General features: G+C 56.9%; 63 protein-coding genes (2 of these 63 cut by a window edge). 5 read left to right on the forward strand and 58 right to left on the reverse strand.

Annotated features, from left to right (window positions below):
• From KZO34_RS17595 to typA, 5 genes are all read right to left on the reverse strand, one after another.
• Positions 1–458 carry the 5' portion of a CYTH domain-containing protein gene (locus KZO34_RS17595; protein WP_219478230.1) on the reverse strand. It extends 406 nt beyond the left edge of the window, so the window shows 458 of its 864 coding nt (coding positions 1–458); it begins with the start codon at positions 456–458; its stop codon lies off the left edge, out of view.
• Between the two features lie 103 nt (positions 459–561).
• Positions 562–1578 (reverse strand): porin, encoded by a 1017-nt coding sequence (locus tag KZO34_RS17600; protein ID WP_219478231.1) that lies wholly within the window; start codon positions 1576–1578, stop codon positions 562–564.
• Between the two features lie 515 nt (positions 1579–2093).
• Positions 2094–2537: a D-aminoacyl-tRNA deacylase gene (dtd, locus tag KZO34_RS17605; RefSeq protein WP_219478233.1), complete on the reverse strand. Its 444-nt coding sequence runs from the start codon at positions 2535–2537 to the stop codon at positions 2094–2096.
• Positions 2538–2629: 92 nt separating this feature from the next.
• On the reverse strand, positions 2630–3592 hold the full coding sequence (gene pip, locus KZO34_RS17610; protein ID WP_219478234.1) for a prolyl aminopeptidase: 963 nt from the start codon (positions 3590–3592) through the stop codon (positions 2630–2632).
• A gap of 99 nt (positions 3593–3691) precedes the next feature.
• Complete coding sequence (typA, locus tag KZO34_RS17615) at positions 3692–5503, reverse strand: translational GTPase TypA (protein ID WP_308318838.1); 1812 nt, start codon at positions 5501–5503, stop codon at positions 3692–3694.
• 543 nt (positions 5504–6046) lie between these two features.
• Between typA and glnA the strand changes: the two genes are divergently transcribed.
• The 4 genes from glnA (at position 6047) to ntrC (ending at position 10923) form a co-directional block, all read left to right on the forward strand.
• A complete protein-coding gene (gene glnA, locus KZO34_RS17620; protein WP_219478235.1) occupies positions 6047–7450 on the forward strand; it encodes a glutamate--ammonia ligase in 1404 nt (467 codons plus the stop codon).
• A 180-nt stretch (positions 7451–7630) separates the two neighbouring features.
• Positions 7631–8155 carry a DUF4124 domain-containing protein gene (locus KZO34_RS17625; RefSeq protein ID WP_219478236.1) on the forward strand — a complete coding sequence of 175 codons (525 nt, stop codon included), beginning with the start codon at positions 7631–7633 and terminating at the stop codon, positions 8153–8155.
• A 249-nt stretch (positions 8156–8404) separates the two neighbouring features.
• Positions 8405–9499: a nitrogen regulation protein NR(II) gene (glnL, locus tag KZO34_RS17630; protein ID WP_219478237.1), complete on the forward strand. Its 1095-nt coding sequence runs from the start codon at positions 8405–8407 to the stop codon at positions 9497–9499.
• Complete coding sequence (gene ntrC, locus KZO34_RS17635; RefSeq protein ID WP_219478238.1) at positions 9496–10923, forward strand: nitrogen regulation protein NR(I); 1428 nt, start codon at positions 9496–9498, stop codon at positions 10921–10923. Before glnL ends, ntrC begins: the two co-directional genes overlap by 4 nt.
• A 57-nt stretch (positions 10924–10980) precedes the next feature.
• On the opposite strand, the gene KZO34_RS17640 is transcribed toward ntrC, so the two are convergent.
• The 19 genes from KZO34_RS17640 to KZO34_RS17730 all read right to left on the reverse strand — a co-directional run bounded on the left by KZO34_RS17640 (position 10981) and on the right by KZO34_RS17730 (position 29215).
• Positions 10981–13971 (reverse strand): DUF6701 domain-containing protein, encoded by a 2991-nt coding sequence (locus KZO34_RS17640; protein WP_219478239.1) that lies wholly within the window; start codon positions 13969–13971, stop codon positions 10981–10983.
• A complete protein-coding gene (locus tag KZO34_RS17645) occupies positions 13968–14381 on the reverse strand; it encodes a hypothetical protein (protein WP_219478241.1) in 414 nt (137 codons plus the stop codon). Before KZO34_RS17645 ends, KZO34_RS17640 begins: the two co-directional genes overlap by 4 nt.
• Positions 14371–15156: a type II secretion system protein gene (locus KZO34_RS17650; RefSeq protein ID WP_219478243.1), complete on the reverse strand. Its 786-nt coding sequence runs from the start codon at positions 15154–15156 to the stop codon at positions 14371–14373. Before KZO34_RS17650 ends, KZO34_RS17645 begins: the two co-directional genes overlap by 11 nt.
• Positions 15156–15644, reverse strand: coding sequence for a prepilin-type N-terminal cleavage/methylation domain-containing protein (locus KZO34_RS17655; protein WP_219478245.1), 489 nt, complete (start codon positions 15642–15644; stop codon positions 15156–15158). Before KZO34_RS17655 ends, KZO34_RS17650 begins: the two co-directional genes overlap by 1 nt.
• A complete protein-coding gene (locus KZO34_RS17660) occupies positions 15641–16090 on the reverse strand; it encodes a pilus assembly FimT family protein (RefSeq protein ID WP_219478248.1) in 450 nt (149 codons plus the stop codon). Before KZO34_RS17660 ends, KZO34_RS17655 begins: the two co-directional genes overlap by 4 nt.
• A gap of 58 nt (positions 16091–16148) precedes the next feature.
• On the reverse strand, positions 16149–16622 hold the full coding sequence (locus KZO34_RS18820; RefSeq protein ID WP_219478250.1) for a prepilin-type N-terminal cleavage/methylation domain-containing protein: 474 nt from the start codon (positions 16620–16622) through the stop codon (positions 16149–16151).
• A gap of 34 nt (positions 16623–16656) precedes the next feature.
• Positions 16657–17163 carry a prepilin-type N-terminal cleavage/methylation domain-containing protein gene (locus tag KZO34_RS17670; RefSeq protein ID WP_308318839.1) on the reverse strand — a complete coding sequence of 169 codons (507 nt, stop codon included), beginning with the start codon at positions 17161–17163 and terminating at the stop codon, positions 16657–16659.
• 37 nt (positions 17164–17200) lie between these two features.
• Entirely contained in the window at positions 17201–17710 is a 510-nt protein-coding gene (locus KZO34_RS17675) for a hypothetical protein (RefSeq protein ID WP_257900513.1), read from the reverse strand.
• Between the two features lie 72 nt (positions 17711–17782).
• Entirely contained in the window at positions 17783–19012 is a 1230-nt protein-coding gene (locus tag KZO34_RS17680) for a type II secretion system F family protein (RefSeq protein ID WP_219478255.1), read from the reverse strand.
• Positions 19012–20778, reverse strand: coding sequence for a GspE/PulE family protein (locus KZO34_RS17685; protein WP_219478256.1), 1767 nt, complete (start codon positions 20776–20778; stop codon positions 19012–19014). Before KZO34_RS17685 ends, KZO34_RS17680 begins: the two co-directional genes overlap by 1 nt.
• A 2-nt stretch (positions 20779–20780) precedes the next feature.
• The gene (locus KZO34_RS17690) at positions 20781–21908 is read right to left on the reverse strand and encodes a tetratricopeptide repeat protein (protein WP_219478258.1); all 1128 of its coding nucleotides are present in this window, start codon (positions 21906–21908) and stop codon (positions 20781–20783) included.
• Positions 21905–22744 (reverse strand): ExeA family protein, encoded by an 840-nt coding sequence (locus KZO34_RS17695; RefSeq protein ID WP_219478259.1) that lies wholly within the window; start codon positions 22742–22744, stop codon positions 21905–21907. Before KZO34_RS17695 ends, KZO34_RS17690 begins: the two co-directional genes overlap by 4 nt.
• 1 nt (position 22745) lies before the next feature.
• Complete coding sequence (gene mshL / locus KZO34_RS17700) at positions 22746–24473, reverse strand: pilus (MSHA type) biogenesis protein MshL (protein WP_219478261.1); 1728 nt, start codon at positions 24471–24473, stop codon at positions 22746–22748.
• Entirely contained in the window at positions 24470–24817 is a 348-nt protein-coding gene (locus KZO34_RS17705) for a hypothetical protein (protein ID WP_308318840.1), read from the reverse strand. The genes mshL and KZO34_RS17705 overlap by 4 nt, the downstream gene beginning before the upstream one ends.
• Position 24818: 1 nt before the next feature.
• Complete coding sequence (locus tag KZO34_RS17710; protein WP_219478263.1) at positions 24819–25511, reverse strand: MSHA biogenesis protein MshJ; 693 nt, start codon at positions 25509–25511, stop codon at positions 24819–24821.
• On the reverse strand, positions 25511–26116 hold the full coding sequence (locus KZO34_RS17715) for a PilN domain-containing protein (RefSeq protein ID WP_219478265.1): 606 nt from the start codon (positions 26114–26116) through the stop codon (positions 25511–25513). Before KZO34_RS17715 ends, KZO34_RS17710 begins: the two co-directional genes overlap by 1 nt.
• Entirely contained in the window at positions 26113–27045 is a 933-nt protein-coding gene (locus KZO34_RS17720; RefSeq protein WP_219478267.1) for a type IV pilus biogenesis protein PilM, read from the reverse strand. The genes KZO34_RS17715 and KZO34_RS17720 overlap by 4 nt, the downstream gene beginning before the upstream one ends.
• 213 nt (positions 27046–27258) lie before the next feature.
• Complete coding sequence (gene ssb, locus KZO34_RS17725; RefSeq protein ID WP_219478269.1) at positions 27259–27786, reverse strand: single-stranded DNA-binding protein; 528 nt, start codon at positions 27784–27786, stop codon at positions 27259–27261.
• A gap of 58 nt (positions 27787–27844) precedes the next feature.
• The gene (locus KZO34_RS17730) at positions 27845–29215 is read right to left on the reverse strand and encodes an MFS transporter (RefSeq protein ID WP_219478270.1); all 1371 of its coding nucleotides are present in this window, start codon (positions 29213–29215) and stop codon (positions 27845–27847) included.
• Between the two features lie 184 nt (positions 29216–29399).
• On the opposite strand from KZO34_RS17730, the gene uvrA reads away from it, so the two are divergent.
• Positions 29400–32234 carry an excinuclease ABC subunit UvrA gene (uvrA, locus tag KZO34_RS17735; RefSeq protein ID WP_219478273.1) on the forward strand — a complete coding sequence of 945 codons (2835 nt, stop codon included), beginning with the start codon at positions 29400–29402 and terminating at the stop codon, positions 32232–32234.
• Between the two features lie 107 nt (positions 32235–32341).
• Here the strand turns inward: uvrA and rplQ are convergent, their stop codons facing one another.
• The 34 genes from rplQ to rpoB form a co-directional block, all read right to left on the reverse strand.
• Complete coding sequence (gene rplQ, locus KZO34_RS17740) at positions 32342–32740, reverse strand: 50S ribosomal protein L17 (protein ID WP_064230334.1); 399 nt, start codon at positions 32738–32740, stop codon at positions 32342–32344.
• A gap of 33 nt (positions 32741–32773) precedes the next feature.
• On the reverse strand, positions 32774–33778 hold the full coding sequence (locus tag KZO34_RS17745; protein WP_218637441.1) for a DNA-directed RNA polymerase subunit alpha: 1005 nt from the start codon (positions 33776–33778) through the stop codon (positions 32774–32776).
• Positions 33779–33813: 35 nt separating this feature from the next.
• Positions 33814–34434 (reverse strand): 30S ribosomal protein S4, encoded by a 621-nt coding sequence (gene rpsD / locus KZO34_RS17750; RefSeq protein ID WP_070970489.1) that lies wholly within the window; start codon positions 34432–34434, stop codon positions 33814–33816.
• An 18-nt stretch (positions 34435–34452) separates the two neighbouring features.
• A complete protein-coding gene (rpsK, locus tag KZO34_RS17755; RefSeq protein WP_007153992.1) occupies positions 34453–34842 on the reverse strand; it encodes a 30S ribosomal protein S11 in 390 nt (129 codons plus the stop codon).
• A 13-nt stretch (positions 34843–34855) separates the two neighbouring features.
• Positions 34856–35212: a 30S ribosomal protein S13 gene (rpsM, locus tag KZO34_RS17760; RefSeq protein WP_012139789.1), complete on the reverse strand. Its 357-nt coding sequence runs from the start codon at positions 35210–35212 to the stop codon at positions 34856–34858.
• Between the two features lie 140 nt (positions 35213–35352).
• Positions 35353–35466: a 50S ribosomal protein L36 gene (gene rpmJ, locus KZO34_RS17765; RefSeq protein WP_008174902.1), complete on the reverse strand. Its 114-nt coding sequence runs from the start codon at positions 35464–35466 to the stop codon at positions 35353–35355.
• Positions 35467–35495: 29 nt separating this feature from the next.
• Positions 35496–36818 carry a preprotein translocase subunit SecY gene (secY, locus tag KZO34_RS17770; RefSeq protein WP_041341470.1) on the reverse strand — a complete coding sequence of 441 codons (1323 nt, stop codon included), beginning with the start codon at positions 36816–36818 and terminating at the stop codon, positions 35496–35498.
• 17 nt (positions 36819–36835) lie between these two features.
• Complete coding sequence (gene rplO / locus KZO34_RS17775) at positions 36836–37270, reverse strand: 50S ribosomal protein L15 (protein WP_218637440.1); 435 nt, start codon at positions 37268–37270, stop codon at positions 36836–36838.
• 1 nt (position 37271) lies between these two features.
• Entirely contained in the window at positions 37272–37460 is a 189-nt protein-coding gene (gene rpmD, locus KZO34_RS17780) for a 50S ribosomal protein L30 (protein WP_012139786.1), read from the reverse strand.
• Positions 37461–37464: 4 nt separating this feature from the next.
• Positions 37465–37965: a 30S ribosomal protein S5 gene (gene rpsE / locus KZO34_RS17785; RefSeq protein ID WP_048497752.1), complete on the reverse strand. Its 501-nt coding sequence runs from the start codon at positions 37963–37965 to the stop codon at positions 37465–37467.
• A gap of 12 nt (positions 37966–37977) precedes the next feature.
• Positions 37978–38325, reverse strand: a complete 348-nt coding sequence (rplR, locus tag KZO34_RS17790; RefSeq protein ID WP_041341459.1) for a 50S ribosomal protein L18 — start codon at positions 38323–38325, stop codon at positions 37978–37980.
• Positions 38326–38334: 9 nt separating this feature from the next.
• Positions 38335–38868: a 50S ribosomal protein L6 gene (gene rplF, locus KZO34_RS17795; protein WP_218637438.1), complete on the reverse strand. Its 534-nt coding sequence runs from the start codon at positions 38866–38868 to the stop codon at positions 38335–38337.
• A 9-nt stretch (positions 38869–38877) separates the two neighbouring features.
• Complete coding sequence (rpsH, locus tag KZO34_RS17800) at positions 38878–39270, reverse strand: 30S ribosomal protein S8 (RefSeq protein WP_218637437.1); 393 nt, start codon at positions 39268–39270, stop codon at positions 38878–38880.
• A gap of 88 nt (positions 39271–39358) precedes the next feature.
• Positions 39359–39664: a 30S ribosomal protein S14 gene (rpsN, locus tag KZO34_RS17805; protein ID WP_008174884.1), complete on the reverse strand. Its 306-nt coding sequence runs from the start codon at positions 39662–39664 to the stop codon at positions 39359–39361.
• Positions 39665–39677: 13 nt separating this feature from the next.
• A complete protein-coding gene (gene rplE, locus KZO34_RS17810) occupies positions 39678–40217 on the reverse strand; it encodes a 50S ribosomal protein L5 (RefSeq protein WP_218637436.1) in 540 nt (179 codons plus the stop codon).
• A gap of 15 nt (positions 40218–40232) precedes the next feature.
• Positions 40233–40553, reverse strand: coding sequence for a 50S ribosomal protein L24 (rplX, locus tag KZO34_RS17815; RefSeq protein ID WP_091992192.1), 321 nt, complete (start codon positions 40551–40553; stop codon positions 40233–40235).
• Between the two features lie 17 nt (positions 40554–40570).
• A complete protein-coding gene (gene rplN, locus KZO34_RS17820; protein WP_007154005.1) occupies positions 40571–40939 on the reverse strand; it encodes a 50S ribosomal protein L14 in 369 nt (122 codons plus the stop codon).
• A gap of 15 nt (positions 40940–40954) precedes the next feature.
• On the reverse strand, positions 40955–41221 hold the full coding sequence (gene rpsQ / locus KZO34_RS17825; protein WP_012139774.1) for a 30S ribosomal protein S17: 267 nt from the start codon (positions 41219–41221) through the stop codon (positions 40955–40957).
• Between the two features lies 1 nt (position 41222).
• Complete coding sequence (rpmC, locus tag KZO34_RS17830; RefSeq protein ID WP_183705397.1) at positions 41223–41414, reverse strand: 50S ribosomal protein L29; 192 nt, start codon at positions 41412–41414, stop codon at positions 41223–41225.
• On the reverse strand, positions 41414–41827 hold the full coding sequence (gene rplP, locus KZO34_RS17835; RefSeq protein ID WP_218637435.1) for a 50S ribosomal protein L16: 414 nt from the start codon (positions 41825–41827) through the stop codon (positions 41414–41416). Before rplP ends, rpmC begins: the two co-directional genes overlap by 1 nt.
• Positions 41828–41839: 12 nt before the next feature.
• Positions 41840–42523 (reverse strand): 30S ribosomal protein S3, encoded by a 684-nt coding sequence (gene rpsC, locus KZO34_RS17840; RefSeq protein WP_041341433.1) that lies wholly within the window; start codon positions 42521–42523, stop codon positions 41840–41842.
• Positions 42524–42534: 11 nt separating this feature from the next.
• Entirely contained in the window at positions 42535–42867 is a 333-nt protein-coding gene (rplV, locus tag KZO34_RS17845) for a 50S ribosomal protein L22 (RefSeq protein WP_041341430.1), read from the reverse strand.
• Between the two features lie 16 nt (positions 42868–42883).
• The gene (gene rpsS, locus KZO34_RS17850; RefSeq protein ID WP_218637434.1) at positions 42884–43159 is read right to left on the reverse strand and encodes a 30S ribosomal protein S19; all 276 of its coding nucleotides are present in this window, start codon (positions 43157–43159) and stop codon (positions 42884–42886) included.
• Between the two features lie 23 nt (positions 43160–43182).
• Positions 43183–44010 carry a 50S ribosomal protein L2 gene (rplB, locus tag KZO34_RS17855; protein WP_219478275.1) on the reverse strand — a complete coding sequence of 276 codons (828 nt, stop codon included), beginning with the start codon at positions 44008–44010 and terminating at the stop codon, positions 43183–43185.
• Positions 44011–44027: 17 nt separating this feature from the next.
• Entirely contained in the window at positions 44028–44321 is a 294-nt protein-coding gene (gene rplW / locus KZO34_RS17860) for a 50S ribosomal protein L23 (RefSeq protein ID WP_041341428.1), read from the reverse strand.
• Complete coding sequence (gene rplD, locus KZO34_RS17865; protein ID WP_219478276.1) at positions 44318–44923, reverse strand: 50S ribosomal protein L4; 606 nt, start codon at positions 44921–44923, stop codon at positions 44318–44320. Before rplD ends, rplW begins: the two co-directional genes overlap by 4 nt.
• An 11-nt stretch (positions 44924–44934) precedes the next feature.
• Positions 44935–45573 (reverse strand): 50S ribosomal protein L3, encoded by a 639-nt coding sequence (rplC, locus tag KZO34_RS17870; protein ID WP_219478278.1) that lies wholly within the window; start codon positions 45571–45573, stop codon positions 44935–44937.
• A gap of 76 nt (positions 45574–45649) precedes the next feature.
• Positions 45650–45961, reverse strand: coding sequence for a 30S ribosomal protein S10 (rpsJ, locus tag KZO34_RS17875; protein ID WP_077529290.1), 312 nt, complete (start codon positions 45959–45961; stop codon positions 45650–45652).
• Between the two features lie 187 nt (positions 45962–46148).
• On the reverse strand, positions 46149–47345 hold the full coding sequence (tuf, locus tag KZO34_RS17880; RefSeq protein ID WP_219478281.1) for an elongation factor Tu: 1197 nt from the start codon (positions 47343–47345) through the stop codon (positions 46149–46151).
• Positions 47346–47380: 35 nt separating this feature from the next.
• Entirely contained in the window at positions 47381–49486 is a 2106-nt protein-coding gene (gene fusA, locus KZO34_RS17885) for an elongation factor G (RefSeq protein ID WP_219478283.1), read from the reverse strand.
• A gap of 18 nt (positions 49487–49504) precedes the next feature.
• The gene (gene rpsG / locus KZO34_RS17890; protein WP_219478285.1) at positions 49505–49975 is read right to left on the reverse strand and encodes a 30S ribosomal protein S7; all 471 of its coding nucleotides are present in this window, start codon (positions 49973–49975) and stop codon (positions 49505–49507) included.
• 115 nt (positions 49976–50090) lie between these two features.
• Complete coding sequence (gene rpsL, locus KZO34_RS17895) at positions 50091–50465, reverse strand: 30S ribosomal protein S12 (RefSeq protein ID WP_148607559.1); 375 nt, start codon at positions 50463–50465, stop codon at positions 50091–50093.
• A gap of 167 nt (positions 50466–50632) precedes the next feature.
• Positions 50633–54847, reverse strand: a complete 4215-nt coding sequence (rpoC, locus tag KZO34_RS17900; RefSeq protein ID WP_219478287.1) for a DNA-directed RNA polymerase subunit beta' — start codon at positions 54845–54847, stop codon at positions 50633–50635.
• Positions 54848–54923: 76 nt separating this feature from the next.
• On the reverse strand, positions 54924–57671 hold the 3' portion of the coding sequence (rpoB, locus tag KZO34_RS17905) for a DNA-directed RNA polymerase subunit beta (RefSeq protein ID WP_219478288.1). The gene runs 1332 nt beyond the window's last position; 2748 of the gene's 4080 nt are visible here — the last part of the coding sequence; the start codon falls outside the window, past its right edge; the stop codon is at positions 54924–54926.

Consider the following 57671-nt stretch of genomic DNA (forward strand, 5'->3'; position numbering starts at 1 on the left):
AGTGGGCGAGCATGATCACCACTCAGGACCTGACCGCAATCAATGGCGACCTCAATCGTGCCTTCCTCGTCGCGCAGCATAATGACCTGACGCTCGAAATTGGTTTCAAAGACTGGCAGCAGATTCGAGAGACTGACCTGACCGGCCAGGGGCGTCTCGGCCAGCAGCTCAAGATCCAGGTCGGCGGACGGTAAAGGCCATTCCCATTCCTGGCGCCTGTGAGCCCCCGCCACGAAGTCGCCTTTTGTTTTCAGGGTCTGGATGAAACGGTCGCCGGCCTGGCGTACCCTGAGCGCCGCTTTCTGACCATTAAGCTCTGCCTCTGGTGTATCGTAGTAGCGGTTGACCAGGACCTTCGTGGCGCCCCGAGAGGCTTCCGGCTGCTCTCCCAGCCAAGCCAGCGCCGCCTTCAGATCCTTGGCCTTCAGGGTCAGCTTGATCTCCAGCTCTTCCGCCATATGGCACTCCCCACAACAATGATTTTTTTCAGAGTACATAAAAAAACCGGCGACCCGAAGGTCGCCGGTTTTCGATTACGACTGGCTTAGCGGATGCGCTAAATCAGAAGTAGTAAACAGCACCAACCGCCAGGTCAGTGGTGTCTACGTCAGCAGCACCGCTGTCTGCGTTGTTCAGGTAACCTTCAACCCATACGTACATGTTGTCAGACAGGTTGTGCAGGGCCTGAGCGGCAACAGTAGAGGTATCGGCATCGGTGTTGTCAGCTTCGGCATACTCGTAGGAGAGAGCGAAGGTGTTGGCACCAATGGAGTAGCCACCGAACAGACCGTAAGCATCACCTACGTCTTTGCGAGTCTGGTACTGAGCAGTCAGACGCAGATCGCCGGCGTTGAAGCTACCACGAACACCGTAGGTGTTCTCGTTGTTCAGGCTGCTGCCATCAACGTCGCTGGAGTATGCACGATCGCCGTCGTTGGAATCCATGGCAACGGCCAGCTCGAATGCGTCAACGGTGTAAGTGGCGGCCAGCTGGTACGGGTAGGACTTCTCAGCTTTGTCACCGTCGCCGTTGAACTGAACCGCACCGTGCAGCGCCAGGCCGCCAAAGCTCGGGCTGCTGTACTGGATCAGGTCACCTTCACCGGTGTCATAGATGCCGTTGTTGTTGATGGCACCGATGTTCAGGGAGGCGTACTCGTAGTAGTTGGCGATTTCGTCAATGGCAGTTTCGTAGGTGGAGTCGTCAGAACCAACCCAAACCTGACCGAAGCTGTCGCCCTTCACACCGATGTAGGCTTCGTCGAATGCGTTCAGACCGCCGTTGCCGGCCTTGTCGTCTGCGTCGAACTCAAGCTCGGCCTTGAAGAAACCGGTGATGCCCGGTGCAATTTCGTGGTCGTGCTTAACGCCGATGGTAGAACCGTTGTCGTAGTGACCGATTTCGGAACCAGCGTCCTCTACGTCACGGTGAGCAACCGCCAGCTGGATGTTACCGTATACCTGCGGCATGGAGTCCATCTTGGCAGCCAGCTCGGAAGCTGACATTTCCATCTGTGCCAGCGCGGAGCCAGAGAAGGTCGCTGCTGCAATAGCGGATGCGATGAGCGTTTTCTTCATTTTGCGTCTTCCTTTTTGAGTTAACTCAGGTTTTAGCGACGGGTTCTTATCCCGATTTTTTAAGGCGTAACCAGTCATTGCTGGATAAGCCCGATTCTGCATTACCCCTGTGTCAGATTTGTTACACCAAGGATAACTTTTCTTCTAGTTATGTAGATCCACACTCCGGCAGATCTATTTGGCTCAATCACTTACAAGACTTTATTAAAGTCATGAATGATGACCCTGTTTTAATACAATGAACCTGTTTTTGCAAACATTTGGCGGTGCATTTTTAGCTCGTTTCGCACCAGAAACGCAAGTAATTATGCGTTACAGCACTCAGGAGCAACCTGAACCCTGTGTAACAATTCCGGGGCCAGAATACCCTTAACTCTTGTTAATCAATACGTTACAATCACCCAACTGTCACAAAAACGTTACACCGACAGTCAGAGGGCGCATTTGCGCACCAATAGAAGCCATCACGGGCCTAACCGCCCCCTTATTGTGCGTCAGCGCAGTTCCAGGCTCCCTCACACCTCAAGCAAGAACGTTACCGGGCCATCATTGACCAGATGGACTTTCATATCTGCTCCGAAGCGACCTCCTTCGACTCGCTCACGACCGAGCTTCGCCTGCGCCTCAGCCAGGAAACTGTCGAACAGCTCACTGGCGAGCTCCGGCCCCGCCGCGCAGGAAAAACCGGGGCGGGTGCCCGACGCTGTATCTGCTGCAAGAGTAAACTGGGGAACAATAAGAAGAGAGCCGCCGATATCGATCAGACTGCGGTTCATTCGGCCCTGATCATCGGGGAAGACACGATAGGCGAGAATCTTACGGCACAGTTTCCCGACTTGTGCACGGCCATCTCCGCGCTCGACACCGAGCAACAGCAACAGACCGGCATCGATAGACGCAATTCGCTCACCGCCTGTAACTACACTGGCTTCCGATACTCGCTGGATGAGCCCTTTCATGCGTCTCTCTGAGGAAATTCGTACGGCGGAACATCAAATCGGAGAAGAGTCTATCGACGGGATTAACGATTCGCAACCATCAAAAAGCACGACTAGCTCGCACTTTTCCCAGATTTCGCAACGACCTCTTCGACCCCCCGGATCAGGGCATCAACAATGGCCGGTTCGGACGCGGAGTGCCCGGCATCCCGGATAATCCGGAGATTTGCGCCGGGCCAGGCCTTGCTGAGCGCGAGCGCATTGTCCAGCGGGCATATCATGTCATAGCGACCGTGCACGATAATACCCGGAATACCTGCCAGCCTGTGGGCATCACGGAGGATCTGATTCGGTTCCAGGAAGGCCTCATTCATGAAGTAGTGGCATTCAATTCGGGCCAGGGCGATTGCGACATGGGGGTGACCGAAGTGTTCAACCACTCGTGGGTTCGGGTGCAACGTCGCGCAACGCCCTTCCCATACGGACCAGGCCTTGGCAGCCTGAATTTGCTCCAGTTCATTAGAACTTGTCAGTTTCTTGTAATACGCGGACACCATGTCGGCACGCTCATGAACGGAGACCTGTTCCTCGAACTCCTGCCAGTAGTCCGGAAACACCCGGCTGGCACCGTCCTGGTAGAACCACTGGATATCCCGTGGCCGACACAGAAAAATGCCACGCAATACCAGACCTGACACCCTTTCAGGATACGCCTGCGCATACACCAGACTGAGGGTTGACCCCCAACTGCCGCCGAACAGCAGCCACCGGTCGATGCCGAAAAATGAACGGACGGCCTCCATGTCCTCAACCAGCTTGTCCGTGCTGTTGCCCTCAAGTTCCGCCAGCGGAGTGGAACGGCCCGCCCCGCGTTGGTCCATGAGAATGATTCTGAACCGTTCTGCATCAAAGAAGCGCCGGTGGAACTCCTCACAACCGCCACCAGGTCCTCCATGGATCACGATGACAGGAATGCCGTCCGGGTTGCCGCTTTCCTCAACATACAGCTCATGAGGGGGATCAACGGCTATGCGATGCTGGGCGTTGGGCTTGATTTCCGGGTAGAGCGTGAGCATCAGGCGTTCCAGAAAAGGGTTTAACCGGAGTGTAGCTGAACTGAACTAAAAAAGGGGCAGGTCACTACTGACCTGCCCCTTTTTATTCCCACCGCTTGCTTACTTTTTCTTGGCGCGCTTGCGCTCGTTTTCAGTCAACAGTTTCTTGCGCAGACGAATCGACTTGGGGGTGACTTCCACCAGCTCATCGTCATCAATGAACTCCAGCGCCTGCTCAAGGGTGAACTTGATCGGCGGCACCAGGCCAATAACCTCATCCTTGCCAGATGCCCGCATGTTGTCGAGCTTCTTGCCTTTGGTCGGGTTCATGACCATGTCGTTGTCACGGCTGTGAATACCACACAGCTGACCTTCGTAAATTTCCTGACCCGGATCCAGGAACAGCTTGCCGCGACTCTGGAGCGTTTCCAGCGAGTAAGTCAGCGCTGTGCCGGTTGCCATGGACACCAGAACACCGTTCTGACGGCTGGTAACGTCACCGACCTTGATGGGGCCGTAATGACTGAAGGTTGAAGTCAGGATACCGGTGCCCGACGTCATGGTCAGGAAGGTGTTACGGAAGCCAATCAGACCGCGGGCCGGGATGGTGTAATCAAGACGCATGCGCCCTTTGCCATCCGGAACCATGTTGGTCAGGTCGCCTTTCCGAAGACCCATCTGCTCCATCACAGGGCCCTGGTGCTGTTCTTCAATGTCGACGATGACATTTTCGTACGGCTCCTGTTTCTCACCGTCGACTTCGCGGATAACCACTTCCGGACGACCGACCGCCAGCTCGAAATTCTCCCTGCGCATGTTCTCGATCAGAACCGACAGGTGCAACTCACCACGACCGGACACTTTGAACTTGTCGGCAGATTCACCTTCTTCCACACGCAGAGCCACGTTATGCAGGAGCTCCTTTTCCAGACGCTCCTTAATGTTCCGACTGGTCACGTACTTGCCTTCCTTACCTGCAAACGGCGAGTCGTTGACCTGGAAGGTCATGGAGACGGTCGGCTCGTCTACCGTCAGTGCGGGCAGCGCTTCAACCTGGGACTGATCACACAGGGTATCGGAAATAAACAGCTCATCCATACCACTCACGCAGACAATATCGCCGGCCTGAGCTTCGTCAACCTCAACACGCTGAAGACCGGAATGGCCCATGATCTTGAGTATACGGCCATTGCGCTTCTTGCCGTCGGCTCCGATTGCCGTCACCGGGGAGTTGGTCTTGACCTTGCCCCGCATGATGCGGCCGATACCGATCACACCCAGGAAGCTGTTGTAGTCCAGCTGCGAGATCTGCATTTGGAAAGGACCATCCATATCGACATTCGGCGCGGGCACGTGGTCGACAATTGCCTGGAACACGGCATCCATGTTGTCGTCCAGGTTTTCGTGATCCAAACCGGCAATACCGTTCAGGGCGCTGGCGTATACAATCGGGAAGTCCAGTTGCTCTTCAGTCGCGCCGAGGGCATCGAACAGGTCGAACACCTGATCGACCACCCAATCCGGACGAGCGCCCGGACGGTCGATTTTGTTCACCACCACAATCGGACGCAGGCCAGCTGCGAACGCTTTCTGAGTTACGAAGCGGGTTTGCGGCATCGGACCATCGATTGAATCGACCACCAGCAGCACGCAATCCACCATGCTCATTACCCGCTCCACTTCACCACCAAAATCGGCGTGGCCCGGGGTGTCGACGATGTTGATATCGTACTCATTCCACTTCAGAGCCGTGTTCTTGGCCAGAATGGTGATACCACGCTCTTTTTCCTGGTCGTTGGAATCCATTACCCGCTCGTTTTCGAGCTCTTTACGATCCAACGTACCGGACTGGCGCAGCAATTTGTCTACGAGTGTGGTTTTGCCATGGTCGACGTGAGCGATGATGGCGATATTACGAAGCTTCTCAATCACAACTATAATCCTGCGGCATGCTTTCTTTGACCTGAGAGGGTCTTCAGGAGGCCAAGCCTCTCACATGCCGTCTCAAATCCGTAAAATGAACCCATTAGTCGGCACCGGGCGGCACCAGCGCCCCGAACGTCAGTGCAGATCAGGGTACAAATGAGGCGGCGCGCAGTATATCGAAAAGTCCATGCCGTTAATATGAAGAAAAACGCCTATTCCTTGAACACCTGCCCGCACCATCCAAGGTCATGACCCGATATTTATGCACCATTTTTGTGCGTTCGAGCGACAGCGTTGCACCAGAGAAAACCCCGGACATACCCCACAAACGGCCCAAACCCGCGTGGTTGTGCGCCTCCGAGCCATGCCCTAAAAATTGGCAAGAGCCTTGCTTAAATGAAATCAGCCGAAATTTGCAGGTAAGTGGCAGGCGCTTTTGCTAAGCTGCGAAATCCTGAGGAAAAGATCGGATATCAGCGACTCTGAACGATCCGGCAAAACGAACATGAATACACCCGCTCACGCGGGATAACTAACGGAGCATGCACAATGTCCAAGACAGTTGATTTGATCAAAGAACACGAAGTTAAGTGGGTCGACCTGCGCTTTACCGACAGCCGCGGCAAGGAACAGCACGTCACCCTGCCGGCCTCTGAGGTAGACGAAGATTTCTTCGCCGACGGCAAGATGTTCGACGGCTCTTCAATCTCAGGCTGGAAGGGCATTAACGAATCCGACATGATCCTGATGCCGGACGACTCCAGCTCCGTTCTGGACCCGTTCACCGAAGAAACCACTCTCAACATCACCTGCGACATCGTAGAGCCTTCTACCATGCAGGGATACGAGCGTGACCCACGTTCCGTTGCCCGTCGTGCGGAAGAGTACCTGAAGTCCACCGGCATCGCCGATGGCGCCCTGTTCGGCCCAGAGCCGGAGTTCTTCGTATTTGACTCGGTCAAGTGGGAAGTGGACATGAAAGGTGCAGGCTACTCCATCCACTCCGAAGAAGCGGCCTGGGTTTCCGGCGAAGACTTCGACCGCAACAACATCGGTCACCGTCCGGGCGTGAAAGGTGGCTACTTCCCGGTTCCGCCGGTTGACAGCCTGCACGACCTGCGTGGCGCGATGTGTGCCGCCATGGAGTCCATGGGCCTGAACATCGAAGTTCACCACCACGAAGTAGGTACTGCTGGCCAGTGTGAAATCGGCGTTGGCGCCAACACCCTGACCAAGAAGGCCGACGAAGTTCAGATCCTGAAGTACTGCGTCCACAACGTTGCACACGCATACGGCAAGACTGCCACCTTCATGCCGAAGCCGGTTGTTGGTGACAACGGTTCCGGCATGCACGTACACATGTCCCTGAGCAAAGATGGCAAGAACCTGTTTGCCGGTGACAGCTATGCTGGCCTGAGCGAAGCGGCGCTGTACTACATTGGTGGCGTGATCAAGCACGCCAAGGCCATCAACGCCTTCACCAACAGCTCCACCAACTCCTATAAGCGTCTGGTTCCGGGCTTCGAAGCACCGGTTATGCTGGCCTACTCGGCCCGTAACCGTTCCGCTTCCATCCGTATCCCTTACGTGAACAGCCCGAAGGCGCGCCGGATCGAAGTCCGCTTCCCGGACGCCTCAGCCAACCCGTACCTGGCTTTCGCTGCCCTGATGATGGCTGGCCTCGACGGCATCCAGAACAAGATCCACCCCGGCGATGCCATGGACAAGGATCTGTACGACCTGCCGAAGGAAGAGGCGCTGAACATTCCGGTCGTAGCCGAAACTCTGGCCGAAGCTCTGGATTGCCTGGAAGAAGACCACGAGTTCCTGACCCGCGGTGGCGTCTTCACTGAAGACATGATCCAGGGTTACGTCGAACTGAAGCGCGGTGAAGTCGAGCGCCTGAACATGACCACGCATCCGGTCGAGTTCGAGCTGTACTACTCCTGCTAAAAACAACCCGTTAATTCGGGATTGTGAAAAAGCCCCGCCCTGTGCGGGGCTTTTTTTGTGCACCCCCTCACAAGTGCCTGACGTCCTTAACGATATGTAACCAACAACCCGCCACACAGGCGTTGAAATGACTCCGGCGCCCGCAGATAATCAATTAAAATCATGGAAACAGGTGTGCTTATGAACCCGAGGACCGGATTAGTTGCCGCAGCCTTTCTTCTGCTGGCCGTTCCAGCAAGCGCTGAGGTCTACCGGAATGTAGACGCCTACGGCAATGTCACGTACTCCGACGAACCGTCCGACGGCGCCGAGGCTATTGAGGTAAAGCCGGTCACCACGGTTACGCTTCCGAAACCCCAGAATGTTCGCGAAACCGACAAGCTCCGCGAGGAAGTAAAGCGCGAAGGCGCGATTTATGAGAGCGTTTCGTTTACCTACCCCGAGAATAATCAGGCGTTCAACAGTGGCAGCGGTGACGTCCAGTTTGAGGTTCAAAGCACGCCCGGCCTCCGGGACGGCCATAAATACGAAGTCACCCTCGATGGCCAGCCGGTTGGACAGACCACATCAGGTAGCGTCACGGTCAGCAACGTTTTCCGTGGGAGCCACGATGCACGTGTACACATCGTCGATGAAAACGGCGTCCAAGTAAAAACCGGCGCAGCAATCACCTTTACCGTCCACCGCCCATCCGTGGCGAACTGAAGTATAACGCACTATATTGGTGCGCTCGCACCACAAACAGGCCATACTCTGACCAGCAACAGGGCGAACTGTCCGGGCTGGTCATACCCCTTTCCTGAACATGCACCAGCTTACGGCATGTTTTTGTGCCAATTTGCGCCCATGCCCGTACTTTGCCCACTCTTTTTCGACTGATTGCCAAAGTGGTTCGCTTCTTGCAGAACCCTCGAAGTCATCACATTTACTCTGTCGGACCAACGGGATTCACGCATGGCACTGCCCACTGCCAATAAGAACGGTTACAAGAGCATTCTCGACAGCCTCACCACCGCGGTTCTGGTACTTGAGGACAACCTGAAGATCCGTTACTTCAACCCGGCCGCAGAAAGCCTGTTCGAAACCAGCATGACCCGAAGTCAGGGCCACCCTTTCAGCGACATTCTGGTTGACTCGGAAGACGCCCTAAAGACGCTTCATGCCGCCGCTCAAAATGGCCAGTCCTATACCAGGCGGGAAGCCGAGTTCCGTCTGACCAGCGGGGCCAGCCTTACGGTGGATTATTCGGTAACGCCGATCAGTCTGGAGCCGACCGAACTGCTCATCGAGATTCAGCCCAGGGACCGGCTGCTGCGCATCAGCCGGGAAGAAGACATCATCTCGCAACAGGAAACCACCCGGATTCTGGTGCGCGGCATGGCCCATGAGATCAAGAACCCGCTCGGCGGGATCCGGGGCGCCGCACAGTTGCTTGACCGCGAACTCAATGATGAAGACCAACGCGAGTACACCCGTGTGATCATTGATGAGGCAGACCGCCTGCGCAGTCTGGTCGATCGGATGCTTGGCCCCAACAAGGCACTGAAACTTGCTCAAACCAATATTCACGAAGTCCTCGAGCGAGTCGGCACCCTGGTCGAGGCAGAGAGCAAGGGGCGGCTGGTATTTCGCCGGGACTACGACCCCAGCATTCCGGAATTCCGCGGTGACAAGGAACAACTCATTCAGGCGTTCCTGAATATTGCACGCAATGCCATGGAAGCGGCGTTCGAGAACCAGACCGGTCATCGCAAGGAGGCGCCACCCACCATTATTTTCCGGACCCGGGCCCTGCGCCAGTTCACCATCGGACACCGGCGGCATCGTCTGGTGTGCCGTGTGGATGTCATCGACAACGGGCCGGGCATTCCACCGGATCTGCTACAGAACATTTTCTATCCGATGATCAGCGGTCGTGCCAGTGGCACAGGCCTGGGGCTTTCCATAACCCAGAGCATCATCGGCCAACACCACGGACTGGTCGAATGCGAGAGCAAACCCGGCCGTACTGACTTCATCATCTTCCTGCCTCTGGAGGACACCCCATGAGCCAACCGGCAAACGTCTGGATCATAGACGACGATCGCAGTATTCGCTGGGTGCTGGAGCGCGCCCTTAACCAGGCCGGTATGCAGCCCCGCGTATTCGAAAGTGGCGAGAGCATCATGATGCGTCTCGAACACGAACAACCGGATGCCATCATCAGCGACATTCGTATGCCCGGCGTCGATGGCATTACCCTGCTCTCCCAGATCGTCGAGGTACACCCCGACGTGCCAGTCATCATCATGACGGCACACTCGGACCTCGAAAGTGCAGTGACCAGTTACCAGACCGGGGCCTTTGAATACCTGCCCAAGCCGTTTGACGTGGACGACGCCGTTGCCCTGGTGAAACGAGCCGTCGCACACAGTCACGAAAAGAAAGCCAGCGCGGAGCCCCAGACCGAGAGCGCCCAGCGCAACGCCGAGATCATCGGCGAGGCCCCCGCCATGCAGGAAGTGTTTCGGGCCATAGGGCGGTTATCCCATTCCAACATCACCGTTCTCATTAATGGAGAGAGTGGTACAGGCAAGGAGCTGGTGGCTCAGGCACTGCACAACCACAGCCCCCGAGCCAACCGCCCGTTCATCGCCCTGAACATGGCGGCGATCCCCAAGGACCTGATCGAATCCGAACTGTTCGGCCATGAAAAGGGCGCGTTTACCGGTGCGGGTGCGGCCCGGCAGGGCCGGTTCGAGCAGTCGAACGGTGGCACGCTGTTTCTGGACGAAATTGGCGACATGCCAGCAGACACCCAGACGCGCCTGCTGCGAGTCCTCGCCGATGGCGAGTTCTATCGGGTCGGCGGCACCACGCCCATCAAAGTGGATGTGCGCATCATCGCCGCAACCCACCAGGATCTTGAGAAACTGGTTCAGGCCGGCTCGTTCCGGGAGGATCTTTTCCACCGCCTGAATGTTATCCGGGTGCACCTGCCGAAGCTCGCAGAACGCCGGGAAGACATCCCCCGCCTGATGGAGCACTTCCTGAAGCGGGCGGCCAAGGAGCTGGCCGTTGAGTCCAAAATACTCAGGCCCGATGCAGAGGAATACCTCACCACCCTGCCCTGGCCCGGCAACGTCCGCCAGCTGGAGAACACCTGCAGGTGGCTTACGGTCATGGCCAGCGGTCGTGAGATTCATATCGATGACCTGCCGCCGGAATTATTGCACCAGGCCGAGACGCCCACGATGGGCACCACCTGGCAGGAAGGCCTGCGCAACTGGGCGGAACAGGAACTCAAAAGGGGCAAGAAAGGCATTCTGGACAGCGCCGTGCCCGAATTTGAAAAGATCATGATTGAAACGGCATTGAAGCACACTGGCGGTCGCCGTCGGGACGCATCCGTGCTGCTGGGCTGGGGACGGAATACCCTGACCCGGAAGATCAACGAATTGGGGCTTGATCACCCGGAAAGTGATGACGATTGAGCCACCGGGCTCTTTTTTCAGGGCAGGCCGCAGGGTCTGCCCTTTTTTGTCACTGCGTCAGCGTTCCTGCCAGTAAATAATCCGGTCATGACCGCGATAGACACCGAAAGTGGCAAGCCCGACTGGATCCTCCAGCGCGCCATCGCCATCCCGATCAGACTCGAACCAGACGGGCACATCCCAGATCAGGGTATCGGTTCCCAGCGTGCCCTTCGGCTCAAGCGTGAGCGGTCCGCCGCTACCACCAGTCAGATTGCCGGAATCCGCTACCAGAACATGATGTACCTCGGGATCGGTAATGGGCGTGGTGGCCCAGGACGAGCAGGCGTCCGCAACGTGTTCGACGAAGCGGCTCCCGTTCCAGACCTCGGCACCGAACGTCATAAACAACTCATCGACGTTTTCAGGGCCGTAGACATTTTCAAGCTCCCAGCGCCCGTAACGGATCTCGAAGGGGGCGAATGGCGTGACGGCCAGCGGTACCGCAGGCACCCTCACGCCATCGGAATCCTGAACGGCATCAACCGTAATGGTCATATCCGGAGAGAATGGCGACACCCGGCCGTCGACAGCCTTGTCGTAGACAAAAGAATCGGTGGTTGAAAACGAAAAGGTCAGAACGCCCAAATTTGCATCAGTGATCAGGCCGGCCTGCAGACTTGAAGTGATGGGATACGAGGGACCGGACAGATAGGCCTGGGCGTTATCCGTTGCCGGCGTGCTTCGGGCTACATCGTCAGCCGTCAGTTTCTGGAAGTCGCCCTCTGTATAATTCCTCGTAACATACGTTCCTGGCCCCACCGCGGAAATGGTCAGCTCTGGCACAACCGCCCACGACATCTCCTGCCCTGCGTAGACGAACGCCGAACCGGCGCTGCAGAAAGGCGCCAGCTCACCGGGTGCCACAGCAATCTCGAATCGATCAGGGACAAATCGCCCCACCGATCCAGATTGGCCGGTGACCGCGGGCGCCACCCCCAGATACGCGGGGTTATCCCCGGAGAGCTCCAGAATCCCCACCTCATTCCAGCTCAGGTTGCTCACTGTCGCCTCACCGTTACTGAAGGATGTACCCGGAATACTCAAGGTTCCCGACAGAATGCCGGGCTCGCCACCGGTAGGCTGAACCAGGTTATGGCTTACAATGGCGCTCTGGGGAGAGCCCTCTTGACCATAACCCGGCAATGCGCTGCCTTTGGCACCGACTGCGGACAGAACCAACTCAAACGCTTGCCCGGCCGACCTGAATACGGGGCCACTCGCATCTGCGGCCGAGGGATTCCCCGTCACAGCAAGGGCAAACCGATCCGGCCTGACGGTCCAGAGGGCCCCCGTCCCCGGAATCGGGAGAGGGTTGCCGGCAGAATCCACCACCGTACCGGATGTATTATCCAGCAGATTCAGACGATACTGTCCGACATCACTGGTGGCCAACGAAAACGCGGCCAGGCCGCCGTTAAAGGTGAGCGACAGGTTGTCCGACGACGGCATTGCGGTTCCGGGGGCGGTCGTTGAAATACCACTATCCAGAACGGGCGCAATACCTCCCGGGTCGTCACCGGTTCGGGACAACCAGGCTTTCACGTCCACCTGACCGTCATAATCCGGTATCAGCCCACACTCGCCATCCACAGGATCGCGACGAATTGCCCTTGCCACAAACGAATGGTCACGCTCCGCCACGATATCCAGGCCATTGGCATCCGCACTTTCAATCACGAAGGCATTTTCAAGAAACTGAATCGGCGCCGAGCGCCCCTGCTGCCCATCGGCAATGTCAGTCACAGCAACCCTGAGCTCGTCGGCTGTGGCATTGGCAAGGGCCAGAGATACGGTACCGTTGTCAGTGTCAGCAAACTGATAACTCACAATCCCGTCATTGTCGTTGTCTGGACTCGGCGACAGGGATCCGGTCGGGATATCTGACGCGCCCCCGGTCCAGTTGCCACTGCCGGAACTGGTTTGTAAAGAGACCTGACCGTCGTAGTCCGTCACGACATCACCTTGCTGATCAAGAGCACGGATGGTCACTTGCACCGGTGCGCAGACACTGGCAGTTGAGGCAGCGCTTACCTCAAACCTATCTAGGCGGTTTTCTGACGGAAGGATCGTTGCGATGCCAGCCTGACTGATAAAGGTCCCGAATTGCGCCTCCCCTGACATTCTCGGGTTGCTCAGGACGACAAAAAACTCCGTCTGATCAGGATTTCCGGAATTCAGTGTTTGCACACTCACAGTTGCCTGACTATTCCCGGCTGCGACCCGGATGGTCCCAACCTCTGAGGAATAGTCGACACTCGCTGCCGCGGAAAGGTCCCGAGTCTCGAAGTCGATCAGAACATCCGAACTCTGAGCAGCATCAAAGCTGACAGTGAAGACGGCCGTTTCACCCTGGAAAACCTCCACATTGTCGATACTTATGCTCGGCCCCAATACACCCTCATCATTCGTATCGCCCTCGGTATCTTTGCCATCCGAGGCACCTTCGCTCAAAGACCAGTCGCCATTACCGTCAGGGCGACGCCGGGCATATTTGCCACTCTCGCCACCGACGAGGCTCAGGCGGGTATCAAAGGGTAAGTCATCGGGATCCGAGGAACATGTAGCGTCCTCTGAATCATCAACCGAGCTCCCTACTCGCACATAATCGATGGTCCGGCCGTTAGCATCGGAGAGTCTGACATCCATACCTGCAAGATTGATTGTCGCGCCGCCCAGGTCGGCTGAATCCATAACGAGCCAGGGCTGTGTGGTCTTTGACGCTCCGGAAACAGGCTGCAAACCACTGCAACTGAACGGCTTATTATTGCCCCCCAGGGCACAGAACTCTAATCGCCAGCCATCATAAGTCGAGGGAGCGATGCCCGATGACAGCAGCTTGAGTTCGATAAATTTCTCTTTTTCGGAGATTTCGTTGATCGTTGCCAATCCTGCGTAAGGAGAACACTCTGCACGCAGAAATTGTGGCAGCGCCAGTAACAGAGCCACGCAGGCAAGAAGGGCGTAACGTCCCTTCAGGAAATGGCTATGGGACTTTGTCGATGTCATCGGAACTTCACCTCCACCACCCGTTCGGCGCGATCCATGCCATTGCCGCATTGACCGGTACTGGTCAGGGTGTAAATCTCTTCAGCCGGACTCTTGCCCGTCAGCTCGGCAGAAACCGACTCGCAGGTCATTACGGCCCGACAACCCGCCAGACCGGATGAGGTGAACGTTTTTGGTGATGTAATGCCACTGCAGCTGCCGCCTTCCAGAGCTTCACGCACGCCAACCTGCGCTCCACTTTCCGCCGCAAACAACGCTCTTTGAGACTGGATCTGCAGGCTGACGGCCTCAGCGCTGCCTTGCTGCAGTTGCGCCATGACAACCACCAGCAGGGCCAGCACCGTCATTACGAATAACGCCACCGGTAGTCCGGCACCGATTTGTTTGTCTATGCTCGAATCAGGGGACATTGCGAATCTGAACCTCCTGACTGACACTGGTCACTTCACCGGTTTGCTGACTGCGGACCTGAAAACGGAAACTGACAACGCCACTGCGCTGGAGCGTCGGTGGAACGGACTCGAAATTCAGGGAATCGGGCACCAGGTTGCCCGCCAGCACCTCCCGCGTCGGCATGGTGGCCGGCAATGAGGCTGCGACCGAACTCTGGATGCCATAATCACGGTAGCGAAACAGGAAACTGCCCTGCTGACAGAAAGTCCGGGGCTCCTCGATCACAAAAAACTTTCGTTCCGGTGACTGGGTGGCAAAGCGGTGATTGGCGCCACCGTCGAAGGATACGGTAACCGGTGACGCACCTGTGGGGAGCGTCGCTTCCGGCGAGACAGGCCCGGGACTCCCCGTGGAATAAAGGGTGCTGCCATATCCGTACACCACGATTCGGCCATTTGCGCTGTCGCCACCGGCCAGGGGCGCCGCTTCGAAGGAGTCCGGATTCGCGCCACGGGGCAGATTGAGGTAATTGGAAACCGCAACGACCGGCATCCACTCGATACATGAACCATCACCATTAACGCGAATTGAGCCAGGCAAGGCTTCGCGAAGCGCCCGGCTTATGTGCTCGCTGATGACAACAGCAGAAAAGGACCGGAGCTGACGGGAGCCCACATCAACCGTTCCCTGCGTTGAAAGCGCCAAAAAACGGACAGAGATCGTGGCGACGATGGCCAGAAGTACGATCACCATGACCAGTTCGACAAGCGTAAATCCACGATTTCTGCCCATCAGAAATTCGCCCGGTAGGCCGAGAATAAAAAACTGCGGTTATCCGGGGCGGATATCAGCACATCGATCCGTTTTGCCTGAGAGGCTGGCAACCCCACCTCTCCGCCCGCACAGCTAACTGAGACATCCACCGAAAACCCTGAATAGCCGGTGATAGCGCCCAATGCGCTCGCGGGCGGCTTGTCCATAAGGCCCTCGTAATCGTCGACGTCGTCGAATGCGGCGCGGGTTTCTCCGTCCGAACCAATGTTGCATCCACCGGAATAGCGTGGCACACCGCCCTGGGGGGTCTGTTCGTCGTACTTTTTCGACAGGATTTCATCAATATAAAGTTGCGCCAGTGCGACAGCCCGGGTTTCGTTCAGTGGATCGGCACTCCGGCCGGAGATCAGTGCAAACGCGCCGACCACGCCGGCGATGGCGATACTGATGATCACAATCGTGATGATCAGTTCCACCAGGGTCGCGCCCTTTTGTTTACGCCTCATGGCTGACAGCTCCCGGCATAGACTGCGCCCAGGGAGCTGATGCAGGTCTGGTAAGCGCTTTCGCCGTTGAAAGTGAGGTTGGTATTGCCGCCCCCGACCACTTCGCCCCTGGTGTTGAATGTCAGGGTGAGGGGTAGTGGCGCCCCGCTCAGGGTAGTCCCGGCTCGCTCAAGGGAGAAGGTTCGGGTATTGGGCGTGCCCGAACCCACGGTGAACACGAAGCGCTCCGCCGTCTGACCGATGGTCAGCCGGCCCGCGGAATTCCCGGCCAGCGCTGCCTGCTGAGCAAGCAGCGTGGCCGAGGAGAGTTGCTGAGTGGCCAGCAAGGGAGAAAAAGCAGAGCGGCTTGCAAAGAGCCCAACTCCCAGCGCAGCCAAAACGCCGATGAGAATAATCGTCATCACTAGTTCAACTAACGTGAAGCCCAATGACTTGGAACCAATCATCCTCGCGCCTTATCCAGTTATTCATTACCCCTCAGAGTGAAGCTAGACTTATCTCAGATCAGCAGCCGCCAGTTTCAAGTAGAGAAACGCTTCCATCCGTTTGATCGTAAGTGAACTGACATTCGTTTGCCGGGTTAGCTGTAAACCCCGTAACAGTAACCACCGCAGTTCCATCAGGTGTGCCGGGAGGCGTAACAGTAAAGTCATCATTGATTTGAGCTGCTTCACCAATTCCTGCGGTGGTAGCAGTAGGATAGCCCTCGGTGCTCATCGGAACGCTCGCCGCACCCTCAAGATCGACTGTTCCAGGAGAGCTACCATCAGCTAACCAAGATGAGTGAGCAATCGCGGCAGCCGATTTCGTCGCTCCAACCGCGCCTTCGAGCGTCGCGGAACGAGCATCACTGCCCAGATCGGCAAACCGCGGCAAAGCAAACGCCGCCAAAATACCCAGAATCACAATCACCATCACCAGTTCAATGAGGGTGAAACCTTTTTCCTTTCTTGCTGCAATTGCGTTGTTCATAGTCATGGTACTACTCCAGTTGATCGATTGAGTCCGATTCTTAGTTGATGGTTGTTGTGATGTCGCCAGTGTCGGCGTCATAGCCGATCGTGCTGCCCTGTCCATCCAGCTGATAAGTGAACAGACAATTCCCACTTGGTGCGGTGACGGCATAGTCCGGTGAGCCGCCGGTAATCGTGGGTGCATTGGATTGCAGAACCCCCACCCAGACCTGCTGGCAGCGATCTACGGTCATGGCAGGATCTGTTGTGTCATCGGTGGCTGTCGGCCAGCCATCGGCACTCACATCAACGTTATCGTTTCCAAACCCCTGCACGTTCGCCGCTGCAACAGTCAAACCATTCGAGACCCACTGCGTTTTCGTGAGTGCGACGCCGGCCGCCAAAGCCCCCGCCGTCGCCTGGATACTGGACTGATGCGCCTGCTCAGAAAGCTGGGCGAATCGAGGTAATGCAAAGGCGGCGAGGATAGCCAGAATGGCAATCACCACGACCAGTTCAATCAGGGTAAAGCCCTGCTGTTGTCTCAGCTTTTCGTACTGCCTCATAGATCAGCCTCGTTCCCGTTTTGTTGTGTCCGTCCTGTCAGTGTCCCGCATCCTGCGCACGCACTGATTTTTCTGTTAGCAACACTGGCGCCAGTTTGAGGCCAGTTGATCGCTCCTGATGCTCCCGCTCTCCGTTTTTGTTGCGGTCTGCAAAATCTGTTGTCACCGTCCAGGCCAGAGGCTCGCCGCCCAGAGCATTCCGCCCGTATAGGGTTATCGGCTGCTTCGGGGTATAAATAAGCCACCCGTCCGGGCCGGCAGCCTTTCCCGCCTCTTCTCCCCGCCAGAAACACCAGGTTCCCGGATCCGACTCTGGCCTCTGGCATGGCCCTGCATAGTTTGGCCACTGATGGTCCACAAGATCGAAAGGATTCATACCTTCCTGATCGTCCAACCGCCCCTGCCGACTTAACATCACCTCGGCGCCCTTGATGACCAGCGCCGACCGCAATTGGTTGATCACCATATTGGCGGCCTGCTCCTCGGCCTTCCGGGTCTCCCGCTCAAATACATCGAGCAGAAACCACACCAGTGATGCTATGACCATGACTGCTACCGCGAACCGAAACGTTCGGGCGAGCGCGAGGCTGTCTGCGTCTGACAGTTCGTGCCCCTGCACTCAACCCCGCCCCATGGCGGCGGCTCCCAGATCCCAGATCGGCAGGAATACGCCGAGCGCAAGAATCAGGACCAGAATGCCCATCGCCACAATGAGGATGGGTTCGATCGATTCCGCCAGACGCTTCAGCCCGTAATCCACATCCTCATCGTAGAAATCCGCCACGTTATTGAGCATGTCATCCACCGAGCCAGTCTCTTCGCCCACCGCGATCATCTGCAAGATCAGTGGCGTGAACAGCTGGCTCTGGCGAGCGGTCCGAAGCAGGCTTTCACCCCGCTCGATACCTACCCGCATTTCCTTGATATGACTGGAAATCCACGCATTGTCAGTGGCGTCGGCCACCACCGTCAATGCATGGGTAACCGGCATACCTGCCGCCAGCATGGTGGCAAAGTTTCGGGAAAAACGACTCAGGGTAATCAGCTCCAGCAACGGCCCGATGATCGGTACTCGCAGCTTGTACCGGTCCCAGGTCAATCGCCCTTGCTCCGTCTGTTTCCATTGACGGAGCAGAAGACCGCCTGACGCGACGGCGAACAACAGAATGTACCAGTAGCCCAGCAAGAAATTAGAGGTTCCAACCAGCACCTGCGTCAGAAACGGCAAATCGGCGCCCAGCTTGCTGAAGACCGCCGCGAACTTCGGAATGACCAGAAAGTTCACCACCATCAGCGCGGCCAACAAGGCCACCACCACGAATGTCGGGTAGCGCATGGCCTGCTTCAATCGACGCCTGGTGTCCCGCTCCAGTTCCAGCACCTCCGACAGACGCTTGAACGCGTCATCCAGCATGCCGGTGTTTTCACCGACATGAATCATCGCAACGAACAGCTCCGAGAATACCCCGGGATGGGCCTGCATGGCGGCCGCCATGGTAGTCCCGCCTTCCAGCCTGGAGGTTACGTCTGAAAGAACCTCTGCCAGCACCGGGGAACGGGTGGTTTCCGCCAGTCCACGCATGGTTCGGATAAGGGGAATACCTGCCTTGGTCAGCGCGTGCATCTGCCGGCAGAAGACAATCAGTTCGTCCAGCGTGACCTTTTTGCGAAACAGCGCCACGCTGTTCAGGCGTTCGCCCAACGAAGCACGCTCCTGCTGCTCATGGATGGTGAGCGGCGTGATGCCCCGGCGCATCAATTCGGAAGCCGCCGCGTCAGCACTCGCTGCGACCAGTGAGCCCTGCTGAACAATGCCGCGATCATCCTTTCCCCGGTAGCTGAACTGCATCAGAGGCCTCCCCCAACGGGCTCATCGGGCATGGGAATCTCAACACTTTCAGAAAACTCGCCCTCAGACGTCGCGGCAACACGCGCCACCTCGTCCAGGGTGGTCACTCCCTGCAATGCGTAATCCATGGCGCATCGCCCCAGGGGACGATACAGATCACCCTGGCGCGCAGCCCGGGTAAACGCGGAAACGTCCTGCCGGCGCAGAGCATCAAGCATCTTTTCATTCATCTCGAGCAGCTCGTACACACCGACCCGGCCTTTGTAGCCGGTGTTGCTGCACTGGTAACAGCCGCGCCCCTGCACGAAACCGGCTTCACGATCGAGCGGATCCAGGTCAAAGCTGTCCAGCCAGATCTGCTCCTGATCCGTTGGCCGATAGGGCCCGGAACAGTTGTCGCACACGCGTCGGACCAGACGCTGGGCAACCACGCCAAGCAACGAACTGGCCACCAGGAATGGTTGCGCGCCCATATCGATCAGTCGCATGGCGCTGCTGATCGAATCATTGGTGTGCAGCGTCGACAATACGAGGTGGCCGGTCATGGCGGCCCGAAGACCAATTTCTACCGTTTCCCTGTCACGCATTTCACCCACCAGTATCACGTCCGGATCCTGACGCAGCGCGGACCGCAGGACACCGGCAAACTCCAATCCGATCTTCGGGTTCACCTGAACCTGGGTAATCCTGGGCAGGCGGTACTCGACCGGATCTTCTGCGGTAATGATCTTCAGCTCCGGCCGGTTCAGCTCGCTCAAGGCCCCGTAAAGGGTGGTCGTCTTACCGCTGCCCGTGGGACCGGTCACCAGGATCATGCCATGCGGTTTCCGGATCATTCGACGGAACCGCTCCAGCAGCTCTGGTGGCATCCCGGTGCCATCCAGGTTCAGCATGCCCTGACTCTGATCCAGAAGACGCATAACCACCGATTCGCCGTACTGAACCGGCATGGTGGAAACCCGAACGTCGATGCTGCGACCTTTCACCCGGACGTTAAACCGGCCATCCTGAGGCAGCCGTTTCTCGGAGATATTGAGGCCCGCCATCAGTTTCAGGCGCAGGACCAGAGCTGCGTTCACACGCTTCTCTTTCATCACCTGCTCCTGGAGTACGCCGTCGACCCGCTGACGGATGCGCACGACGGTCTCATCAGGTTCGATATGAATATCGGAGCTTCGGGCCTGAACGGCATCCTCGAACAGGGTCTGCAGCAGCTTTACGACCGGCGCCTCGGCACTCTCCGACTCAGCGGACAGGTTCGCCAGATCAAAGGCGTCGTCGCCCAGTTCGTCTTCCAGCTCCTCGGCCAGTGAGGCGATTTCCTCGGTGCGTCGGTATACCAGATCAATCGTGTTCAGCAATTCGCTTTCGCGAACCACGGCCTGCCGGACCGGCTGCTTGAGAATACGAACCAGCTCGTCGTAGGCAAAGATGTCCAGCGGATCGGCCATGCCCACCAGCAGCTCTCCGCCCTGCTCCGCCAGCACAATACTGCGGAACCGACGGGCCATGGCCTCCGGCAGTTTTTTCACCAGGTCATTGTTGAACTGGTAATGCCTCAGTTGGACGAAGGGCACCTCGAGCTGGCGGGAGAGGATATTGAGGAGGTTATCCTCATCCACGTACCCCAGATCAATCAGGGTACGCCCCAGCTTCCGGCCGGTATTTTTCTGCTCCCGCAGGGCGGTCATCAGCTGCTGCTCAGTGATCACATCGCTCTGAACCAGCAGGTCACCAATACGGATTTTTTTCTTGGGCTCCGTCATTTCTATCCTGCCTGCAGTGTGTTCAATCGATCACGGACATAGTCCGCCAGCGAAGGCGACAATCCCGGCAGCTGTGCCGCCTGAGAATAGGCTTTCACAGCCCCCCCCAGCTCGCCCCGGGACTCCAGGGCGATCGCCAGACCAACCCACCAGGCCGGCCGACTGTCATCCACCGAGATCAGTGCCGACCAGTGCCGGGCCGCTTCAACGCTCTGGCCGGATTGCTGCAGCAGTGTAGCCAGCGTGACCCGGTATTCCGTGAACTCCCGAACTGACGGCACATCCTCCAACAGCGCAGCCAACGCCGCCTCAAGCCTGCCCAGCGCCAGCAACGCCCGGGCTTCCAGTAAGCGCAGTGCCGGGAAGCCCTGCGCCTCGGCACCGGACACCCAGGGCAAAGCCCGCTCGGGCATGTCCTGAACCAGCATCGCCCGGGCAAAGACTTCGCGACTCACCGGGGCGGACTGACGGGAGGCTACCTCTGCCAAACGTTGCTCCGCCGCCCAGGAATCGCCAACACTCAGGAGTTCCGACAATGCCCGACTGACTCTCAGGTCCACGGCCTCCGGCGTCTCGCGGACCCGTTTCACAGTCGCGTTTGTGGTGGGCCCGGGCGCGGGAGCATCCACTGTCGAGATCCTAGCCGTCTGCTCAGTTTCCCGACCAGTCGGATCAGGCGCCTCCGGCTTCTCGGCTTTCAATTTTTCCGGTGGTTCGACATTGGCCGTCTTCGCCACCCTGGCAGGCTCGTCCGGCACTGGCGACTGTTCGTTCCGGGCGACCACATTTTCGACGTTCGACATGACGCGAGTATCGTCGGCAGCGGGCTTCGACACCGGTGGTTCGGTCTGGGCCAGCGGCTCAGGAGTATCTTGCCGCGTCGGCTCAGGCACTCTGTCCGCCGGGGGCACCCGGGTAGGCTCAATTACGGCGGGCTCAATGGCTGTGTTGCGGAACAGCACTCCGTGTATGACACCGGCAATCACGACCGCTGTGAGCCCGGCCGATACCGGCACCAGCCAGCGCGGCTGCTTCCGGGGTGCCGCAGACTGGCCGGTGTACGCTGCTGCCACGTCCGGCCGATTCTGGCGCTGTTCAGCCGCGCGCAGGGCATCGTTAAGCAGGCTCATAGCCACCTCGCCAGTAAACCGGGAGCCCGGACGCTTTCGGTATCGCGGATAGCCTGGGTCACATGGCGACGACCGACTTGCCGGTCACCAACGCCCCAGGCCGCCAGCATGGCTTTGTGGGCAAGAATATTGACCAGGCGCGGGATGCCGCCGGAAGAGCGGGCAATCAGGCGCAAGGCGCCGGAAGAGAAGAGATCGCCACCGTTGTACCCCGCCTGGGCGACTCGATGCCGCAAGTACTGAGCCACAGAGTTGCGATCCAGAGGCGTCAACCGGTAATGGAAGGTAATGCGTTGCCGCAGCTGTCGTAGGCTGTCTTTCTGCAGCAGCACGTCCAGTTCTGGCTGACCGAACAGAACAATCTGCAGCAGCCGCACGCTTTCCGTTTCTAGGTTGGTCAGCAGGCGCAGCGCTTCAATGGTCTCTTCCGGCATTGCCTGGGCTTCATCGATTACCAGAACCACCTGGTTCTGGTCCATCGCCAGGCCAATCAACTTCTCATTGAGAGCCTTGAGAATCTGATGGGTATTGGCGCAGACAGAAACATCCACACCCAGCTCCTCGGCCACGGCTTCGTAGAGCGTTTCCGGGGTCAGGTGCGGATTCGGGATATACGCGGTATGGGCTTTCCGCTCCAACTCATTGAGCAACAGCCGGCACAACAAGGTCTTGCCTGTGCCCACTTCCCCCGTAATCTTGATGAAGCCTTCGCGTTCACTCAGCGCAACCAGCAGCAGCTCCAGCGCATCACTATGGCTGGGCGCCCGCAAGAAGAAACGGGTATTTGGCGTCAATGCGAACGGTGCTTCCTGCAGTCCGAAATGGGATTCGTACATGCTAGCGACGGGCTTTCTCCGGTTCCGGGGTAACAGACTGGGAGGATTGCAGCAGTTCCCGCAGCACATTCATGCGCTCTCGGCTTGCGGCGATGTCCGCATTCATCCGTGCCGGCGCGGCAACCACCGGGCGTAGCAGAATCACTAATTCACTTTTGCGGGACTGGAACCTGCGCTGCTTGAACAGTTCACCAACCAACGGAATGTCACTGAAGAACGGCACGGCTGCGTTTGTGTCTTCACTGGTATTCTGAATCAACCCGCCGATCACCACGATCTGGCCACTTTCGGCGCGGATGACGCTGTCGGTTTCCCGAACCGTGCTGATTGCCAGGGGTAGGGTGACATCGCGCTCGCCGATGGTAATGACCTTGTCCTGGTCATTGACCTCGCTGACCGATGGGTGCACGTGCAATGTAATGCTGCCGGTCTCGGAAATCTGCGGGGTGACATCAAGCGAGATCCCGGAAAAGAACGGCGTAAGCTCAACAGAGGTGGACGTACTGTCGGAGCCAGTCAGGGTTGAGTTGTCATCGTCAAAATCGATGTCCGTGACGAAGAACTCATCGGTACCGACCTTGATCACGGCCTTCTGGTTGTTGACCGTCGAGATACGGGGACTCGAGAGAATCTGCACATTCCCCTGCTCACCAAGCAATTCGATAAGCGCGGTAAAATCCCCGGCCCGAACACTTGCCGAGAACAGACCACCGATATCGGAGGTGCTGATGACCTGCCCTGCCAGCGACTGGGCGGTGAAATCCTCCGGCAGACCGTCAGAGGCGGTGATCCCAGAGGCGCTTTGCAGATCGGACCAGTTAATCCCCTGCTGATAGCCTTCGTTGAGGATGATTTCCAGGATCTTTGCTTCCAGAACGACCTGGCGTTGCATGATCAGCTCGGTTCGGCGCAGGTACTCCTCCACCAGTCTCAGGTCTTCGCTGCCGGCACGAACCATCACCAACCCGGCGCCCGGGTTCACAATGACCTGCTGGTTACTGCCATTGCCGACGATCAGCGTCAGGGCCTGACGGATATCGGACCAGAAGTTCGACTCGGTTTCCGTGGAAATGGTCGTACCGACCAGGTTTCGGCTCTCGGAGCTCCGGTTATCGCCGCTACCGTTCGAGGAGCGGTCATTGCTTTGGGTGCTGGTCACCTGACCGGAACTGACGCGGGTTTCCGACCCGCCCTTGCGCTTGAAGTGCAAATAGTCAATCGGAAACATCCGGGTCTGTATCCGATCCGCATTGACCTTGAACAGCCGGCCAGTGCGCTGGATATCAAGGCCATAGAGATCCGCTGAAATATCCATCACTTCCGGAACCGTCACATCCCGCAGACGAAGATCGACAACGGTTGTCACATCCGGGTGAACCACCACATTGTAGCGGGTTCCCGCCACAAGAGATTCGAAGAAACTGCCGGCGGGAATATCGCTGGCATTCACGTCAAAGCGCTCATCCAGATCCTCACCACGGGATAACGGCGGCAGCAATGCGGCACTGACGTCCGCCGGTAAAGTCGCAGCAGGTTCCCGGGACTCCTGCTGTTTCTCAGCTTGCTGCTCCGCCTGTGCCAACGACTTATCAATATCATCCGCAACATCGGTGGACGTCGCATTGGACGTGCGCATCAGCGGGTTGTTACTGCATGCCGTCAGCGTGGCGGCTATCAACAGCACCGCCAGTGAGTTCGTTTTAATCATGGTGGCCTGTTTTTTGGTCATTGGGTTCTGCGCACCTGGGGTAACTCGTCCAGATACAGGGTTCGAATGCGCCCCTGGTCCGACACCTCGACACGGTCGCGATGGATCTGGCGCACCCGGACGCCATCAAAGGCCTGCCCCTCCGCACGGGGCTCTCCATTGATAACCGCCAGCCGTCGCTCCGCACCCACCAGGATGGATTGCAGGGCAAGGTCGGTCATCGGCAGCGCTTGCGTCGGCGCCTCGCCAAATCCCGGCGGCCGCGTTGGATCCTGAAGCGCAAGTGCCTGACCGGCAAATGCCAACCAACAGCCGACAAACATTGGCACAACACGAATGTGCCTTAATCCTTTCAATCGGGTCACGTCATACTCCCAGCCAGGCTGGCTCAAGACTTAGTGTTCTCACACGGATAATCGCTGCTCCGGCCGGCCAGCTTTCCGAATCGTATTCAAGGACCACCCACCCCAGGCGTTCATCCAGGGCTTCCAGACGCTCGAGGTAGGCCAGCACTTCCAGATAGCTGCCCCGCACAGTCAACTCGACATCGTGGGCATACAACAGTGGACTGCCCTGCTCCCGATTATTCGACTGTTGCGCAGAGGCATCAGGTTCGGGTGCAAAGACAGGTGCCGGCGTTTTGAGCTCAAGAGTCTGGAGGTCCAGTGATTCCTGAGCCGACAGCATATCCTTCAGTACAGACACCATGGCTTTCGGGGCAATCAACTGGCCGGTCGTATCAGCAATTTTCCTATCAAGCCTTGCCAACCGCTCTTGCCGCGACTCCAGCTGATTTCGCAGCTCCTGCGACGGATCCGTTGCCATCTGGTATTTCAGGTTTTTCTTTTGCGTCAACAGGTTATCCCGGGTGGAATCAAGCACACTGAGTCGGGATTCAAGCACGTCCTGTTTCGCCATACCCGGCGCCACGCCCAGCTCCCACCCGACAAAGGCCAGCAACGTCAACGCCGTAAGCGTAATGAGAACGCGCTCGCGTATGGGCCGCTCGTTAAACCACTGCGCCCCATTCTGCAAAGACTCCCGCCATGGCCTCGCCATCAGTTGACCTCCCCGGAGCGTTCCGTCGCCACGTGGAACTCGATCCAGCGTCCAGTTTCCGGCCGCGAAAGCCGGAACGCGCCGAAGGTCTTGCCGGAAAACGCCGGCTCTTCTCCCAGGTTTTCAAGATAGGCCGGAACCAGGGCGCTCGAACGGGCGCGGCCCTCGATCGTCACCTTTGCCTGCAGGCCGTTCAACCGGATCCCGGTCAACCAGACATCCTCCGGAATCTGGCGGGCCAGAGCCGCCATCTGGGGCGAGAAGCGACCACCGTCATCCAGCACCAGACTCTCCACCCGTTCCAGCAAGCGCTGTCGACGCATAAGGGTGTCTGTGACACGTTCAAGCGCTTCTCGAACTTCCGGAGCGGGTTGCCTCGCACTGACCGCCTCGGACAACCGGACAATATCCTGTTCCACGCTCATGTTCTGCAACTCAAGGACATGAACCTGATTCTCAAGTCGATTGTTCTGATAATGCACAACCGTACCGGTAACAATGAGCCCCATCACCAGAACCGCGACAAGGCCCAGTAACATACCGGCTTGCAGTTTCTCTTTACGGGGCCTCAGTTCCTGGACATACAGGTTGACCTGTTGATTCACGAGCGCTCTCCCATTGTCGCGGAGAGGTTGGCACTCCAGGCAGGAAGACACCGGCTATCCAGGGGCTGATCCAGCCCCAGCATCGACCAGTCCAGCATTTCCACACCGGCAGCCACATAGGACGACACCATGGATGCCAGCGGCAACGCATTGTCCCTGGCGACCAGACGTATCACAGCCGGTGGCACCTGCCCCAGCTGACTCTCGTAGTAATCCAGGGATCGTTGCATTTCCAAGGCAAGCGACTGGACCGCACTTTCCTGACGCGCGACATCTCTAAGATCCTCAGAGGTAACATCCAGACGGCGCGACAAATAAAGGGTGTCGTCTCGGCAAACAATCATCTGACCATAGTTTTCACGAAGATGGACCAGCGCTGCGCCCCGCTTGTTCTCATCGAGAACACTCACAAGGTTGCGTAACGCCAGCTCTGCGATGTCAATACGATCCAGCTGGAGATCAGATGCACCGACCAGGGAAACCAGTTCACTCACGAGGGATTTGCGCGCCGCAACCACGTTCACAAGTGCGCCGCGGCCCCGGGAGGCATCTTCTGGGAAGGGAAAGACATCAGACACGGAATCCGTCGGGCTGAAGTCCAGGAAATCCTTGAGCTTCCACTTCAGGGCATCACCCAGCTCCGACTCGTCGATCCCCTCCGGACGCTCCATCTGGAAAACCTGATACTGATCCAGCGGCAACACCAGAGTCGTTAGGGCTCCCGACCAGGAACGCTGACTGACCAGTTCCTGCAGAGCCCGGGCACGTTGGGCCGGACGGCATTCAACGAAGCCCACCGGCGAGGCAGAACCTGCCGCTGTCTCGGCCCAGGCTATACCGTCCGGACGGACTTCCAGACAGACGCGCCGATGCCGCCCGGAGCCACTGAATAAGCCGGTAATCTTGTTAACGATGGAACGTTTTGTCATAGAGTACTTTCAGATAGAGCCAAGGCCACTCGCCGGCCCAGATTCTTTATTATTTTGCCCAAAAAATCAGCAATTTTTACATTGGCTTACATAATAGATGAGAAGGTGAACCGAACTCTATGGCTTTTGATTCATTTCACGTCTTTTTGCAACGCTGTAACAAAAAGGCCTCCGTTCTACGGAGGCCTTTGAGTTATGGATGCAGGGTATTTCTTAGAATGGAATGTCGTCATCAAAATCATCAACCGGCTCCGGCATGCTGCCCTGGGAAGGCTGACTGTAGCCACCCGACTGCTGCGGAGGAGGGTTGTTGTTCTGCTGGGCCGCTGGCGCGTTGTAGCCCGACTGCTGTGGACGGCCCGCTGGCGCGCCCTGATTCATGCCACCACCTTCGCCGCGGCTGTCAAGCATCTGCATCTGGCCATTGATATCCACAACCACTTCCGTGGTGTAACGGTCCTGGCCATCCTGACCCTGCCACTTACGGGTCTGTAGCTTGCCTTCGATGTAGACCTTCGAACCTTTGCGCAGATACTGGCCAGCCACTTCGGCCACCTTGCCGAACAGGACAATCCGATGCCATTCGGTTTTAGGCACCAGCTGTCCGGTCTGACGATCCTTGTAGCTCTCGTCAGTCGCGAGGTTCAGGTTGACCACGGCATTGCCGTTGGGGGTATAGCGGGTATCCGGATCCTGCCCCAGGTTCCCGATGAGTATGACTTTGTTCACGCCTCGTGCCATGTTCTGCTCCTGACTCTGTTTTCAGGGACCACCCGCGCTCCCTGCGGGCCTCCAAATTTCAAGACCTGTTACCGTGCCGGACAAACGAAAAGTCCGCAAGTAACGCTTCATCAAATTGCTGACGATCCACCTTGAGGTAGGCAGTCGCGGCATCCTCAACAATTACGACATCCTGAACACCGGGCAATCGGCGCAGACTGTCATCAATATCGTCGTACTGATTACCAACAGCGTGCTGCAACTGTAACACGAAACTGGTGGTGTATCCCGGGGAAGGCATGGTCAAGGCTACCAGGAACCAGAGCACCAGCACTGTCGCCATAAACCAGAGAACACCATTGGTTCCGAGCTGTTCAAGCAACACACCACCTAGCGCGCCACCAAGGAACGCCCCCATAAACTGGGATGTCGAGTAGGCGCCCATCGCTGTGCCCTTGCTCGCCGCCGGCGCCTCCTTGCTGATCAGGGAGGGCAAGCTCGCTTCCAGGAGATTAAACGCCATGAAAAAGAAAAAAAGTACACCCCATGCGGCCAACAGTCCTGCGGTAACGTTTGTCAGGCCAACGGTGGCCAATGCCAGTAAGGCAATGGCGCCGCAAAGTATCGGCTTCATCTTGCGCTTCTTTTCGCCAAGGATGATGAAGGGCACCATTGCGAAGAACGAGGTCACCATGACACTGAGGTAAAACCACCAGTGGGAGCTGCTGGCCAGCCCCAGCTTGTCCTGGAGGATTGATGGGAACACCAGGAACAGTGCGGTCAACACCAGGTGCAGCGCAAAGATCCCGAAATCCAGTCGCAGCAGTCGACCGTCTGAGAGAACCGTACCCAGCATCTCGCGGGCAGGATGGGTATCGGCACTGATTTTGTGCTGATGGGGCGTGGGAACCACCCGGTTGACCACAACCAGTGCGAACACCGCAAGCACCGCAGTGGTGTAGAAAATGCCTGACAGCCCCCAAAGAGATCCAAGCAGGGGCCCTAGGACCAGAGAGACCGAAAACGACAATCCGATGGAAATCCCGACGGTCGCCATCGCCTTGGTGCGTTGCTCTTCCCGGGTGAGGTCACTCAGCAACGCCATCAGCACACTGGCGATCGCTCCGGCACCCTGAAGAATCCGCCCCAGAATCACAACGTATATCGAGTCGGTGGCACCGGCCAGCACGCTGCCCGCGGCAAACAGAACCAGCCCGATATAGATCATGCGCTTTCGGCCAACCCGGTCAGACAGCAAACCGAATGGAATCTGCAGCAGGGCCTGGCTAAGACCGTAGGCACCGATGGCAAAGCCAAGGAGGGCGGGCGTGGCTCCTTTGAGGTCATTGCCTAACAGCATGAACACGGGCATGACCATAAACAGCCCGAGCATGCGCATGGCGTAAACAGAGGCCAGGGCCGAAACCGATCGTTTTTCCAGCGCGTTCATGGAAGCACTACCTCAGCCGGGGTTGAAAGCGGTCTAGCGCGAAGGCACATAGCCTTCGCGGGCCGCGCATTGTAACAGAAGGGGCACCATCGCGGCACAGTGTCCGATGAGCCGTAACAACCGGCATTTTCGCCGCGGCCGCCCGAACGCGGTATAATTTTCGTTTTTATTTGAGCGAGGTGTTATGGACCATATCCAGATCAAAGGGGCACGTACCCACAACCTGAAGAACTTCGACCTGGATATGCCTCGGGACAAGCTGATCGTGGTCACCGGACTCTCCGGTTCCGGCAAGTCCTCTCTGGCTTTCGATACGCTTTACGCAGAGGGCCAGCGGCGTTACGTCGAATCTCTGTCTACCTATGCCCGTCAATTCCTGTCGATGATGGAAAAGCCCGACGTCGATCACATCGAGGGCCTTTCCCCGGCGATCTCCATCGAACAAAAATCCACATCCCACAACCCCCGCTCGACCGTTGGCACCATCACCGAAATCTACGATTATCTGCGCTTGCTGTTCGCCCGCGCCGGCGAACCACGCTGCCCGGACCATGACCAGCCACTGGAGGCGCAGACCATCAGCCAGATGGTCGACCAGGTTCTGGCAATGCCCGAAGACAGCAAGCTGATGATACTTGCGCCCGTGATCCGCGACCGGAAGGGCGAGCATCAACAGGTCATCGAAACCATGAAGAGCCAGGGGTTCATTCGACTGCGGGTTGATGGCACCGTCTATGATATTGATGACATTCCGGACCTGGACAAGAAACGCAAGCACCAGATTGATGTCGTCGTCGATCGTTTCAAGGTCAAGTCGGGGCTGGAACAGCGATTGGCGGAGAGCTTCGAAACCACGCTCGAACTTGCCGATGGTATTGCACTCGTGGCACCCATGAGCGGTGATGGAGAAGAACACACGTTCTCAGCCCGCTACGCGTGCAACCTGTGTGGCTATGCCCTCAGCGAACTGGAACCGCGGATCTTTTCCTTCAACAACCCGGCCGGCGCCTGCCCCACCTGCGACGGCCTTGGCGTAAAACAGTTCTTCGATCCGGAGAAAATCATTCAGCACCCCGAAGCCACATTGGCGGCCGGCGCGATCAAAGGCTGGGACCGCCGAGCGGTTTACTATTTCCAGATGCTCGGCAGCGTAGCGGAGCACTACGGCATAGACCTGGAGACACCATGGGTTGATCTGCCCGAGAACTTCCAGAATGTGCTCCTGAACGGCTCAGGCAACGAGGACATCCCGTTCCGGTATGTCAACTCCCGTGGCCACATCATGGAAAAGGCGCACCCTTTCGAGGGCATACTCCCCAACCTTGAGCGCCGCTACCGGGAGACGGATTCCCAAAGCATGCGCGAGGAGCTGGCCCGAAACCTCAGCACCCAGCCCTGCAAAGATTGCCACGGTTCGCGCCTGCGCCGCAGCGCCCGCCACGTGTTTATTGAAAATCGGAATCTTCCGGAGGTTACCGGGCTACCCGTAGGCGACGCCCATGACTACTTTGAACAGTTGACCCTGCCGGGCCGCAAAGGGGAAATCGCCGAAAAGATTCTCAAGGAGGTTCGCCAACGGCTCCAGTTCCTGGTGAACGTCGGACTGGAATACCTGACGCTCGAGCGGAGCGCAGACACGCTCTCCGGCGGCGAAGCCCAGCGCATCCGCCTGGCCAGCCAGATCGGCGCCGGCCTGGTAGGCGTGATGTACATACTGGATGAACCGTCTATTGGCCTGCACCAGCGAGACAACGACCGCCTGCTCGCAACCCTCACCCACCTTCGCGATCTTGGCAATACTGTCATCGTGGTCGAACACGATGAGGACGCCATCCGGGCGGCCGATCACGTCATCGACATTGGCCCCGGCGCCGGTGTTCATGGCGGCCAGATCATAGCCCAGGGAACTCCGCAGGACATCCTGGACAACCCGAATTCGTTGACCGGTCAATACCTGAACGGAACTCGTGAGATTGCAATTCCGGCCCGGCGAAATCCCGGAACCGGTCAATCACTCACGCTCACCGGCGCCAGTGGCAACAACCTTCAGGATGTTACTCTGACCCTGCCCCTGGGAATCATGACCTGCGTGACTGGGGTGTCGGGCTCGGGCAAGTCGACCCTGATCAACAGCACACTCTACCCAGTCTCAGCGGCCAAGCTGAACAAGGCGACCAGTCTCAATCACGCCCCCTACAAGACCCTGAAAGGCCTTGATCAACTGGACAAGGTCATCGACATTGACCAGAGCCCGATCGGCCGAACGCCGAGGTCGAACCCGGCGACCTACACCGGCCTCTTTACCCCCATCCGTGAGCTTTTCGCTGGCACCCAGGAAGCCCGATCACGGGGCTATAAGCCTGGGCGCTTCTCCTTTAACGTCAAAGGGGGTCGATGCGAAGCTTGCCAGGGGGATGGCGTGATCAAGGTAGAAATGCACTTCCTGCCCGACGTGTACGTGCCCTGTGACGTTTGCAAAGCCAAGCGCTACAACCGCGAAACTCTCGAGGTTCGTTACAAGGGAAAGAACATACACGAAGTGCTGGAGATGACCGTGGAGGAAGGCCGGGAGTTCTTCGACGCCGTGCCGTTTCTCGCCCGAAAACTCCAGACCCTGATGGATGTCGGCCTCTCTTACATTCGCTTGGGTCAAAGCGCAGTAACCCTCTCTGGTGGCGAGGCCCAGCGCGTAAAACTGGCGAAAGAACTTTCCAAGCGAGACACCGGCAAGACCCTGTACATCCTGGACGAACCAACCACCGGGCTGCACTTCTACGACATTCAGCAGCTTCTCAACGTCCTTGAGCGCCTGCGGGACCACGGCAACACCATCGTGGTGATCGAACACAACCTGGACGTCATCAAGACGGCGGACTGGATCATCGACCTCGGCCCGGAGGGCGGCTCCGGCGGAGGTCAAATCATCGCAGAAGGGACGCCGGAAGAAGTAGCGGAGAACCCGACCTCGCACACCGGGAAATACCTGAAGCCCATGCTCAGCAAAACAGAGGGGCGTTAACCCCGAGACCAGCCACCTTAGCCCTCAGGCCGGACGCCAAAACCAGCCACAAAAAAACCGGGAACCTTTCGGAACCCGGTTTTTTTGCTTGGCCGAAGCCGAGGAAATTAATCCTCGTCTTCGTCCACCTCTTCCGCTTCAATATCCAGCGGACGACCAACCAGCTCTACGAATGCCATCGGGGCATTGTCGCCAGCACGGAAACCGCACTTCAGGATACGAAGGTAACCACCCGGACGCTCGCTATAGCGGGGACCAAGCTCATCAAAAAGCTTGGCAACCGCGGCATCGTCACGCAGGCGAGAAAACGCCAGACGACGATTCGCGACCGAATCATTCTTAGAGAGCGTGATCAAAGGCTCAGCCACCCGACGAAGCTCTTTGGCTTTCGGCAGCGTTGTTTTGATCAGCTCGTGTTCAACCAGTGACGCAGTCATGTTACGGAACATGGCCTTGCGATGCGCACTGGTCCTGCTGAACTTACGACCACTCTTACGATGACGCATTGCTCTGATTCCTTACCTTAAACTAATCGGCGATTAACCGCCCAAAACCCGATCATCGCCACGAAGGCTAGCCGGCGGCCAGTTATCAAGACGCATGCCCAGTGACAGACCACGGGACGCAAGCACGTCTTTGATCTCGGTCAGCGACTTTTTACCAAGGTTAGGCGTCTTCAGCAGCTCAACTTCTGTGCGCTGGATCAGATCGCCGATGTAGTAAATGTTTTCAGCCTTCAAGCAGTTAGCTGAACGCACTGTCAACTCCAGATCATCGACCGGACGGAGCAGAATCGGATCAATTTCTTCCTCTTCCTCTACGCGCTCCGGCTCTTTCTCGTGATCGAAATCAACAAATACCGCCAGTTGCTGCTGGAGAATGGTGGCCGCCCGGCGAATTGCTTCTTCCGGATCGATGGTGCCATTTGTCTCCAGGTCAATAACCAGCTTGTCCAGATCGGTCCGTTGCTCAACCCGTGCACTTTCCACGGCGTAAGCCACACGACGAACCGGGCTGAAAGTTGCATCCAGCTGCAGGCGTCCGATGGCGCGAGTTTCGTCCTCGTCGAGACCTCGCTGATCCGCCGGCTCATAGCCGCGACCGCGATTCACACGGAGGCGCATGTTCACTTCACCATTCTCGCTAAGGTGACAGATCACGTGCTCCGGGTTGGCAATCTCAACATCATGGTCGAGCTTGATATCACCGGCTGTGACAACGCCCGGGCCCTTCTTGCTGAGCGTAAGCTCGGCATCGTCCCGACCGTTCATTTTCACGGCGACGCCCTTGAGATTCAGAAGAATCTCAATCACGTCTTCCTGGACACCCTCAATGGCGCTGTACTCGTGCAAGACGCCGTCGATCTGCGCTTCAGTCACAGCGCAGCCCGGCATCGAAGACAAGAGAATACGGCGCAGTGCGCTGCCGAGCGTATGGCCAAAGCCTCTTTCCAGAGGCTCAAGCGTAACCTTGGCACGCGTGGCGCTTGATTCCTTCACGTCAATGGTACGAGGTGTCAATAACTCATGTACTGAACGCTGCATAGACGCCCCTATCTGCTATCGTTGCTAACTGGGCTTTACTTGGAGTAAAGCTCGACGATGAGGTTCTCGTTGATGTCGGCCGGCAGTTCAGTACGCTCAGGTACTGACTTGTAAACGCCGGACATCTTGTTGGCGTCGACCTCTACCCAGCTCACCGGTGCACGGCTTGCAGACAGATCCAGCGCGCCTTTTACGCGAAGCTGGTTCTTGGCCTTCTCGCGCACACTCACAACATCACCTGGCTTGACCTGATAGGAAGCAATGTTCACTACCTTGTCGTTGACCAGGATCGCTTTGTGAGAAACGAGCTGACGGGATTCAGCACGGGTAGAACCAAAACCCATGCGGTATACAACGTTATCCAGACGGCCTTCCAGAAGCTGCAGCAGGTTCTCACCCGTTGCGCCTTTGATTCGGGCTGCCTCTTTGTAGTAATTGCGGAACTGCTTCTCCAGCACGCCGTAGATACGACGAACTTTCTGTTTTTCACGAAGCTGTACGCCGTACTCGGACAGACGACCGCGACGCGCGCCGTGCATACCCGGCGGAGTCTCGATGTTGCACTTGGAATCGAGCGCGCGAACACCGCTCTTTAGAAAAAGATCTGTCCCTTCACGACGAGACAGCTTGCACTTCGGGCCTATATAACGAGCCATAATTCACTGTCTCCTGTGTTAGACGCGGCGCTTTTTGGGCGGACGACAGCCGTTATGGGGAATCGGCGTCACATCTGTGATGTTGGTGATCTTGTAGCCGCACGCATTCAGCGCACGAACTGCAGATTCACGTCCGGGCCCAGGACCCTTAACCTCTACGTCCAGGTTTTTAAGGCCGTATTCAGCAGCCGCGTTACCGGCTCTTTCAGCTGCTACCTGCGCAGCAAAAGGTGTACTCTTGCGCGACCCACGGAAACCGGAACCACCAGAGGTAGCCCAGGACAGGACGTTGCCCTGACGGTCAGAAATGGTCACGATAGTGTTGTTGAAGGACGCGTGAATGTGCGCGACGCCATCAACAACCGTCTTTTTCACCTTTTTACGGGTACGTGTACCTGGCTTTGCCATGTTTGCCTACCTGTTACTTACGAATAGGTTTGCGTGGACCTTTACGGGTGCGTGCGTTGGTCTTGGTGCGCTGGCCACGGACCGGAAGGCCATGACGATGACGCAGACCACGGTGACATCCGAGATCCTTCAAACGCTTGATGTTCATCTGTACTTCACGACGCAGATCGCCTTCGACAGACACCTTGCCCACTTCGGTACGAAGTGACTCAAGCTGCTCGTCGCTAAGGTCTTTGACCTTGACGTCCGGCTTTACGCCGGTTGCATCGCAAAGCTTCTGGGCTGTTGTCTTGCCAACACCAAAGATGTAGGTCAGCGAGATAACAGCATGTTTGTTATCGGGTATATTGACACCGGCTATACGTGCCATCCAAATTACTCCGCGTTCAAAGCTTTGCTGTGTGAATTTTCCGCCACAAAAAGGGCGCGAAATAATAGCGCCCGACCCCCACCGGAGTCAAGCGCCATCATTCCGAACCCCTTTACGCGATCAGAACTGATCCCGAAGGATTAGCCCTGGCGCTGCTTGTGGCGAGGCTCCGAGCAAATGACTCGTACTGAGCCATTGCGACGAATTACTTTGCAGTTACGGCAAATTTTCTTTACCGAAGCGCGTACTTTCATTGTCGACTCCAGTTTTCAAGGGGAACGGCTTAGCCGTTCCGACCATAGCCCTTGAGATTGGACTTCTTCATCAGCGATTCATACTGATGGGACATCAGGTGCGACTGTACCTGCGCCATGAAATCCATCACCACGACTACAACAATCAGCAGTGATGTGCCGCCCAGATAGAACGGAACATTCCCGGCTACCATCAGAAACTGAGGGAACAGGGACACTGCTGCAATGTACATTGCACCGAACAGCGTCAGACGAGTCAGAACGCCATCGATATACTTGGCAGTCTGATCACCCGGACGGATGCCCGGAATAAACGCTCCTGAGCGCTTGAGGTTATCCGCAACTTCCTTCGGGTTGTACATCAGGGCTGTATAGAAGAAGCAGAAAAACACGACTGCTGCTGCAAACAGGATGATGTACAACGGCTGGCTGGGCGCCAGTGCCTGGGACACATCGCTGAGCCATTCCATGCCCTCGCCCTGACCAAACCACTGCCCGATCGAAGCCGGAAACAGCAGAATGGAAGAAGCAAAAATCGGCGGAATAACCCCGGCCATGTTGACCTTAAGAGGCAGATGGCTGGACTGCTGTGCGAACACACGACGGCCCTGCTGACGCTTGGCGTAATTGATGGTCAGGCGACGCTGACCGCGCTCCATGAACACCACAAAGCCAATTACTGCGACCGCCAACACACCAATACCCAGAACAACCAGAAGGCTCATTTCACCATTTCTGGCCTGCTCCAGAGTCTGCCCGATAGCGCCCGGCAAGCCGGCTACGATACCCGCGAAAATCAGCAGGGAAATACCGTTGCCAACGCCACGTTCGGTGATCTGCTCACCCAGCCACATCATGAAGACCGCACCGCTGACAAACGAAACAACCGCCACGAAGTGGAAGCTGAAACTGTCATTAAAGGTGACGCCCTGCGATGCCAAACCGACAGAAATACCAGCACCCTGAACCAGGGCGAGGATAACCGTACCATACCGAGTGTACTGACTGATCTTACGACGACCAGCTTCGCCTTCTTTCTTCAGCTGCTCAAGCTGCGGACTGACCGCAGTCATGAGCTGCATGATAATCGAAGCCGAGATATACGGCATGATACCGAGAGCGAAGATACTCATGCGCTCAAGCGCACCACCGGAAAACATGTTGAACATACTCAGGATAGTGCCCTGATTCTGCTCAAACAGTGCCGCCAAACGGTCGGGGTTGATCCCCGGCACCGGAATATGGGCACCGATTCGGTACACCAACAATGCCAGGAAGACAAACCAGAGCCGCGATCGCAGCTCTGCCAGTCCTTTACCCGCGCCCGCAGGCAATGATGCTGTCTTGGCCATTTAGTCCTCGACTCGCCTTAGTCTTCGACTTTACCACCCGCGGCGGCAATTGCCTCGCGTGCGCCTTTGGTTACCCGAAGGCCCTTAACGGTTACCGCACGGCTGAGTTCGCCGGACAGGATAACCTTGGCTTCACGAATTTCTTCGCGAACGATATCTGCCTTTTTCAGGGCCTCGAGGTCAACCACATCGCCTTCAACCTTCGCCAGTTCGTTCAGGCGAATTTCAGCAACGTAGCGCTGCTGGCGTGAGGTGAAACCAAACTTCGGCAGACGACGAGCCAGAGGCTGCTGACCACCCTCGAAACCAGGAGCAACGCTGCCGCCAGAGCGGGCCTTGAGACCCTTGTGACCGCGACCGCCGGTTTTACCGAGACCACTACCGATACCACGACCAACTCGCTTCGGAGCTTGGCGTGAACCGGGTTCCGGACTAAGTTCGTTCAGACGCATCTTAGTTCTCCTCAACCCGAACCAGGTAATCCACCCGGTTGATCATGCCGCGAATCGAAGGAGTATCCTCCACTTCCACGGTGTGACCGATTTTACGAAGACCCAGGCCCTTAACGCACAGTTTGTGCTTGGGCTGACAGCCGATCGGGCTGCGGGTCAGAGTTACTTTGATCGTTTTTGCGTTCGCCATGACTTCAACCCAGAATCTCTTCCACGGTCTTACCGCGCTTGGCTGCAATATCTTCAGGCGCTTGTGTTGCCTGGAGACCCTTGATGGTGGAACGTACCACGTTCACCGGGTTGGTAGACCCGTAACACTTGGACAGTACGTTCTGAACACCTGCCACCTCCAGGACGGCACGCATCGCGCCACCGGCGATGATACCGGTACCTTCGGAAGCCGGCTGCATGTAGACCTTGGAGCCGCCATGCTGTGCCTTCACCGGGTACTGAAGAGTGGTGCCGTCCAGCGGGACGTCGACCATGTTCTTACGCGCAGCTTCCATGGCCTTCTGAATGGCGACCGGCACTTCACGCGCCTTACCACGACCGAAACCAACGCGACCTTTACCATCACCCACTACAGTCAGTGCGGTGAAGGCGAAAATACGGCCACCTTTTACAACCTTGGCGACACGATTGACCTGAACCAGCTTCTCCTGGAGCTCAGGCGCCTTCTGTTCGTTAACGCTCATCTTCTCCACCTCTTAGAATTGCAAGCCAGCTTCACGGGCTGCGTCGGCCAGAGCCTGAATACGACCGTGATAACGGTAACCGGAGCGGTCAAAAGCGACCTGCTCTACACCTGCTGCCTTGGCACGCTCAGCAATCAGCTGACCAACCTTTTTGGCAGCGTCCACGTTACCGGTTGCACCCTGGCGCAGTTCCTTATCCAACGTGGAGGCAGAAGCCAGCACCTTGCTGCCATCTGCTGTCGTGACCTGGGCGTACATGTGACGCGGTGTGCGATGAACACACAGACGATTGGTACCCAGTTCACGGATCTTCATGCGCACTTTGCGTGCGCGACGCAATCTTTCGTTATTCGCGCTCATAGTCCCGCCTTATTTCTTCTTGGCTTCTTTGCGTCTGACCTGCTCATCCGCATAACGAACACCCTTACCCTTATAAGGCTCGGGCGGACGGAACGCGCGGACATCCGCAGCGACCTGGCCAACCTGTTGCTTGTCGATACCGCGAATTACAACTTCCGTATTGGACGGAGTTTCTGCGGTAATCCCCTCGGGCAGCTCATACTCGACCGGGTGTGAAAAACCCAGCGTCAGATTGAGCTTCTTACCTTGCGCCTGGGCACGGTAACCTACGCCCGTCAGCTGGAGCTTACGCTCAAAGCCTGTGGATACACCGGTCACCATATTGTTGACCAATGCACGAGTAGTACCAGCAAGAGCGCGGGACTTTGTAGCACCATCGCGAGCCACGAAACGCAGGACATTTTCTTCCTGCTTCACTTCGACCGCCTGGTGAATGGTGAATTGAAGCGCTCCCTTGGAACCCTTCACACTAATTTCCTGTCCGTTCAGCTTAACCTCAACACCGGAAGGCAGCACGACAGGATTATTGGCAACCCTGGACATGTGTATCTCCTAGAATACGGTGCAGATGACTTCGCCACCCACGCCAGCAGCTCGTGCGGCGCGGTCTGTCATAACGCCCTTGGACGTTGAGACAATCGCGACTCCCAGACCGCCGGATACTTTCGGCAGTTCCCCAGCGCCTTTGTACTGGCGCAGACTCGGACGGCTGACCCGCTTGATCTCTTCAATAACCGGCTTGCCACCGAAGTATTTCAGAGTGATCGTCAGCTCGGGCTTCGCGTCGGCTGAAACGGAAAATTCTTCGACGTAACCTTCGTCCTTGAGGACTTGGGCCACGGAGATCTTCATTTTTGAAGACGGCATCGTAACATCTGTCTTAGACGCCATCTGTGCATTACGGATACGAGTAAACATATCCGCAAGCGTGTCTTGCATACTCATTGGTATGAGGCTCCTGATCTTTTTAGTTGTGCAGCGGCGTGCCGCACCGCTTACCAACAGGCACCCGACCGAAGTCCGGGTGCCTATCTTACCAGCTTGCCTTGGTCAGGCCCGGAACATCACCGCGCATGCCGTATTCACGGAGTTTGATCCGTGAAAGCTCGAACTTACGCAGAACGCCATGGGGACGACCAGTCACCTGGCAACGATTACGAAGACGCGACGGGCTTGCATCACGAGGAAGCTGTTGAAGCTTCATCTGTGCATCCCAACGGTCATCATCGCTGGTATTAGGGTTTTTGATAATCGCCTTGAGCTCTGCACGCTTCGCTGCAAACTTCGCAACGGTCTTTTCGCGCTTGAGCTCGCGGTTCTTCATGGAAACCTTAGCCATTACACTCGTTCCTTTATCTCTTGAACGGAAAGCCGAAAGCTTTCAGCAGTTCACGACCTTCATCGTCGGTACCGGCAGTGGTGGTAATGGTGATGTCCAGACCACGGATCTTGTCGACTTTGTCGTACTCGATCTCAGGGAAAATGATCTGCTCACGCACGCCCATGCTGTAGTTACCACGACCGTCGAACGACTTGGGATTCAGACCGCGAAAGTCACGAATGCGGGGAACCGCAATGTGAACCAGGCGATCAAAAAAGTCCCACATACGCTCGCCGCGCAGAGTAACTTTGCAACCGATCGGCCAACCTTCACGGATTTTGAAACCCGCAACGGATTTACGTGCCTTGGTAACAACAACTTTCTGACCTGCCAGACGCTCGAGATCCGCCACGGCATTTTCAATCAGCTTCTTGTCACCAACCGCTTCGCCGACACCCATGTTAAGGGTGATCTTTTCGATACGCGGCACCTGCATAACGTTCTTGTAGCCGAACTCTTTCTGCAGGGCGGGTACCACTTCCTTACTGTACTGCTCTTTCATGTTAAGCATCGTAACCACCACCGCTTACTGGTTATCGACAGCTTCGTTCGTGGACTTGAAGATCCGCACTTTCGCGCCGTCTTCCTTGATCTGGAAGCCTACACGATCGGCTTTGCCGGTCTGCGGATTAAAAATAGCCACGTTGGAAGCCTGGATAGGTGCTTCTTTTTCGACGATGCCACCTGGGGTGCCCAGCATCGGGTTCGGCTTGGTGTGCTTCTTGATCATGTTGATCCCAGAAACAACCACACGGCCATCGTCCTGAACCTTCAGGACTTTACCACGTTTGCCTTTGTCTTTCCCCGTGGTGACGATTACTTCGTCATCTCGTTTGATCTTTTTCATAACCGGCCTCTGGTCCTTTAAAGTACTTCGGGTGCCAGTGAGATAATTTTCATGAACTTTTCATTACGCAGTTCACGGGTAACCGGTCCGAAGATACGGGTACCAATAGGAGCGTCCTGATTGTTCAGAAGTACTGCCGCATTTCCGTCGAAACGGATCAGCGAACCGTCGGGACGGCGAACACCCTTGCGGGTACGCACCACGACAGCTTTCAGGACCTGGCCTTTCTTCACTTTACCGCGGGGAATGGCTTCCTTGACGGTCACCTTGATGATATCCCCTACGCTGGCATAACGCCGATGTGAACCGCCCAGGACCTTGATGCACATCACCTGACGCGCACCGCTGTTGTCCGCGACTTCAAGCATTGTTTGAGTCTGAATCATGGTTGTTCTCCGGCGTTACACCTTGGATGCACGTTCGGTCACTTCCACCAGGGCCCAGCTCTTGGTCTTGGAGACCGGACGGGTTTCCTGGATGGTCACAGTGTCACCGACGTTGCACTGATTGCTCTCATCGTGAGCATGGATCTTGGTAGAGCGCTTCATGTACTTGCCGTACAGAGGATGCTTCACCTGACGCTCGACCAGAACGACGATGGACTTCTCCATCTTGTTGCTCACGACCTTGCCGCTCAGAGTTCTGGCAGTTTGGGTAGCTTCGGTCATGTCACTGTCCTGCCTTTTCGTTCAATACTGTTTTCACGCGAGCGATGTCGCGCTTCACCTTGCCGAGAAGGTGAGACTGATTCAGCTGACCTGTCGCCTTGCGCATGCGCAGGTTGAACTGCTCCTTCAGGAGGTCGATCAGCTCTTTGTTCAGCTCCTCGACTGACTTATCACGCAGCTCTGTTGCTTTCATCACATCACCGTCCTCGTTACAAAGGTGGTCTGTACCGGCAGTTTGGCCGCAGCGAGCGTGAAGGCATCACGAGCGATATCCTCGGACACACCTTCCATCTCGTAGAGCATGCGGCCTGGCTGGATTTCAGCCACCCAATACTCGACAGAACCTTTACCTTTACCCATTCGTACTTCCAGCGGCTTACCGGTGATCGGCTTGTCCGGGAAAACCCGAATCCAGATCTTACCGCCCCGCTTGATGCGGCGAGTCATGGTACGACGCGCTGCCTCAATCTGGCGAGCAGTTATACGCCCTCGGCTCGTCGCCTTCAATCCGTATTCACCGAAGCTCACCTTGTTGGCGCGGTGAGCAAGACCGGTGTTACGGCCTTTCATTACCTTGCGGAATTTGGTGCGTTTTGGTTGCAGCATAAGAGTGCCCCTTTACTTAGAACCTTTCTTCCCAGAGGCTTTCTTGTCAGCACGGACCTGCTCCATACCACCAAGAATCTCACCTTTGAAGATCCATACCTTGACGCCGATTACGCCGTAAGTGGTATGCGCTTCGTAGGTTGCGTAATCAATATCTGCACGCAGCGTGTGCAGAGGTACACGACCTTCGCGATACCACTCGGAACGCGCAATTTCAGCACCCCCGAGACGACCGCCTACCTGGATCTTGATACCCTTGGCGCCTTGACGCATAGCGTTCTGAACCGCGCGCTTCATAGCACGACGGAACATCACACGACGCTCCAGCTGACCGGCAACGTTTTGCGCTACCAGGCGGGCATCCAGGTCCGGCTTGCGGACTTCTTCGATGTTGATGTGCACAGGCACACCCATCATGTCGCTGACTTCGCGACGAAGACGGTCAACATCTTCACCCTTCTTACCGATAACAATACCGGGGCGGGCAGTATGGATCGTGATACGGGCGTTCTGAGCAGGGCGCTCGATCACAATCTTGCTGACAGACGCCTTCACCAGACGCTTGTCCAGAAACTCACGAACCTGAATATCATTCAGCAGGTTTTGTGAGTATTCCTTCTTGTCGGCATACCAGACTGAGTTGTGCTCTTTGATCACACCCAGGCGAATGCCGGTTGGATTTACTTTATGACCCATCTGAGCATCTCCTACTTGTCGGCGACCTTGACGGTGATATGGCAGGTGCGCTTGAAAATCCGATCAGCGCGCCCCTTGGCTCGAGCTTTGATTCGCTTGAGCGTCGGACCCTCATCCACCATCACGGTGGAAACCCGCAGTTCGTCAACGTCCAGACCTTCGTTATGCTCAGCGTTGGCAATGGCAGACTCAAGAGCTTTCTTGAGTACGACCGCCGCCTTCTTTGGGCTAAAAGTCAGAATGTTCAGGGCATCCTCAACAGCCTTGCCGCGTACTTGGTCAGCGACAAGACGTGCTTTCTGAGCTGAGAGGTTAGCGCCCTTATACTTGGCTGCTACTTCCATTTCTATTCCCTCACAATCAGCGTTTAGCTTTCTTGTCGGCCGCATGACCACGATAAGTACGCGTTGCCGCGAACTCACCCAGCTTATGTCCAACCATATCTTCGGTGACATAAACCGGCACGTGCTGCTTGCCGTTGTGGACTGCAATGGTCAGGCCTACCATCTCTGGAAAAACTGTTGACCGGCGGGACCAGGTTTTGATCGGTCGCTTGTCGTTAGTTTCCAGAGCTGCCTCGACCTTCTTCAACAGATGCAGGTCTATAAAAGGACCTTTCTTCAAAGAACGTGGCACAGCAATTACCTCTATGTAGTCGTTTACTTGGCCGAACGACGACGTACTATCATTTTATCAGTACGCTTGTTCTTACGAGTCTTATGCCCTTTGGTCGGAACACCCCACGGAGTAACCGGGTGACGCCCGCCAGAGGTACGCCCTTCACCACCACCATGCGGGTGGTCAACTGGGTTCATAGCAACACCACGTACTGTTGGGCGTTTGCCGCGCCAACGTGATGCACCCGCTTTACCAAGCTGCTTGAGGCTGTGCTCGCTGTTGGATACTTCTCCCAGCGTTGCACGGCAATCTACAAGCACCTTACGCATTTCACCTGAGCGCAGGCGGATGGTGGCATATGCACCTTCACGCGCTACCAGCTGTACGGATGCGCCCGCAGAGCGAGCCAGCTGAGCACCTTTGCCAGGCTTGAGTTCGACGCAGTGGATCACGGAACCGACCGGAATATTCCGGAGCGGAAGCGTGCTACCAACCTTGATCGGCGCGTCGATACCGGAGCGCACAGGATCGCCGATCTGCATGCCTTTGGGAGCGATAATATAGCGACGCTCTCCATCGGCATACTTCACCAGCGCAATGTGCGCAGAGCGGTTAGGATCGTATTCCAGGCGCTCAATGACCGCCGGAATCCCATCTTTGGTCCGCTTAAAATCGATAACGCGGTAGTGTTTCTTGTGACCACCACCAGTGTGACGAGTAGTAATGCGGCCAGCATTATTACGACCACCCGTCTTGTTCTTTCTTTCTACCAACGGCTCGTAGGGGCGCCCGGTGTGCAGGTCCGGGTTGTAAAGCTTTACAACGTGACGGCGTCCGGCAGATGTTGGTTTGGTTTTGACGATCCGCATATTAAGACCCCTTTACCTTATTCCACATCCAGAAAATCGATGTCCTGACCTTCTGCCAGCTTTACGTAAGCCTTACGAATGTCATTACGCTTGCCGAACCCGCGGATAGTGCGCTTGAGCTTACCCTTACGATTCAGAACCTGAACACCTTCTACGGTGACGTTGAACAGTTGCTCAACGGCTTTCTTGATCTCCGGCTTGGTGGCATCCGGGGCAACCCGGAAAACAACCTGGCCGTGCTCGGCCACCAGAGATGCTTTTTCAGATACGTGAGGCCCCAGAAGGACCTTGTAAATGCGTTCCTGATTCATCCCAGCATCTCCTCGATCTTCTTCAGAGCGGGCACAGTCACCACAACATTCTCGTAGGCAACCAGGCTAACCGGGTCCAGGCCCGCAATATCGCGCACATCTACGTGCGGGATGTTGCGCGACGCCAGATGAAGGTTCTGCTCAACGCTATCTGACAGAATCAGAGCGCTGCTCACGCCGATATCCTTCAGCTTGGCGTTGAATGCCTTGGTCTTGGGGCTGTCGACATTCATGTCATCAACAACCACGAGACGCTCTTGGCGAACCAGCTCGGAAAAAATGGAGCGCATCGCTGCGCGGTACATTTTGCGGTTTACCTTTTGCTCAAAGCCGCGAGGCTTGGCCGCAAAAGTAACACCACCTGCGCGCCAGATCGGGCTACGAATGGTACCCGCGCGGGCACGACCGGTGCCCTTCTGCCGCCAGGGCTTCTTACCGCCACCGCTGACTTCGGAACGCGTCTTCTGAGCCTTGGTACCCTGACGGCCTGCTGCCATATAGGCAGTAACCACCTGGTGAACCAGCGACTCGTTAAAATCTTTGGCGAATGCAGCGTCGGAAACAGAGATTCCTTTGCCGCTACCTGTAATAGTCAATTCCATCGCACCGCTCCTCAGGCTTTAACTGCAGGCTTGATGACAACATCGCCGCCAGTTGCGCCTGGTACGGCACCACTCACCAGCAGCAGGTTGCGCTCGGCGTCGACACGGACAATTTTCAGGTTCTGCACGGTGACCTGTGCGTTACCCATCTGGCCCGCCATCTTTTTGCCCTTGAATACCTTACCCGGAGTCTGGTTCTGACCAATGGAACCCGGAGCACGGTGAGAGAGGGAGTTACCGTGGGTAGCGTCCTGCATGGAGAAATTCCAACGCTTTACGCCGCCCTGAAAACCCTTACCTTTGGACTGGCCAACAGCGTCTACCACCTGACCGTCTTCAAAGATGGAAGCAGTAATCTCGCCACCGGCGGAAAGGTCTTCGCCTTCACCTTCGGCCAGACGGAATTCCCACATACCACGACCGGCTTCAACGCCCGCCTTGGCAAAGTGGCCTGCTTCACTCTTGGTTACACGGGAGGAACGACGAGTGCCTACAGTAACCTGAACGGCACGGTAGCCATCGCTCTCAAGAGTCTTGAGTTGGGTAATCCGGTTGGGCTCAACCTCGATTACCGTTACGGGCAGCGCCTGCCCATCTTCCGTAAAAATACGGGTCATACCGGCCTTACGACCGACAACACCAATTGCCATGTTTCACCTCTTAAGTGTACGGGGCTCTCACCCTCTATGGCCTTATGACAGTTACACAGACTAATACCGGGCGGTATTAGCCGAGGCTGATCTGAACGTCTACACCTGCAGCCAGGTCCAACTTCATCAGAGCATCCACTGTCTTTTCCGTCGGCTCGACAATATCGAGCAAACGCTTATGCGTACGAATTTCATACTGATCACGCGCGTCCTTGTTGACGTGCGGAGAGATCAGGATGGTGTACTTTTCCTTCCGCGTCGGCAGAGGGATTGGCCCACGCACCTGAGCGCCGGTCCGCTTCGCGGTATCGACGATCTCCTGCGTGGACTGGTCGATCAGGCGATAATCAAACGCCTTCAACCGGATTCGAATTTTTTGGCTTTGCATGATGCACCAAACTCCACTCGTAGCAGCTACTTGTTAGCCGACCTTCAAAAAAAGGAGCCGCATTGTATGCATAATACCCAACCCTGTCAACAGCTACGCCGTTTGACCGGATCGGGCACAAGCTTTGCGACTGAAACAGAAAAAGGGGCTGAACTTTCAGCCCCTTTTTCCTGATCACACGAGCGAATTACTCGATGATCTTGGCAACCACGCCGGCACCAACGGTACGGCCACCTTCGCGAATCGCGAAGCGCAGGCCATCTTCCATGGCGATCGGAGCGATCAGGGTAACACTCATCTTCACGTTGTCACCCGGCATAACCATTTCCACGCCTTCCGGCAGTTCACAGGAACCGGTTACGTCGGTGGTACGGAAGTAGAACTGCGGGCGGTAGCCCTTGAAGAACGGAGTATGACGACCGCCTTCTTCCTTGCTCAATACGTACACTTCGCACTCGAACTTGGTGTGCGGAGTGATGGAGCCCGGAACCGCCAGAACCTGACCACGCTCAACGTCGTCACGCTTGGTACCACGCAGCAGAACACCAACGTTCTCACCGGCACGGCCTTCGTCCAGCAGCTTGCGGAACATCTCAACACCGGTACAAGTGGTCTTCACGGTATCCTTGATACCAACGATTTCCACTTCGTCACCAACCTTGATGATGCCACGCTCAACACGACCGGTCACAACGGTACCACGACCAGAGATGGAGAATACGTCCTCGATCGGCATCAGGAACGGCTGATCAATCGCACGCTCCGGCTCCGGGATGTAGTCGTCCAGGGCTTCTACCAGCTTCTTAACAGCGGTCGTACCCATCTCGTTGTCGTCCTTACCGTCCAGCGCCATCAGCGCGGAACCGGTAATGATCGGGGTGTCGTCGCCCGGGAAGTCGTACTGGCTCAGCAGATCACGAACTTCCATCTCGACCAGCTCAAGCAGCTCTTCGTCGTCGACCATGTCGGCCTTGTTCAGGAACACGACAATGTACGGTACGCCAACCTGACGGGACAGCAGGATGTGCTCGCGAGTCTGCGGCATGGGGCCGTCAGCGGCGGAGCAAACCAGGATCGCGCCGTCCATCTGCGCCGCACCAGTGATCATGTTCTTCACATAGTCAGCGTGGCCCGGGCAGTCTACGTGTGCGTAGTGGCGAGTCGGGGAATCGTACTCAACGTGGGAAGTCGCGATGGTGATACCACGCGCCTTCTCTTCCGGTGCGTTATCGATCTGATCGAATGCACTGGCAGAACCAGTACCCCAGACTTCGTGGCACACACGAGTCAGAGCGGCGGTCAGAGTGGTCTTACCATGGTCAACGTGACCAATGGTGCCAACGTTCAAGTGCGGTTTACTACGGTCAAATTTTTCTTTAGACACGGTTACACCTCTTCCTGTTTCTTAAGTCCTGGGGATCAACCCTGTTTAATGATCGCTTCGGCAATGTTCGAAGGAGCTTCGGAATATCCCGCAAACTCCATCGCATAAGACGCCCGCCCCTGTGTTGCAGAACGCAGGTCGGTGGCGTAACCGAACATCTCCGACAACGGAACTTCGGCACGGATGACCTTACCAGCCGGCGACTCATCCATGCCCTGGATAAGACCGCGGCGACGGTTCAAGTCACCAACAACATCACCCATGTACTCTTCCGGGCTCACAACCTCGACCTTCATGATCGGCTCAAGCAGCGCAGGGTCAGCTTCAAGAGCGCCCTTCTTCATTGCCATCGAGCCCGCGATCTTGAACGCCATTTCGTTGGAGTCCACATCGTGGTAGGAACCGTCGTACAGCGTGGCCTTGATACGCAGCAGCGGATACCCGGCCAGACAGCCGTTCTGCATCTGCTCTTCAATACCTTGCTGAACTGCCGGGATGTATTCCTTGGGAACAACACCACCAACGATTTCGTTAACGAAGATAAAGTTTTCGCCATCTTCTTCGTCCAACGGCAGCGGCTCAAGCTTCAGCTTGACGTGACCGTACTGACCGCGACCACCAGACTGGCGAACGAACTTACCTTCGACATCAACCGGCTTGCGGATACGCTCACGGTAAGCCACCTGCGGCTTACCAATGTTGGCCTCGACCTTGAACTCACGCTTCATGCGATCAACGATGATGTCCAGGTGAAGCTCACCCATGCCGGAGATGATGGTCTGCCCGGACTCTTCATCCGTCCGGACACGGAAAGACGGATCTTCCTGGGCCAGCTTGCCCAGAGCCACACCCATCTTCTCCTGATCCGCCTTGGACTTTGGCTCAACCGCAACAGAGATAACCGGCTCCGGGAACTCCATACGCTCGAGAATGATCTTGTTATTCTCGTCGCACAGGGTGTCACCGGTGGTCACGCTCTTAAGGCCGATTGCCGCAGCGATATCACCCGCCAGCACTTCCTTGATCTCCTGACGATCCTTGGAGTGCATCTGAACCATACGACCAACACGCTCTTTCTTACCCTTCACAGAGTTAAAGACCGCATTGCCGGATTCCAGCTTACCGGAGTAGACCCGGAAGAACGTCAGAGTGCCCACGAACGGATCGGTAGCAATCTTGAACGCCAGGGCCGCGAACGGCGCGTCGTCATCTGCCTGACGAGTCTCTTCGGTACCGTCTTCATCGACCTCACCGCGAATCGCCTTAACTTCGTCCGGCGCCGGCAGGAATTCGATAACGGAGTCCAGAACCGCCTGGACGCCCTTGTTCTTGAACGCAGAGCCGCAGGTGGCAAGAACGATCTCGTTGGCCAGCGTACGCATACGCAAACCTTTCTTGATGTCCTCAATGCCCAGGTCACCTTCTTCCAGGTAACGCTCCATCAGCTCTTCGTTAGCCTCGGCTGCCGCCTCAACCATCTGCTCGCGATACTTCGCGACTTCTTCCGCCATTTCGGCCGGAACGTCACGCTGCTCGTAGGTCGCACCTGCATCGTCTTCGTTCCAGTAAATGGCCTGGTTACGAATCAGATCGACGATACCTGCGAAGTCGTCCTCAGCGCCGATCGGCAGCTGAATGGGAACGCAGTTCGCGCCCAGACGGTTTTTGATCTGGTCGACAACGCGCAGGAAGTTAGCGCCGGCACGGTCCATCTTGTTGACGAACACCATGCGCGGGACTTCGTACTTGTTGGCCTGACGCCATACAGTCTCGGACTGCGGCTCAACACCGGAGGAGCCACAGAACACAACAACCGCACCGTCCAGCACACGGAGAGAGCGCTCTACCTCGATGGTAAAGTCAACGTGCCCCGGGGTGTCGATGATGTTGATCCGGTGCTCCGGATACTGCTTGTCCATGCCCTGCCAGAAACAGGTAGTCGCAGCGGAGGTAATGGTAATACCACGCTCCTGCTCCTGCTCCATCCAGTCCATGGTAGCCGCACCATCATGAACCTCACCGATTTTGTGGGAAATGCCCGTGTAGAACAGAACCCGCTCGGTGGTTGTGGTTTTGCCCGCATCAACGTGCGCACAAATACCAATGTTTCTGTAACGCTTGATAGGAGTCTTGCGTGCCACTGTATTAACCTCGGCTGATTAGAAACGGAAGTGAGAGAACGCCTTGTTGGCTTCTGCCATGCGATGAACGTCTTCGCGCTTCTTAACAGCGGAGCCCTTGCTGTCAGCGGCGTCAAGAATCTCACCAGCAAGACGCTGCGCCATGGACTTCTCACCGCGCTTCCGTGAAAACTCTACGAGCCAGCGCATTGCCAGCGCGTTCTGACGGGAAGGCCGTACTTCTACGGGCACCTGGTAAGTAGCACCACCCACACGACGGGATTTAACCTCAACCATCGGCTGGATGTTCTCCAGGGCCTTCTCGAACATGTCGATCGGCTCTTCCTTGGATTTTTCGGCAACGATATCGAGCGCGCCATAAACAATGCGCTCTGCAACCGCTTTCTTGCCGCTTTCCATCACGTGGTTGATGAACTTGGCAAGACGTGCACTGCCGAACTTAGGATCCGGGATAATTTCCCGCTTTGCTGCAACTCTTCTTCTAGGCATCGATAAGCCCTTATATATCTAAAAGGTCTTCAGGAACCCCTGAGATAGCATTCTGCTACTCAGCCTTACTCTTACCGTTCTGACAAGCAACGATAAAAGACACCCGCTCGGGACATCAGGACTTGGGTCGTTTTGCACCGTACTTGGAGCGGCCCTGCTTACGGTTCTGCACACCCTGGGTGTCCAGCGTTCCGCGAACAGTGTGATAGCGCACACCCGGAAGGTCCTTTACACGACCGCCACGGATAAGCACAACACTGTGCTCCTGAAGGTTGTGACCTTCACCACCAATGTATGAGGAAACCTCGTAGCCGTTGGTCAGACGAACACGGCACACTTTACGCAGTGCTGAGTTCGGCTTCTTCGGCGTTGTGGTATACACACGAGTGCACACACCACGGCGCTGAGGGCAGGCCTGCAGAGCAGGAACATCGCTCTTGGCTACCCGGCGCTTACGAGGCTTACGCACCAACTGATTAATCGTTGCCATGTAAGCAAACTCCAAAAAACCATATCAATGAAACTTACCCCCTGTGCAGGGGGTAAAATTTAAGGGACGCAAGTGTAAGCCTGCGCCCCTGGACAGTCAAGATGACTGGTCTCTTTTTAACCACCTGTCGGGTAGGTATCTACCCGGAGGCGGTGCTCCGGCTCAACTCAGCTTTCGCGGTTGAGCTCGGCACTCAGTGCTTCTTCCACGTCAGCCGCAGTTACACCCTGAGCTTCCAGTTCGCGCTTCCGGCGGCGCTCACTGTGGTAGGCAAGACCGGTCCCCGCCGGAATCAGTCGACCAACCACAACGTTTTCCTTCAGGCCGCGCAGGTAATCACGCTTACCGGTAACCGCACCTTCGGTGAGTACCCGGGTGGTCTCCTGGAACGAAGCCGCGGAAATGAACGACTCGGTTGCCAGAGAAGCCTTGGTGATGCCGAGCAGCAGACGATCGAACCGCGCAGGCTCTTTATCTGTCGCATTGGCGTTTTCGTTTTCTTCCAGAACCTGGGTAATTTCAACCTGATCGCCGGAAAGAAGCGTGGTATCACCCGGATCCGTGATTTCTACCTTCCGCAGCATTTGTCGAACGATAACCTCGATGTGCTTATCGTTGATAACAACACCCTGCAGGCGATAGACGTCCTGGATTTCGTTGGTGATGTACTTGGCCAGTTCAACCACACCCAGCAGACGCAAGATGTCGTGCGGGTTAGACGGACCATCGGAAATCACCTCACCTTTCTCAACGGTTTCACCTTCGAACACGTTGAGCTGGCGATGCTTCGGAATCAGAACCTCATAGGCGTCAGCGTCTTTGGGCGTGATGACCAGACGCTTCTTGCCTTTAGTTTCCTTACCGAACGACACCATGCCGCTGATCTCTGCGAGGATCGACGACTCTTTCGGGCGACGGGCCTCGAAGAGATCGGCAACACGCGGCAGACCACCAGTGATATCACGGGTCTTCGAGCTTTCCTGCGGAATCCGCGCAACGACATCACCCAGCTCAATCCGGGCGCCGTTGGCCATAGTGACCAGCGCGTTCGCCGGCAGGAAGAAGATCGCAGCACCACCACCCGGCAGTTCTACATCGTTTCCGCTATCGTCCTGAATCTGAATCGCCGGACGGATATCTTTACCCGCCGCAGGGCGCTCCTTCGGATCGATCACTTCCATGGTGGACAGGCCGGTCAGTTCGTCGGTCTGGGTCCGGACAGTAATGCCCTGATCCATGTTGACAAATTTCGCGGTGCCCTCGGCCTCGGCAATGATCGGGTGGGTGTGCGGATCCCATTTGGCAACCACAACACCGGCTTCAACGGCATCGCCATGCTTCACCGACAGTACAGCACCGTATGGGAGCTTGTACCACTCGCGCTCACGACCCTGCTCGTCGGCAATCGCCAACGCGGAGGAGCGGGAAATCACAACGAGGGAGCCATCGGTCTTCTCAATGGACTTCAGGTTGTGCAGGCGAACTGTGCCGCCGTGCTTCACCTGAATGTTGTCGACCGCGGACGCCCGGCTCGCCGCACCACCAATGTGGAAGGTACGCATGGTGAGCTGGGTACCCGGCTCACCGATGGACTGGGCAGCGATAACACCGACTGCTTCACCAACGTTGACCTGATGACCACGAGCCAGATCTCGGCCGTAACACTTGGAACAAATGCCGTGACGGGTCTCACAGGTGATCGCAGAGCGCACCCAGACTTCGTCCACACCCGCACGCTCAAGAGCTTCAACGGTTTTCTCGTCCAGCAGCGTTCCGGCAGGCACAACGGCGTTGTCCTTGTCGGTCGGGGTAAAGGCATCACGGGCCGTTACACGACCCAGGACACGATCGCCCAGCGGCACAACAACGTCGCCACCTTCGATGTGCGGCGTCATCAGCAGGCCTTCATCGGTGCCACAATCTTCCTCGGTGACTACCAGGTCCTGAGACACGTCCACCAGACGGCGGGTCAGATAACCCGAGTTCGCCGTCTTCAGAGCGGTATCCGCCAGACCCTTACGAGCACCGTGGGTCGAGATGAAGTACTGGAGTACGTTCAGACCTTCACGGAAGTTCGCGGTGATCGGCGTCTCGATGATGGAGCCGTCCGGCTTGGCCATCAGACCACGCATACCGGCGAGCTGACGAATCTGGGCGGCGGAGCCCCGCGCCCCAGAGTCTGCCATCATGTAAACCGAGTTGAACGACTCCTGCATCAGGTCTTCGCCGTCTTCGCCTTTGACCGGCTTACCATCGGGACCGATGACCTGCTCTTTGGCCAAACGCTCCATCATGGCCTTGGACACTTTGTCGTTGGCCCGCGACCAGATATCGATAACCTTGTTGTACTTCTCGCCCTGGGTCAGCAGACCGGACGCATACTGGGTTTCAATGTCTTTAACTTCTTCAGAAGCTGCGTCAACCAGCTCGTACTTCTCTGGGGGAATCTCGAAATCGTTGAAGCCGATGGAGATCCCGGAAACCGTCGCGTAGTGGTAGCCCATGTACATGAGCTGATCCGCGAAGATAACCGTGTCTTTCAGACCGGCATCACGGTAGCAGGTGTTGATCAGGTTCGAGATCGCCTTCTTGACCATCGGCTTGTTGACCAGCTCGAAAGAAAGGCCATCAGGCACGATATCGAACAACAGAGCACGACCGACGGTAGTCTCAACGATGTTGTACGCCTCGGAACGCGACCCGTCCTCAGCGATCGCGACTTCTTTCACCCGGACCTTCACCTTGGCCTGGAGATCAACCTTGCCAGCGCCGTAGGCACGGTGCGCTTCCTTCACGTCGGCAAAGGTCATGCCCTCACCCAGCGCGCTCTCACGCTCTCGGGTCATGTAGTACAGACCCAGAACAACGTCCTGGGACGGCACAATGATCGGCTCGCCGTTGGCCGGCGACAGTACGTTGTTGGTGGACATCATCAACGCACGGGCTTCCAGCTGAGCCTCCAGGGTCAGCGGTACGTGGACCGCCATCTGGTCACCGTCGAAGTCGGCGTTATAGGCCGCACAAACCAACGGATGCAGCTGAATCGCCTTGCCTTCGATCAGCACCGGCTCGAACGCCTGGATACCAAGGCGGTGCAGGGTGGGCGCACGGTTCAGCATGATCGGGTGCTCACGGATGACCTCGTCCAGGATATCCCAGACAACGCCCTCTTCGCGCTCGACCATCTTCTTGGCGGCCTTGATGGTGGTCGCCAGACCGCGGTGCTCAAGCTTTGAGAAAATGAACGGCTTGAACAGTTCCAGCGCCATCTTCTTGGGCAGACCGCACTGGTGCAGACGCAGATACGGACCCACCACGATCACCGAACGACCGGAATAGTCCACACGCTTACCGAGCAGGTTCTGACGGAAACGACCCTGCTTACCCTTGATCATGTCAGCCAGGGACTTCAGCGGGCGCTTGTTGGTACCGGTAATGGCACGACCACGACGGCCGTTATCCAGCAGAGCGTCCACCGCCTCCTGCAGCATCCGCTTCTCGTTACGCACAATGATGTCCGGCGCATTGAGCTCCAGCAGACGCTTGAGGCGATTGTTCCGGTTGATCACGCGACGGTAGAGGTCGTTGAGATCAGAGGTCGCGAAACGGCCACCGTCCAGGGGCACCAACGGGCGCAGATCCGGCGGCAGAACCGGCAGCACGGTCATTACCATGTCGCCCGGCTTGTTACCCGAATAGAGGAAGGCCTCAAGAATTTTCAGACGCTTGCTGAACTTCTTGATCTTGGTTTCGGAATTGGTCTGCGGGATTTCCTCGCGCAGCGCATCCACCTCAGCCTGCAGGTCGATACCCTCAAGCAGTTCCTTAACGGCCTCGGCACCCATACGGGCGTCGAATTCGTCACCGAACTCTTCCAGGGCTTCGTAATATTGCTCGTCATTCAGCAACTGCCCGCGCTCAAGCGTGGTCATACCCGGCTCGATCACAATGAACGATTCAAAGTACAACACCCGCTCGATATCGCGCAGGGTCATGTCCAGCATCAGGCCGATACGGGACGGCAGTGATTTCAGGAACCAGATATGAGCGACCGGGCTGGCCAGCTCAATGTGCCCCATACGCTCACGGCGAACACTCGCCAGTGCCACTTCCACGCCGCACTTCTCGCAGATTACACCGCGATGCTTGAGGCGCTTGTACTTGCCGCAAAGGCACTCGTAGTCCTTGATCGGGCCGAAGATCTTGGCACAGAAAAGACCGTCACGCTCCGGTTTGAAGGTACGGTAGTTAATGGTCTCAGGCTTCTTCACTTCACCAAAAGACCATGAGCGAATCATGTCAGGCGATGCCAGGCCAATTCGGATGGCATCAAATTCCTTGCTTTGGTTCTGGCTCTTGAGAAGATTCAGCAAATCTTTCATCAGTAAAAGCTCCGGATGGCGTTAATCTCGGGCGGGCACAGGTCGTGCCCGCTCACGCTGCCAAAAACAATTCGGCTCACTCGGATTCCAGCTCGATGTCGATACCCAACGAGCGGATCTCCTTGACAAGAACGTTGAAGGACTCGGGCATGCCCGGCTCCATGCGATGATCGCCATCGACAATGTTCTTGTACATCTTGGTCCGACCATTCACATCATCAGACTTGACGGTGAGCATTTCCTGCAGCGTATACGCCGCACCGTAAGCCTCAAGGGCCCACACTTCCATCTCACCAAAGCGCTGACCACCGAACTGCGCCTTACCACCCAGCGGCTGCTGAGTAACCAGGCTGTAGGAACCGGTGGAACGAGCGTGCATCTTGTCGTCGATCAGGTGGTTCAGCTTCAGGATATACATGTAGCCGACAGTCACCGGACGATCAAACGCGTCACCGGTACGCCCGTCGTACAACAACGTCTGCCCGGTGGTGTCCAGGCCAGCCAGCTCAAGCATCCGCTTGACTTCGGCTTCCTTGGCACCATCGAAGACCGGCGTTGCCATCGGGACACCTGTGCGCAGGTTGCCGCACATCTCAAGGATTTCCTTGTCGCTCAGCGAATCCAGATCCACCTTGAACACTTCGTCCGAGTGGTTGTAGATCTCGTCCAGCAGCTGACGAAGCTCGGCAACCTTGCGCTGTTCATCCAGCATCTGGCTGATACGCTCACCCAGACCCTTGGCCGCGGCGCCCAGATGCGTCTCGAGCACCTGCCCGACGTTCATCCGTGACGGTACACCCAGCGGGTTCAGCACGACGTCGACCGTATTGCCATGCTCGTCGTAAGGCATGTCTTCAATCGGCATTACCGAAGAAATAACACCCTTGTTACCGTGACGACCGGCCATCTTGTCACCCGGCTGGATACGACGCTTGATCGCGAGGTATACCTTGACGATCTTCAGCACGCCCGGAGCCAGGTCATCACCTTGCTGCAGCTTGCCCTTCTTATCGTCGAACCGCGCTTCGTGTTCTTTCTTGCGATCCTCCAGGCCCTGCTCCGACTTCTCCAGCAGCTCGTTCAGGCTGTCATCTTTCATGCGCAGCTTGAACCAGTCCGGCCGGGGCAACTCGGCGAGGTAACCCTCGTCAAGGGTCGCTCCCTTCTTCAGATTGGGTCCACTGATGACTTCCTGACCCTTCAGGGCATTCATCAGACGCTCGAACGTGGCACCTTCAACGATGCGGTATTCGTCTTTCAGGTCCTTGCGGTACTGATCCAGCTGCTCTTTCTCGATGGACTGGGCACGCTGATCCTTCTCGATCCCGTCACGGGTGAAGACCTGCACGTCGATAACCGTACCGCGGGTACCGGTCGGGACACGCGACGACGTATCCTTCACGTCGGAGGCCTTCTCGCCAAAGATGGCACGCAGGAGCTTCTCCTCCGGCGTCAGCTGGGTCTCGCCCTTCGGCGTAACCTTGCCCACCAGGATATCGCCCGGGCCCACCTCGGCGCCGATGTAAACAATGCCGGACTCATCCAGCTTGGCCAGCGCGCTCTCACCGACGTTTGGAATATCCGCGGTGATCTCTTCGCTACCCAACTTGGTATCCCGAGCCACACAGGTCAGTTCCTGAATGTGGATGGTAGTCAGGCGGTCTTCCTGAACCACTTTCTCGGAGATGAGGATGGAGTCCTCAAAGTTGTAACCGTTCCAGGGCATGAATGCGATACGCATGTTCTGCCCCAGTGCCAGCTCACCCAGATCGACAGACGGACCGTCAGCCAGTACATCACCGCGGGCGATCACATCACCCTGGCGCACGATTGAGCGCTGGTTGATGCAGGTGTTCTGGTTTGAACGGGTGTACTTGGTGAGGTTGTAGATATCCACACCGGCGTCACCCGCCTCGGTTTCTGCGTTGTCGACACGCACCACGATACGGGCCGCATCCACGCTTTCAATGACACCGCCTCGACGGGCTGTCACACAGACACCGGAGTCCTGAGCCACGGTGCGCTCAACACCGGTACCTACCAGAGGCACCTGCGAGCGCAGGGTCGGCACGGCCTGACGCTGCATGTTTGCACCCATCAGGGCGCGGTTAGCGTCATCGTGCTCAAGGAACGGAATCAGAGACGCGGCCACCGACACAACCTGGCGCGGCGACACGTCCATGAAATTCACGCTTTCCGGCGGCGTGACGGTAAATTCGTTCTGATGGCGAACGGTAACCAGCTCATCGGTGAGGCGCTTGCTTTCCTCGTCCATGGCCGCACTGGCCTGGGCGATGACGTAGTTGCTCTCTTCGATGGCAGACAGGTACACCACTTCGTCGGTAACCACACCGTCAACAACCTTCCTGTACGGGCTCTCAAGGAAGCCGTAGGAATTGGAACGGGCATAGGTCGCCAGTGAGTTGATCAGACCGATGTTCGGGCCTTCCGGAGTCTCGATAGGACATACACGACCATAGTGAGTCGGGTGCACGTCCCGGACTTCGAAGCCGGCACGCTCACGGGTCAGACCACCCGGCCCAAGAGCCGAGATACGACGCTTGTGAGTTACTTCGGACAGCGGGTTGTTCTGATCCATAAACTGCGACAGCTGGCTGGAGCCAAAGAACTCTTTGACCGCCGCTGCTACAGGCTTGGCGTTGATCAGATCCTGTGGCATCAGGCCTTCGCTCTCGGCGAGACTCAGACGCTCCCGCACGGCGCGCTCCACCCGGACCAGGCCAACCCGGAACTGGTTCTCGGCCATTTCCCCGACACAACGCACGCGGCGGTTACCGAGGTTATCGATATCGTCCACGTTGCC

It is taken from the genome of Marinobacter sp. F4206 (assembly GCF_019392195.1).
In the GTDB taxonomy this organism is placed as follows: Bacteria; Pseudomonadota; Gammaproteobacteria; order Pseudomonadales; family Oleiphilaceae; genus Marinobacter.

Coding starts and splice junctions, on each gene's coding strand:
- KZO34_RS17600 (WP_219478231.1), bottom strand. CDS start 1,578: ATGAAGAAAACGCTCATCGCATCCGCTATTGCAGCAGCGACCTTCTCT.
- dtd (WP_219478233.1), bottom strand. CDS start 2,537: ATGAAAGGGCTCATCCAGCGAGTATCGGAAGCCAGTGTAGTTACAGGC.
- pip (WP_219478234.1), bottom strand. CDS start 3,592: ATGCTCACGCTCTACCCGGAAATCAAGCCCAACGCCCAGCATCGCATA.
- glnA (WP_219478235.1), top strand. CDS start 6,047: ATGTCCAAGACAGTTGATTTGATCAAAGAACACGAAGTTAAGTGGGTC.
- KZO34_RS17625 (WP_219478236.1), top strand. CDS start 7,631: ATGAACCCGAGGACCGGATTAGTTGCCGCAGCCTTTCTTCTGCTGGCC.
- glnL (WP_219478237.1), top strand. CDS start 8,405: ATGGCACTGCCCACTGCCAATAAGAACGGTTACAAGAGCATTCTCGAC.
- ntrC (WP_219478238.1), top strand. CDS start 9,496: ATGAGCCAACCGGCAAACGTCTGGATCATAGACGACGATCGCAGTATT.
- KZO34_RS17640 (WP_219478239.1), bottom strand. CDS start 13,971: ATGACATCGACAAAGTCCCATAGCCATTTCCTGAAGGGACGTTACGCC.
- KZO34_RS17645 (WP_219478241.1), bottom strand. CDS start 14,381: ATGTCCCCTGATTCGAGCATAGACAAACAAATCGGTGCCGGACTACCG.
- KZO34_RS17650 (WP_219478243.1), bottom strand. CDS start 15,156: ATGGGCAGAAATCGTGGATTTACGCTTGTCGAACTGGTCATGGTGATC.
- KZO34_RS17655 (WP_219478245.1), bottom strand. CDS start 15,644: ATGAGGCGTAAACAAAAGGGCGCGACCCTGGTGGAACTGATCATCACG.
- KZO34_RS17660 (WP_219478248.1), bottom strand. CDS start 16,090: ATGATTGGTTCCAAGTCATTGGGCTTCACGTTAGTTGAACTAGTGATG.
- KZO34_RS18820 (WP_219478250.1), bottom strand. CDS start 16,622: ATGACTATGAACAACGCAATTGCAGCAAGAAAGGAAAAAGGTTTCACC.
- KZO34_RS17670 (WP_308318839.1), bottom strand. CDS start 17,163: ATGAGGCAGTACGAAAAGCTGAGACAACAGCAGGGCTTTACCCTGATT.
- KZO34_RS17675 (WP_257900513.1), bottom strand. CDS start 17,710: ATGGTCATAGCATCACTGGTGTGGTTTCTGCTCGATGTATTTGAGCGG.
- KZO34_RS17680 (WP_219478255.1), bottom strand. CDS start 19,012: ATGCAGTTCAGCTACCGGGGAAAGGATGATCGCGGCATTGTTCAGCAG.
- KZO34_RS17685 (WP_219478256.1), bottom strand. CDS start 20,778: ATGACGGAGCCCAAGAAAAAAATCCGTATTGGTGACCTGCTGGTTCAG.
- KZO34_RS17690 (WP_219478258.1), bottom strand. CDS start 21,908: ATGAGCCTGCTTAACGATGCCCTGCGCGCGGCTGAACAGCGCCAGAAT.
- KZO34_RS17695 (WP_219478259.1), bottom strand. CDS start 22,744: ATGTACGAATCCCATTTCGGACTGCAGGAAGCACCGTTCGCATTGACG.
- mshL (WP_219478261.1), bottom strand. CDS start 24,473: ATGACCAAAAAACAGGCCACCATGATTAAAACGAACTCACTGGCGGTG.
- KZO34_RS17710 (WP_219478263.1), bottom strand. CDS start 25,511: ATGGCGAGGCCATGGCGGGAGTCTTTGCAGAATGGGGCGCAGTGGTTT.
- KZO34_RS17720 (WP_219478267.1), bottom strand. CDS start 27,045: ATGACAAAACGTTCCATCGTTAACAAGATTACCGGCTTATTCAGTGGC.
- ssb (WP_219478269.1), bottom strand. CDS start 27,786: ATGGCACGAGGCGTGAACAAAGTCATACTCATCGGGAACCTGGGGCAG.
- KZO34_RS17730 (WP_219478270.1), bottom strand. CDS start 29,215: ATGAACGCGCTGGAAAAACGATCGGTTTCGGCCCTGGCCTCTGTTTAC.
- uvrA (WP_219478273.1), top strand. CDS start 29,400: ATGGACCATATCCAGATCAAAGGGGCACGTACCCACAACCTGAAGAAC.
- rplQ (WP_064230334.1), bottom strand. CDS start 32,740: ATGCGTCATCGTAAGAGTGGTCGTAAGTTCAGCAGGACCAGTGCGCAT.
- KZO34_RS17745 (WP_218637441.1), bottom strand. CDS start 33,778: ATGCAGCGTTCAGTACATGAGTTATTGACACCTCGTACCATTGACGTG.
- rpsD (WP_070970489.1), bottom strand. CDS start 34,434: ATGGCTCGTTATATAGGCCCGAAGTGCAAGCTGTCTCGTCGTGAAGGG.
- rpsK (WP_007153992.1), bottom strand. CDS start 34,842: ATGGCAAAGCCAGGTACACGTACCCGTAAAAAGGTGAAAAAGACGGTT.
- rpsM (WP_012139789.1), bottom strand. CDS start 35,212: ATGGCACGTATAGCCGGTGTCAATATACCCGATAACAAACATGCTGTT.
- rpmJ (WP_008174902.1), bottom strand. CDS start 35,466: ATGAAAGTACGCGCTTCGGTAAAGAAAATTTGCCGTAACTGCAAAGTA.
- secY (WP_041341470.1), bottom strand. CDS start 36,818: ATGGCCAAGACAGCATCATTGCCTGCGGGCGCGGGTAAAGGACTGGCA.
- rplO (WP_218637440.1), bottom strand. CDS start 37,270: ATGCGTCTGAACGAACTTAGTCCGGAACCCGGTTCACGCCAAGCTCCG.
- rpmD (WP_012139786.1), bottom strand. CDS start 37,460: ATGGCGAACGCAAAAACGATCAAAGTAACTCTGACCCGCAGCCCGATC.
- rpsE (WP_048497752.1), bottom strand. CDS start 37,965: ATGAGCGTTAACGAACAGAAGGCGCCTGAGCTCCAGGAGAAGCTGGTT.
- rplR (WP_041341459.1), bottom strand. CDS start 38,325: ATGAGCGCGAATAACGAAAGATTGCGTCGCGCACGCAAAGTGCGCATG.
- rplF (WP_218637438.1), bottom strand. CDS start 38,868: ATGTCCAGGGTTGCCAATAATCCTGTCGTGCTGCCTTCCGGTGTTGAG.
- rpsH (WP_218637437.1), bottom strand. CDS start 39,270: ATGAGTATGCAAGACACGCTTGCGGATATGTTTACTCGTATCCGTAAT.
- rpsN (WP_008174884.1), bottom strand. CDS start 39,664: ATGGCTAAGGTTTCCATGAAGAACCGCGAGCTCAAGCGCGAAAAGACC.
- rplE (WP_218637436.1), bottom strand. CDS start 40,217: ATGCTTAACATGAAAGAGCAGTACAGTAAGGAAGTGGTACCCGCCCTG.
- rplX (WP_091992192.1), bottom strand. CDS start 40,553: ATGAAAAAGATCAAACGAGATGACGAAGTAATCGTCACCACGGGGAAA.
- rplN (WP_007154005.1), bottom strand. CDS start 40,939: ATGATTCAGACTCAAACAATGCTTGAAGTCGCGGACAACAGCGGTGCG.
- rpsQ (WP_012139774.1), bottom strand. CDS start 41,221: ATGACCGAAGCTACCCAAACTGCCAGAACTCTGAGCGGCAAGGTCGTG.
- rpmC (WP_183705397.1), bottom strand. CDS start 41,414: ATGAAAGCAACAGAGCTGCGTGATAAGTCAGTCGAGGAGCTGAACAAA.
- rplP (WP_218637435.1), bottom strand. CDS start 41,827: ATGCTGCAACCAAAACGCACCAAATTCCGCAAGGTAATGAAAGGCCGT.
- rpsC (WP_041341433.1), bottom strand. CDS start 42,523: ATGGGTCATAAAGTAAATCCAACCGGCATTCGCCTGGGTGTGATCAAA.
- rplV (WP_041341430.1), bottom strand. CDS start 42,867: ATGGAAGTAGCAGCCAAGTATAAGGGCGCTAACCTCTCAGCTCAGAAA.
- rplB (WP_219478275.1), bottom strand. CDS start 44,010: ATGCGGATCGTCAAAACCAAACCAACATCTGCCGGACGCCGTCACGTT.
- rplW (WP_041341428.1), bottom strand. CDS start 44,321: ATGAATCAGGAACGCATTTACAAGGTCCTTCTGGGGCCTCACGTATCT.
- rplD (WP_219478276.1), bottom strand. CDS start 44,923: ATGGAATTGACTATTACAGGTAGCGGCAAAGGAATCTCTGTTTCCGAC.
- rplC (WP_219478278.1), bottom strand. CDS start 45,573: ATGGCAATTGGTGTTGTCGGTCGTAAGGCCGGTATGACCCGTATTTTT.
- rpsJ (WP_077529290.1), bottom strand. CDS start 45,961: ATGCAAAGCCAAAAAATTCGAATCCGGTTGAAGGCGTTTGATTATCGC.
- rpsG (WP_219478285.1), bottom strand. CDS start 49,975: ATGCCTAGAAGAAGAGTTGCAGCAAAGCGGGAAATTATCCCGGATCCT.
- rpsL (WP_148607559.1), bottom strand. CDS start 50,465: ATGGCAACGATTAATCAGTTGGTGCGTAAGCCTCGTAAGCGCCGGGTA.
- rpoC (WP_219478287.1), bottom strand. CDS start 54,847: ATGAAAGATTTGCTGAATCTTCTCAAGAGCCAGAACCAAAGCAAGGAA.